This window comes from Pseudoalteromonas piscicida (genome assembly GCF_002208135.1).
Classification (GTDB): Bacteria; Pseudomonadota; Gammaproteobacteria; order Enterobacterales; family Alteromonadaceae; genus Pseudoalteromonas; species Pseudoalteromonas piscicida_A.
This window is the reverse complement of the sequence record NZ_CP021646.1, coordinates 2,741,071-2,798,741: the sequence shown is the minus strand read 5'-3', so window position 1 is coordinate 2,798,741 and position 57,671 is coordinate 2,741,071. Positions and strand designations below refer to the sequence as shown.

The window sequence follows — 57,671 nt, the reverse complement described above, 5'->3', positions numbered from 1 at the left end:
AGACATGTCTGAGGAACAGTATTGTGACTTTCTGAATGAGAAAGTGGTTATCACAAATAACTTTGCTAAGAAGCTAGAGGCTTTAACGGGAATGCGTGTTGAATTTTGGTTGCGAGCTCAAAGTAAATTTCATGATTGACTTTAATGTATGGTAAAACCTTTGGGGACTTCAATTAGCCAAAGTTAGTTGGCATTTTTCATTTATAGCACCTCCCCTCTTATTGATGAGGCTGTTACGAACGAAAAGTGGGCGAAGCGCCAGTATGAAATGTTTGCAAGAGAGGTTGCATGGATAAAAGTTTCACGGACTACATTAATAAAATAAATGACTTAGCGGAAGGGAATGAACAAATAAAATCATTGTTGCTGGATATATTTTATCGGAATGTTCCAAATAATATTAATGTAGAAACCAAAAAAATACTAAATCAGATTCACTTTCCCTTGAAACGTAAAGAAGAGTGGCAATGCGGTCATGAAAATTGTGGGGGCGAGTCATGTTACTCTCATGAGATATCAGAGAATGTGTTTCTCAAGCATCTGGCAGATCAAGATTCAAAATTAATGATTCTTGAGGAAGATATATCAGGGAATACGTTTTTTTACGCCGAAAAGAAAGTGCATAAAAGGAATGCAAGCAATTTCCCTGGGTATTGTTTAGAACATGATTCAAAGTTATTTAAAGATATAGAAAATCGTATGCCATCTTTAAATGAATATTTCGTAAATAAGCAGTGTCTTCGATCAATACGTAGAAAGATTTTTGATCTCAAACTTCAGGCCAGAGGGGTAGATAAATTTTTGAAGGACATTGAGGATGATTTGCTCTGTTCTCCTTTGATAAAGGAATATGTTGTTGAGCCTCTTGATTTTAAGAAAAGCATCCTTTTAGAGAGGGTCAAAATTCTGAGAAATGTATATGATAAGGTGTACTCAGGCATTATTAGACAGGATTACTTAGTTAAATATAGAGAGTTAGGCCAACCTAAGTTAGGTTATTGTTTCTCAGAGGTTTTTGATTGCACTATTGATACAGATCCCGAAGAGTGTTTACTAATTTTCCTCAAGCTCGATTTTGCTATGGACTCAAAAGCTTTTATATGTTGGATTGATAATGAAACGTCCAAGCAGATTGCAATGGATATGGCTGATGATTACGAAACTCATTTCACAGACCTCATGTATGATAAAAAGAAGAAGTTAATTTTTTCATCAAAATTTATAAAACAGATGGATAGTGATCTAAAGAACATATTTTTACGAGACCCTGATCTATATAAACTAACTGTGTTTGAACGGAGCCTTTTAACTAGAGAATTTTTTTGAAATAGAGATATGGATTTAAGTTCCCCTATTTGATTGAGTTGTTGTGGGCTAGTGATTTTGGCCACTTACTCATATGAGAACCTTTCTCTCCTCTCAACAAGTTTAACAATTTTTTAGTTGGAAGCTCACGGTTGCAAACTTTATTTAAATAGCACATACCAATTTTGGTCGGGGCTGCTTACTAGTTGCATTTTTTATTTGAAAAACGCCCAACCTAAGTAATTGAGTTACAATACCTGCTAGTTGCAAACTTTATTCATGATCTACAAGGGATTTGATAACTGGTAATGAAGTTTGTGACAGTTTTAATGAAGTCTGTGACAGGTAATTAAGATTGTGACAATCTAGCTAGTTGAACTCTAAAAAGGCGAACCAAATGGTTCGCCTTTTTGTTACTCATTTATGTATCATTCCAAGCTTCAAAATCTATAAGAAAACTTATTCGATTACTGACGAGTGGTTAGTTTTGATAACTTAGTTCCTTTTATCTTTCCGAGCCAAAAATCTTTTATTCCGACAATGAGAACTATCTTAGGTGCGCACTGTTTAAGATTTTTTGACCATGATGACCTGTCTTGTTGAGATGGTTGAGGGTAGTCTTCGGGGTGTGTATGCCACTCTCCGACATAATTAACTGTTCCCCCAGACAGGTGGAAACAATCATCGACTTTTTGTTGGTGGTGTTTGCCTCGTCTATCGACTAAGTTTCTCTGTCTAAGATCCCCTAATCCAGGCTCTGATAGATCAGTAATAACTATATGCTTGCCCCTTTTTTCACCAAGCAGTACACCTGCTGCTTCATTATCTTGTATCTTACCTTGTTTATACCTATCTAAAACGGTTAAAACATGTTCAGTGATTACAACAAGATGCCCATTGCCATCTTGATACGTGAGCTCTCTTTCAAATTTCACTGCATACCACGCATTGCTTTTGAGGCTGTAGTATTTTTCTTTTTCCGGTACGATAACGAGGATCTAAAATAAACTCACTGTAAGTCCATGGTGTTATGGTATTAAGCGTATTAAGTACAGCTTCTAATGCCATAGCAGCGGAAATCTGGCTAACTCCAGCATCATAAATTGTATAAGTGCTTCCACAGCTAACTTTTTTTTCTTTAGACAAATCTAGGTCTTTAAATCGGGTGTCAAAATGGTCTTGATGGATACTCTTATCAACAGTCATACAACCATAACAGCTAATGTTTTCATCAACTAAAACCTTAGCTGCTCTACCATTACCATCATTGAACACATGAATAATGGTAGGTCGTTTGGCTGACATCTGACGAACTATAAATGCTAGTCTCTTTGAAACAGGAGGGCGACCGGTTGCATCAATAACAATATCGTATTTTCTAAGCATTCCTTCACTGATAGTAAAGTTACTATCAAATCCAGAAATATTGTTAGCTAAGTGCGTTGAGTTCTTAAGCTTTGCTGCTAAAGCTGAGGCTTTATTTCTTCCAAAGTCTGATATAGAAAGTGTATGTCGTGAAAAGTTATGAGGTTTTAGTGAATCTCTATCGTAGAGATGTAGGCATTTTGGCCCTAAGCCTGCGCCATTTCGAACTAGCAACTCTGATAGATACCCTCCTATTGTACCGCATCCAATTAGAGCAATACTCTTAAAGCTTAACTTAGATTCTCTCTTTTGATTTCGGCTTAATATGGTGGATTGATCTGCTCTAGTAATTGATAACCGAGCAAACTTAGAGCAAAAGCCTTTTCTAGATAAAATTCCAATCAGATTTTGGAAAGAACTTTTTTTCCTTTTTCTTCGAGTTTTTCGAGAATTAAATTGGCACTCAATATTATTAATATCTATCTCTAGATAAAGAGAAACAGGATCTTGCTTCTCAATGTCAAGCAGAACAATATTTCTTTTTGATTTTGAATTAGATAGGCATCGAACAAGATGATCTCTAGCGCTAACATCAACTAGTTCAAGCCAAGATAATACCTCTTTAAGATCTTGAGGTGGCCAATCTACACCGGACAAACGATTTGGACGAACCCAAATATAATGAGTTTTTATTAAGGGACTTTCAGGTCGAACCAACTCTAAGCTTCTTTGAGTTAGCCAGCTTTGGAGGTATTTGTTATTCCTTAAGTCATGCTCTTTTTTGTCAACTTCTACGGTAATATACTCATTTGGTCGCGGCTTTTCTTTATTTGACGTTTTTGCTAAAACGGATGCGTAAGTGGAGTGTCGTCGAAGTCAGGGTGGGATTCCACTTTGCTTATAGATTAACCAAAGAGTAACTCCGTCCTAAAATCACCGTTCCAAGCTGCTCCTCTTCGTTTCGCTGCTAAACTGTCTTTTTTACCTTGATGTTGCCTAATTATGTTTAAGCATACTCTGTTGAACAAAGCGATGTGTGCCGCCCCGTCTGGGTCTGCTACCTTTAATTTATCTTCTTTGAAAACAACATCTAACACCCAGTGAAGTCGATTCTCTATGTGCCAATGTTTGCGTATTACTTTTGCCACTAACTCTGGCTCTACCGCCAATGAACTGACATAGAAGTGGGAGGTATAACTGGTTTTGTCGCCTAATTTACGACCTCTTGCAACCTCAATCACCGTTTTGACATGAGGCCATTTCTCTTTGAGTTTCTGCGGTAATTTAATCGGTAGTTGCATAACTAGACGACTTTCACCTCGGCCATGAGCATTTCCATTGCTTTGTGTTTCTTCGTGTGGGCCCATGCTGTCATAGTGAGCTGTAAAGTGCTCAGCGATAGCATTGTGTAAATTACGCTGATTGGCTTTGACTTGGATAATAAAGTCGCCCTTATTCTTTACTATCATCTCCAACGTTTTCGTTTGGCAATGCAGAGCATCAAGCGTCACAATGCAACCTTTACACGCTAATATGTCGATGATATCACGGGCAATTTGACCTTCTTGACCCTTATTTTGCGCAGCTTGTTGATACAAGGCTAGGCCATTATCAACATCAAATGCACTAACCACATTTAGCGCATTGTACACATTGTCTTTCCAACAACCTCGAAGCACTTTTCCATCAATCGCAATGTGTGGCTTTTGAGCTTCTTCACGACGAGAATTAATCCAATCTAGCAGAGCCTTAAGCAAAGCATCGGTATTTAAAGCTTTGATTATGTTTGCAATGCAGTGACGTTTGGGTATGCCATGTTCAAAAGGACGATGCTGCCTTAACCAATCCAGTTGCAACTCACCAAACTCTTGAATTGATTTCCATCCATCAGCGCCACTAAGCACGGCACTCAAAGTTAAAAACAAGACGTCGACAAGATTATGTTTGATATTAACATCGGTTCTAGGATCTTCAATCCACTCTAAATGTGTGATGATGCTCATTGTAACGACCTAAAAAATTGCGATGCGCAATCAGATCATAAAACCCCAATACTCGTCAATTTAAAGTTCGATCCCGCCCTGAGTGAGCTGGTGGAGTACAGAGGAAAGGAGCTTTCAACTGTGAGGTTAAAAACAAAAACGCTATAAGCATTGAGTTAGGTTATGCCTGAACACTAATAAAGTAAAATACGATAACTTTGGCGTAAAATCTATTTCGCGGGCAACGTTAAGTAAAATCAAAGAGCACGACCTGATTCCAATTATCTTCAAATAATAAAAGAAAATCTAACCTACTAACTCAGCCATTACATCAATTAGCATTTTAGTGGAATTGATGTGTTTTGCGATAGGTGCCAATACCATTGGGTTATGTACCCATCGGAATCATTCATTACCCATATTCATAACTCCTGCAACATCAAATGACCAATCTTGGTTTTCTTCTCATTTCGAAGAAATGAGGTATGCCGACGCTATGCGTCGAAAATTCCGGTGGCTGTTAAATCATATGCACTCTTCAGGTGTTAAAAGAATAAAACCATTGCCTAAACCATGTTCATCATAAAAGCGTTTTACTTCATCTACTATTTGAATGTTGTCAATAAAGAAAGTTGATAACCCATTCTTTTTTAAATCAATATCAATTAGTTGCACATCATTGTCATTAACTATCAATCTTTTTTCTTCTTCTATGGACATTACATAATGGGTAAGACCGAGAATACTAGATAGCTCTTCATCATTTCTTCGAGAATCATGAATCGTTAATTTAAAATTTATTAAACTGCCATAGGTTTGTTCTATTTTCTCTATGATTCCGGAAAAAATCCCGCTACCTTCACACATTAATGAACCAAAATAATGTTCAACTCTGTCGTAAGGTTTGTTTATCGCAACATTGAGCTGAGGGATTCTAGGGTTCTCCTTGCTTATAATGTAATCATGAATTAAACCGACCACATTTAACGGGTTATATATAGAAATTGTTACATAATCGTCTTTTTCTAAACTATTTAAAAGGTAAAAAACGACGTTTTTCCATTCCTTATTAAACCTTAAAAAGTGGCTTAAGTTTTTCTTGAATATCTCAAAGTCCTCAAGGTTTTTTGGGGATGCCTGACCTTAAAATAAATAAGGGTGAATACCATGCACTCCATTTGCTTGACGAAGAACATCATCTTCTGACATGCGCAGTGATATTTTTTTATACATTCTTCCAAATGGAATATAGTTTGTATCTACTTCATACCAACTTAAGTAACTAGAATACTTGTTGATTGGTTCTAGTTCACTGTCGTAATCGATATTTCCTTTTAATAGCTGTACGAATCGAACTTTAAAAGCTAGCGCTACTAATAGCTTTTTATCAAACTGAGATTTATAACCATATGGGGTATATTCTTGAGGATCGATATTTAACTTACTTAATACTGTTTCATAATTGCACGCAAAGGATTTAATTATCAACCCGAAACCAAAATCTCTGTGATTGAAGTATTGTTCAGATTTAGGCTGATTTAGTTCAATCTTGTAAACCAAAAGGTTAAGTTCAGGAACGGATTCACTTATATCTTTCAATAACTCTAAGGCTTGATTTCTGCCGTCTTCATTTCGGAATTTAAATAAATGAAATTTTGATGCTGGATCAATATCAACATCTTTGCTTGCAATCATTACTTCTTTAAAGTTGAGAGTACCGGAGCTAATTGTTAGCTTGTAGCCTTCTATAGGGTATTTAGCATTGGATGAAAACTCTGCAAAAGGAGTTTTTAGCTCTCGCCAGTCGGTAGAAATAATTACACGTCGAATTTTTTCTTGAGGGACACTAAAGTCGTGTTTGAGCATAGCAGTGTACTTAAATAACTGTTGTATTGTGCTTCGCTCAGAGCCTTTATTTATCTTTACTTCAATAATAATTAAACACCCCAAATGGTCTTTAGCCAATATATCAATAGCCCCTGTATGACCATCTTCCATCTGGACTTTAAATTCTTCTTTGATAACTTTAAACGTTGGGTCAAATTGCTTAATGTTTTTAGCTATGAGCGTTCTTACTTCTGCTTCTGTCATGTAAACCCTAATTAGTCAGTATATTTAATTAATATGGATAAAATTAAGAAATTCAACGTCTATTAGTGTAAATAGACATTTTGCATTATGTTTTTTGTGGATGTAAATGAAGGGGGTTTTATTAAGCTTATGTTTATATTGAACTCTTTTTGGATAAAGGTGGGGTGTTAACATTAAATTATTTTTACTTAACAAATTTAGCTGGAGGTTTTGAGTGTGGTAACAATATCAAAACATTATAAAGCAATAGTTTCAAACTTTATTGATTGCGTAACGGTCAAAAGTATAGCCTTAAACGTTTTGTTTTAAATTTTAGGTTGTGATAAATCTCCGTAAAATCAGTATTCTTAGTTTCAAACTTGATTCGAAAGTGACAATTGTAGGTCGCTCTTTAGCGCGACTTAGCAAATATTGAAAAGCCGCCCTTTGCAAAAGAGGCGGCTTTTTTGTGGGTGTGGATTTGGTGAAGACTCGTGTTTGACTCTTTTCTTGGCTTGTGGGAGCGGCTTCACGCCGCGATCCCTTATAACGAAACTGCGACTTCGTACTAAATCTCTGCGTAAGTCGCCATTTATGGCGACAAATCATGTGCCTCTCTGGTTTCGTCTTGCCGGCGAAGCGACACGAGGCAAAGTTGAAGGCTGGGTTCAAACAAGTAGCGACATAAAGTCGCTGCTACTAATTTTTCGTAGCCGTAAATAGTAACCATCAAAAGATCGCGGCGTGAAGCCGCTCCCACCCAATCAACTTCAGCTCGGTATAAAGTTGCGTAGTGCTTTTGCCGCCATTGCTGACAGTCAGGCCTTATTGCGTGCATTTACCGCCTTAATGGACGGTAATAGGGAGATCGTTTACTACTAACGATTGGCCATTTTGCTGAGCACGAAGAAAACTGGATACCAAAACGTCGTTGGATAGGGTGCTGATGTCGTTAACGGTTTCGACCATGCAAAACGTAATGGACTCCCAACCTAAATCTTTAATAAAGGCCTCAAGTTTATTGATGTTATCTTCATAATTTTCGTCTGTGGTTAGCAGGCCGATGGAGTGTTTATTGCCGAGTTTGTATTTTCCTTGCTGAGTGATGGCGCATTTGGCGTAACCGCTCAGCACATAAACCGTATTTGTGTTTTTGTTCATATTGGTGACATGCGTAAGTTTAATTCTGATTTTGATTTCAAATGCATTTTTCAAACCAAGCTTATAGATATTGCTACGTTGTTTGCTTACATATTGAAAATATTGAGAAAAATTATTGGTTATTTGTCTTAGGTGTTGCTCTCATAACAGGCGTCAATTTTTTGTGAGATAGAATGATAGGGATTGCGTTTGTATTGTGTTTGTATCTAAAGTTGCGCTGAGCTCAAATGGAGCTGAGGCATTATTTGTCGCCATAAATGGCGACCTACGCGGGGTGGCGCAAGGCTGCACTGCGAAATGATGGCTTTGCTTTCCTTATCCTAGCAAGTTGTCTTTAAACTATCTCGTTAACCTTGCTGCTGGTACGATGAGTTGTTACTCTCGAGTTCAATAAACAAAATCAAAGGCAACATCATGCAGGAATTTTTAGAAAAGTTTGCAATTACCACCAAAGTGAATGTGGTATGGGGAGAAATGGACGCGTTGGGGCACGTGAATAACGTGTCGTATTTTCGCTATTTTGAAACCGCACGAATCGATTTTTTAACTCAAACGGGGTTGCTTTCTGTATTATCAGAGCCCACCCATAGTCCGGTTTTGCGTGATACTTACGCGCAATATAAAAGACCCGTTACTTTTCCAGATACTTTATATATTGGTTCATATATCACTGATATCAAAGAAGACCGCTTTACCATGCGCTATGAGGCGTTTAGTGAATCACAACAAGCGGTATGTACAACGGGGTATGCCAATGTGGTGATGTTTAATATGAAGACAGGGAAAAAATCGCCAATTCCAGAGAGTATGCTGGCTATATTGAAGCAATATGAGATGGACGATAATCAATAGAAACTCGGAGTTTGGGTGTCGCGTTGCTGTTTTAAAGCTGTCGCGGCATAAAGCCGCTGCTACGACAATGTGAGATGGATGATAATCAATAAAATGGGCAATTAGGTGTTGCGTTTTATCGATTTTTTAAAAGCTGTCGCCGCATAAAGCCGTTGTTACAAAAATAAGAGATTAGGCTATGATCTTGATATCAAAAGATGAATTAAATTATCTATGCCAACATTAACCGCGAAGCAGAATATAAAAGCGATAGTTTCCGCGATTCAAGCTGAAGAGCGAATGCTTCGAGCGCGTTATCCTATTTTAAATCAGCAAAACAGCATTGCTATGGTGATTTTGCTGTTGTCGTTAAGTGCGCTAATTGGCGTTGCGTTGCTTTACTATTTTGCCGTTATTCCTGCTTGGTTGTGTATTATCTTGGCGGCTTTTATTACCTCTATTTCTCATGAACTTGAGCACGACTTGATCCACAAGCAGTATTTTAGTAACCGCCCATTTGTATATCATTTTATGATGTTGACGGTGTGGCTAATGCGGCCAAATACGGTGAATCCTTGGTATCGCAGAAAGATCCATTTGCATCATCATAAAGTGTCAGGCACTGAACAAGACTTGGAGGAACGCTTGGTAGGTAATGGCATTCAATCTCCTTGGTTGCGAGCTGTGGTGGTTACAGATGGATTGCTAGGTTTATTATTTAATGCTAAGCGTTTTGATAAAGAAATTAAGGGCTTTAAGTTCTTAAAGGTCTTTAATGCTGGCTTTCCGCTTGCCACAGCTTATTTTGCGACTTTATATGGTGTGATTGCTTATTACGTGCTGCAATTTGTTCAGCCGTTTGAGCTGCCCAAGTGGGGAGCTGAGTTACTTGCGGTTGCTGAGTTTTTAATGGTGGTGCTGATTGTGCCTAATATGATCCGCTCAGCGTCTTTAAATCTCGTTACATCTTCAATGCATTATTATGGTGGGGTGAGTAATGTATTAGAGCAGACTCATGTGATCACTAGTCGTTGGTTTTTACCGTTTCAGTTATTTTGTTTTGATTTCGGCCGTACGCACACGCTCCATCACTTTGTACCCAATCAACCGTTTTATATTCGACAATTGATAAGTAAAAAAATACGCCCGGTTATGGCTCAGCACGGAGTGCGTTTTGATGATTTACAAAGCCTAAAGCAGGCAAATCACTACCCGGTCAATGAGCGGGTTAGTCAAAAATAAAAAGCTGCTCACAGCAAAAACTTATCCAACCGTGAGGCGGTTATTGATATCGCGGCTGGTGAGTATCTGACTAGCATCAAATCCCGTTGAGCGTTTTGCCATGCGGTCATATAACAATACATTGACCGTTGCCGCTAAGTTCATGCAGCCTGTGGTTGGTACATACACCACAGCGTCTGCGGCATCCACGATTTCTTGCGGCAGACTGCCATCTTCAGGGCCAAAAATGTATAACGCATTGTCGGGGTGAGCAAACTGTGGCAGTGGGGTTGCGCCCTCTACCAGCTCCACACAGACAAGCGCACGGCCAGCTACTTTTAAACTGATAAAATCATCAACTTGTTTGATGGGAATGTTGTCGACAACGTTTTTTGTATCCGTATGATACTTTGCAGCCCTTGCATAACGATTGCCACTAAAGTAGATGGCTTGCGCATCATAACAACCTGCAGCCCGTAATACGCCACCCACATTGGTTGGTGATTTAGGGTTTACCAATCCGATTGCTACAAATGACTCGCTCATACTTTTTAACTCTCACTATACCGGCAGTAGCGCCACCAAAAATTCGACGAGCGATTGTATCATGCGCGTGATTTTGTGCCAGTTGGTATTGTTGGGGTAGAGCTGGTGTAGTCGAGCTAAAGCTCGATCTACAGGAGTTGGGCTTAGTAGTCTTCTAACTCATCGTCAGATAAATCGTTTGATTTTCTATAGCCTGGCTTAGCTAAAATCTCAACATAAAACGAAGTGAGGTTTTCAGTTTGCGTTTTATCAATCAACTTGTTTAGTTGCGATAGGTGCACCGGCTCGGCTTCTGCTTCTGTGTTACCAAACTTACAATCAAAATCCCAATAATCAGCGCCCGCTGGCAAAGTTTTGTTGCGCTCGCGCTTTAGGTATTTTTTAAGCTCATGCTTAACCGCGTCAACGCGTCTTTCAAGTTTGATTTTAGGGTGAATTAGTTCAAATGTCTTTTTCATAGTTGCCTTCAAGCAAGAAATACTCAATCGGCAAAACAGTATGCCTGAGTAGATAATATGTATTGATTTAAGCGTAAAGCTTACGCTCGAATAAATACAGAAATGTAATAGGGTATTTTACGTTATATTTTGTGAACTGGCGAGGGGCTTTGTGAATGTCCAAGAGAATTAAAGCTGAGTTGGTTGCGCGAGTTCGCCGCCAACTCATTTTGCTAATGTAACCATTGATAATGGCGGGTTAATTGGCTTTTGGTTGCGTTTGAGTTGCTGATAGTTTGCGCTCCAAGCGTTCTAATTTTTCTGCCAGTGCGGTTTGTGTCATCTCTATTTGGGCAAGGCTTGCGCCGATCTCTATCTGTTTAGAATCTCTGCTTTGCGCTTGAGACTTTAACTGGTCAACATCGCCACTGATTGCAGCAATTTGATTTTTGAGCACTTTAGCTGCTTGCTGTTGTTCTTCTAAAAATGACAGCTTTAAAGCAAGCTCCGTTTGACTCTGCGATAGGGCTTCTACTTTAGTGGTCGTACTGGTCAGGCTTTTTGCGGTATTACTGGCTTGCTCCTCCAGCTGTTTTATTTCTGATTGGTTTCTTCGCCACGCTGACGCCCATAGTTTATCCATCTGTGACCAAAGCTCGTCTGTGCGTTCGGTCAGTGTATTCAGTTTTGCTTGCATTGCGCCTGCGGACAAATCCATCTCTTCATCTGTCGCGGTGAGGGTATGTTCAAGCTCGGCAATGCGCTTTGTTGATTCGAGTAATTGTGTCTGGGTTGCTAAGTTTTGTTGGTAGAGTGCAAACGCCGCAGCGGCCAACGCAATAATCGAGATTGTGGCCAACCAATTTATCATCCCCATACCTTTGGCGGGCTGGCTTGTTTGCTTGGTGCTTTCTTTTGGTGCTGAGGTTTTACGGCTCGCTTGGGTGGTGGAGTTTTTATAGGCTTCAACCTGATCTAAATCGGGCGTAATACTGGGAAGCTCAGGCTCAATTCTCTTATCCAACGTACTTTCCTCTTGTTTGGGATTTATAAGAAGCTTTGGCAGCTTACTTGAAAATAACGCAATATGGAATTTACAAACGATAGGAAGCTATGGAACAGGGTTATCGCACTCAATAAACTAAAAATATACAAGGTCATTTGTTTTGCTGTAATAAGCAGAAATTGATGTCTTGCAGCAGTATTTTGCTCTTGTCGCAAGATTTGATAGCTTTATGCTTTAAAGGAAAAGTTAGATCCCAATCATCGTTTCAGCAATCAATTGTGGCGGCAACCGGTGGCGAATGAGATCTGTTTATATCGACTAGCCGAACTGCGCGCAGCTATCCGACTAGGTCTTACCGCCAGTTTTAATCCTCGGGACCGAGCAAAGTAAAGGTTAAATGTTTACGCATATCTTTTAAAATCACCCCTTTTTTCAGCATGGCGGCGCTTAAACGCTTTTGCCATTTAAGGAGAGCTGGCTTTGCGGCTTCCAGTGCCTGTTCGTTCTCAAATTGGAAAAAGAGTATTAATGAGCCGGGGAACAAGTGATATTCCACATCAAACCAACATTGCACCATGCCGGGAATTTCTGCACGAGCTTGTTCTTCGAGTTTGTCTGCAATGGTCAGTACCAAGGCTTGTTGTTTTTCTTGTACTTTTGAGAGCTTTTTCATAATGCTATGGATGTAAGAGGCCAAAAGCCTAATTATACTCAAGCTTGTGGGCTATCAACAACTTTGTTGATGATTGCATGCTCAAAGCGGGTGCCTTCACAATTGCTTTTGTAATCCACTTTTGAGCCGTTTTTAGGGTTAAGGTGCTGACAGCGCAAGCTGTGGCAGCGGTAGTTGGATTGCTTCTGTGCTGACGGGGTTTCCGCTTAAGAATGTTTGCATTCTGGCGAGCACCAAGGGTGAGCTTGTATAAAGGTTGTGGCCCGCATTGTTGACTATAATCTGGGTCAAATTTGTGAGCCCTCTCACAGCTTCAAGTTGTTCTTCTGGATAAGTTCTACCGTCTAGGCTCCCTGTAAACAATAAAGTTGGAATGTCGGATAGGGGAGCGGTTCTAAAATCATCACCTAAATCTAGTTTTTTATCTACCAAGTGAAGTGTTGGCATTGGAAAGTTAAGCTTGTCGCCAAGCAAGGCTGTTGGTGATTGGGTGGTCACTTTTGCTAGGCGTTTAGCGGTGATCCCTGAAGCCACATCCATCGCCAGCGGCATCAATTTGAATGTAATGGGCCCATCGGTAAACACTCCACGCTGCAACACATGCGTTAACAGCTCGGTGTTGCCGTTATCTAAACCTAAATAAACATGAATTAGCATGGCAAGATATTGGTTAGGATCGGCAATCATCATACTAGCTAACAACTGAATATGATGCTTTTGAAATAACATGGGTGTTTTTGAGCCGTCTTTTTGTGTAATTTGAAGTGCAATAGGCTGTTGCTCAAGTTTACTGTGTACTCGGCGCATCAAAGCGGGTAGATCCGAAACTTGTTGTGTAAGTGTTTGCTGATTGATAATCCCTTGAACTCTTTCAAAGTATTGATCGGTTTGATGAGGTAGTTTAACGGTCTGATTGAGCCCTTCAGCACTGGCGATAATTACTTTGTCAAGATGCGCTGGCATCGCTTTTATGGCACTGAGTGCCAGATGGCTGCCGTAAGAGATCCCCCAAAGTGATACTTTGTCAGCTTTTAGGTGTTTTCGTAAGTCGTTTATATCCAGCGCATTTTGCTCGGTATTATAACCATATATATCAATGCCTTGAGACTTCCATTGAGTAAAGCATTCTAATGCGGCTTTGCGGTAACGGTCTGCAATTTGCGCTTCAGTAATAACAGAATTAAGCGCAATGCGCTCACTAGAAACGCAAGGAGCAGCTTGCTCTGACTGGCCTGTTCCTCTTTGGTCTAGCGCGATAACATCACCAAACTCTCTTAGTGCTTGAAATAACGGAAATCTTCGCCACTTGGCAGTTGCGATGCCTGAACCGCCGGGGCCACCAGACAAATACACGATAGGCGAACCTTTATTGCTGCCGGTTGCAGGAAAGCGCACATAGTTAATTCTAATTTTTTTGCTGTTGGGATTATTTCTGTTTTCAGGCATCCAGAGGTGCCCAGCTATGGCATCCGTTGTTTCTCCGCTATTGGCTTGAAACTCGATTTGCTGCTCATTGCTATACAGTACTTTCGTGTCGTTGTTTTTCTTAGCGCTTGCGCACAAGCAAGTGAATAGGCTTAACGCGGCTATTAATGTATGGGTTGTTCGCATAGTATTGCTCCTTAATAGTTTGTTTTTATTGAATACCATGGCAACTTAATGGGGTAGCGAACTTCTATAAGAGGCCGATATTTATTGGCTTATAGGCTCAGCGGTAGTAAAAGGCCGACGAACGGTTAAAGGAAAACGGTAAATTGTGAATATTAATCTTGTACTTTATTTAGTGATGGCTGTGTGTTGCTCCGGCGCTCTAGGTAAGGCGTATGCCAATCAACCTTTGTTGCCATTTTCTTATGATCAAGCCGTAACGGTTTGCCCATGGTCGGTCTCGCCAAAAGAAATTCCACATTTTATTGAGCCGCAATGTCACCGAGTGAAGTTATCTGAGGTTGACCCGCAAAATCAGGCTGTCTGGGTATTACTTGAATTTGAGCGAGCGAAATTAGCCTCAATACCAAGGCCCATTGGGCTGTATTTATTTGCTAAAACATCAAGCGAAATCTTTTTTAATGGCACTAAAGTGGGTAGCAATGGTTTGCCTGCTGTAGATAAAGCAGAGCAAATAGGCAAAATGGACACCGTATTTTATTTGCCAGACTCGCTTATAAAGGAAAGCAATCGACTGGTATTTGGTCTGTCTACACAGCATAGCCTTATTTCATTACGATACCCAATTCATTTTATTGGGCTAGGGCAATTTGGCGATCCTAAGCAGTATATTCAATCATTTAGTGGCTTGGGCCTGATTTTGGTTGGTGCCTTTTTGTTGGGCGCGTTGTACTTTATAAGTCTGAGCTTTGGTCGTTATGGCAATACAAGCGTTCGGATATTTTCCGCATTGTGCCTGCTTGCGGCAATGCAGCTCAGTGCTGAAATATCGCGAGGATTAGTTGACTATAGCTATGTATGGCACGATATTCGACTGTTTACTGTGACGGCGTTGTCGTTTTTATTTGGCACTTTGTTGCTTGTATATAGCTCCTTAAAAGTCGCAGAAAAGCACGCTCTTCATTGGATTTATATTGGTACTATCGTCACGCTTATTATTATTATTTTTGCTCCAGGCTTTGATGCTAAAACCACTGCTGGGGTTTTTGTGCCATTACTCGTTAGCTTAGTCCAGCTAGGCTATTGTTGGCGACGCGCGAAAAACAATAATTTGGCGGCTTGGTTTGTGGTGCAGTTATTGGTGGCAGCAACCGTGCTCTTTGTTGCATCAAGCTTCCACGAAATTATTCACTTTGTGATCATTGCACTCTTGCTAGTCTACCTTTTTATTCGTCAGGCGAAAGAGTATCGTGCTCAGCAAGTGCAGCTGAGTAGTGATCAAGCTCATATTGCCAAGCTTGAGTTTAAACTCGCGCAGAACAAGCAACTTCAGTCTCCTTCTAAACTGGAAGTTAGTATTGCAGGTAAAACTGACTATGTTGTGCTCACGGATATTGCGTTTTGTAAAGCCGCTGGGGACTACGTTGAGCTGTATATGAAAGACACTACGCAGAAGCTGTTTACAGGCTCACTAAAGCAACTCGAACTTACTTTGCCCTCTATTTTTGTAAAAACACACTGTTCTTATTTAACTAATCTAAACGAAGTGGTGTCATTAGAAAGTGATAATAATCAGAGCAACTTGAAATTAACGAATGGAGCAAGTGTTCCGGTCAGTCGTCGGCTTGTCCCATCGGTTAGGGCGACGCTTAAAGCGTCTAATAAACCCTAAGTGCTGCAGATCTTTAAATTGGGTTTTGCAGAGTTGAAATTAAATACATCGCTCCGTTTGGCTCTATATGGCCGTCGCAGTTGCCGCTTTCTATTTGATTGGTGCTTAATGCGGCTTGACCATCGATTGGTAAATACAGCGCTTTTGATACACGTCTGCAGCTCTTTTGTTGGATAGTTTGCTGTTCGACGATAAGAATATGTCCACCGCCTATCACATAAGCGTTGGGAATGTTGGTTTGGGCTAGATAAGCGACTTTACAGACTTTATCGTTATTGAAACCGTTTGCTATTATCTCTTTCGAAGCGGGGGTTGAAACGGTAATGACACATTTTTCACCAATGGATACAGCGTATTGTCCCAGTTGCCACTGTGCTGCTACACCGTCTTGTGCAGCCGCTAAATTACTTATGCCGATCGTTACTATAAGTGCTAAATATTTCATGAAAGCCTCCAAAGCCAGATAGTTCCTGCATTCCAGTAGGCTGAACCTATTGCATGATCTTTATCCCATAAATCGATATGACCTTGACCTCCAAACCCTGGTATATTCATGAAGCAGATAATACCTTGAACCCCTGATGCTGCTTTAGGTGCGCTTCCCGTCCCACTCCATCCAAAGTCTCGAGTACCCCAAGAGCTTCTTAATGCAGCTGCCAAATCTTGCGCTCCTCTTTAATACCCATGTGGACACTGATTTCTTGGAAAACCAGATATAATCGATTTAGCCGATTCTGATGCAGTTGATAAGGCTTCGCTCATTCGTATTGCGCATGTATTAGGAAAGTACATCGTGCAGGAGTGAATTTTTGATGGATCTGTTTTGTAATGCTTTTTTACTGATGCAAAAGATGGTCTGCTCATTTTTATATCCTTATCGAACGGACTAGTAGAATATTTGTCAATTTTAGATACATTCTGATGATAGGTGGTGAATAGAATGTGAACAAATATCCCAGAGGTATTATTAGAACTGTTATGTTTCAGCAGCTATATTTTAGACAGTTCAGCATCTTTATGCTCTAAGATTATAAATTGAATTCGGGAGTAACTAGTGAAATCACTTTAAGTGGTTTTGATAAGCACTTTGTCGGAGCGGATAATGGCATTATTGTATCGGGTGCTAAAAGCCTTTCCGAAAAGGCTATAAAGTTTCAGATGCCGGAGTTAGATAGTAAAAGAAGTGTATTTTTTTGGGTAGTAATAACGGCATTGATGGATTCAATGGTAGTTGGCAGGTTGATCTTTATGGAACGACTCATTGCTGGGCGGCAAGGGGAGAGTATAATCGAACAATATTGGGTTCTTCTCTTTGTGTGAATAATGGTGAGCCTAATGGTCGCAACTATGCTTTATTATGGATGCGATAGAGTTATTACTAAAGTTTAGGCAAACGCTCTTACCCTGTGAGTGAGTTTCTAATTGGTTGAGGCTTACGCTTCAACCAATTGGCGCTGAAAATACCCTTTTAGAAAATCGAGCAGTAGTCGCACTTTTTTAGAGTTGGCATTGCCTTCTGGGAAAACGCCATAAACATGTATGTCTGGCAGTGTGTAATCTTCTAATACGGGAACCAAAGTACCTGCCTGTATTTTTGGTAACGCGTCATAAGTCGGAATTCGTCCAAGACCGTGACCTCCCTCAACAAAAGCAGTGCGTGCGGCGGCATTGTTGGTACTTATATCACCTTTCATCGTAATACTGTAAGCTCGAGCCCCTTTGCTAAATGTCAGTGCGCCAGATGTCAGCTTGTAAATAACCCATTGATGCTGATAGAGATCTGTGGGGTGCTTGGGGACGCCATACTTTTGCAAATAGTTGGGCGATGCGCACAGACAGGTTTTTAGCACCGAAAGTTTACTGGCTTGCAAACCTGAATCGGGAAGTGGGGCGCCTCGAATGGCCAGATCAATCCCTTCTTTGATGATATTGACGACTTCATCTGTAAGCATGATATCTAGCTGAATTTTTGGATACATAGCTCTAAATTCATTGAGTGCAGGCACTATTGTTTGCAGGCCAACATTCACAGGGCAGGTAAGCTTGATTAGGCCGATAGGCTCTTTCTTTAAATTCTCAATTTGCTGGTTTGCGGCAAAGGCTTGCTCTGCAATCACGCGGCAGCGCTGATAGTATTCGCGGCCTGCCTCTGTAAGTGAAATGGTGCGGGTCGAGCGGTTGAGCAATTTTATGCCTAACTGTGACTCCAGTTTTTTGACATGATAACTCACCACTGCCCGAGACAAATTTAAATGTTTAGCTGCGCCGCTAAAGGTGCCTTGCTCAATGACTTGGGCAAAAACGACCATGCTTTTAAGTTGTTCAAACGAAATATCCACGCATTGTTCCATTGATTTAGATGAGTTGATTGTATCAATTGTTTGAACAAAGAGTTAGCTTTTGTCTGCATTGTTTAATTTGTCTTAAGTTCATACTTTTATGTTTATCCGCAGACTAAATAACCCGAAGTTTAGGTCAAATAGTTAGTCTCTAAAAAAGTAGAATGAGAGGTGATTTTTATGACAGCAAAGAAAATACTAATGGTGCTAACTTCACACGCAGAGCTTGGCAATACTGGCGAGAAAACAGGATTTTGGGTTGAAGAGTTTGCCGCTCCTTATTATGCCTTTGTAGATGCTGGGGTAGAAATAACGCTTGCTTCACCAAAAGGTGGTCAGCCGCCAATTGACCCAAAAAGCGAACAGCCTGACTTTCAAACCGACAGTACTAAGCGCTACTTTGATGATGAAAAAACGCAGGAACTGGTGGCAAATACGGTGCCCTTAGCTGAAGTGAGCGCAGCGGATTTTGACGCTGTGTTCTATCCTGGGGGCACGGGCCATTATGGGATTTAGCAACGGATGAAAATTCGATCCAGTTGATTAGTGCCTTTTTAGCTGCAGATAAACCAGTGGGCACGGTATGCCACGCAACAGCTGTGCTAATAGATGTGAAAACCGTAGAGGGAGAATACCTAGTAAACGGTAAAACGGTATCTGGTTTTACGAATAGTGAAGAGGCAGCGGTCGGGCTGACTGATGTTGTCCCATTTTTATTAGAAGATGAGCTGGTTAAGCGAGGAGCCGATTTCCAAAAAGTAGATGATTGGAACACTTTTGCGGTGAGAGATGGCTTACTGTTTACAGGACAAAACCCTGCAAGCTCAGAACTTGTCGCTGAGAAACTGCTGACGTATCTAAACCAGTGATAATCAGCTTCCAAAAAGGAATAAATCATGAGTAATTCAATGAACCAAGCTCAAAACGCACAAACGAATCGTCGCATTACACTGGCGTCACGTCCACATGGTGCGCCAACGGAAGAAAATTTCAACTACGAAGAAGCCAAGATCCCAACAGCAAAAGAGGGCGAAGTGCTCCTTCGTACGGTCTTTTTGTCATTAGACCCTTATATGCGTGGCCGTATGAGCGATGCCAAATCCTACGCCGATCCGGTTGCTATTGGTGAGACTATGGTCGGTGGTACGGTATGCCGGGTCGAAGCGTCAAACAACCCTAAATTTGCCAAAGGTGATTGGGTGCTGGCGATGAGCGGCTGGCAAGACTACAGTGTTTCGGATGGCACTGACTTACTTAAGTTAAGCAGCAATTTACCCAACCCTTCATATAGCTTGGGCGTATTGGGGATGCCAGGCCTTACTGCCTACATGGGACTGATGGATATCGGCCAGCCAAAAGCTGGAGAAACTGTGGTGGTTGCCGCAGCAACGGGTGCCGTAGGTAGCCTTGTTGGGCAAATAGCAAAACTGCAAGGGTGTAGAGTAATAGGTATTGCTGGTGGCGATGAAAAATGTAGTTACGCTACAGACACGCTTGGTTTTGATGCCTGTCTTGATCATCGCAATGATGATCTCGCTGAACAGCTAGCGCAGGCGTGCCCCTCTGGGATTGACGTCTACTTTGAAAATGTGGGTGGCAAGGTGTTCGATGCAGTTATGCCATTGCTTAACTCAAGCGCGCGGGTTCCGCTTTGTGGGTTGATCTCTCAGTATAATGCCACTGAGTTGCCATCAGGACCTGATCGTATGTCTATGCTGATGGCGACACTGCTTATTAAGCGAGTAAAAATGCAAGGTTTTATTGTATTCGATGATTATGGACATAGATATAACGAGTTCAGCGAAGCGATGCTGCCATGGTTAACAGCGGGCAAGATTAAGTACAAAGAGCATCTAGTCGAGGGGATGGACAAAACAGTAGAGGCATTTATTGGCCTATTAGAAGGTAAAAACTTTGGCAAGCTTGTGGTGCGCTTAGGCCCCGACGAGCTCGTATAATTATATTTTAGGAAGGACAAATTAGATGTTAACTGTTCACCACTTAAACGAGTCACGCTCAACGCGCGTACTTTGGCTCTTAAATGAGCTCGATATGCCTTTTGAAATTGTTAAGCACCAACGCAATGCTGAAACGCGTCTAGCACCTGAAAGCCTAAAACAGGTGCATCCGCTCGGAAAAGCACCTGTGATGGTTGATGAAGATCTGGTCTTGTGTGAGTCTGGCGCTATTATGGAGTATCTGCTCGACAAGGCTGAGGACAGTCGCTTGCGACCAAATGCAGGGACACCAGAGTACTATCAATATCAAGAGTGGTTGCACTTTGCTGAGGGGTCATTGGCACTGCCGGTGATTGCGTCTTTGATGATGAAGATGGAGCAGCGTACAGGCGATAAACCAATGGATGGCTACATTGCTAAAGAAGTCAATGTCGACTTTTCTTATATAGATGCCACACTCGCCAAGCAAAGCTATTTCGCAGGCAACGACTTTACCGCCGCCGATATTATGATGACGGTGATGCTAGAAATCGCAGACAAAGTCGGTTTGCTCACAGCGCATGGCAACATCAAGGCTTATCTTGAAAAAGTGCAAGCTCGCGGTGCATATCAAGCTGCACGAAGTCACGGTTAGCCTGTTTTGAGGTGAAGTCTATAAGATCTTGATTTCACCTTATTACTCTCGTTTACGCCTGATTACAGAACCATGTATTTTATATTGAGATTTCACTGGATACCGGCGAGCAATTCTCGCTTGAATCTCATGAGCTTAGTTTTGCCAAGTAGTTGAAATGAGAAAAGCGCTCAATATGAAGTTGAGCGCTTTTAACGTACTAGATAGTAAAATTTAAAGCTACTTGAGTCTGTCCATTAGGTAAACAAACTCAAGGCTATTTACCATCGCTCGCTGTTCATTGTTTGCAGCGCCGGCATGGCCACCTTCGGTATTCTCAAAATACAGAACTTCAAATCCCATATCCTGCATCTTGGCAACCATTTTACGCGCATGACCTGGGTGTACGCGGTCATCTCGGGTTGAGGTTGTGAAAAATACTTTTGGATATTGTTTGTCTTTACTTAGATTATGGTAAGGAGAGTACGTTTTAATGTATTCCCACTCTTCAGGAACATCTGGATTACCATATTCGCCCATCCAACTTGCGCCAGCGAGTAGCTTATTAAAACGCTTCATATCGAGTAATGGCACTTGGCAAATAACGGCGTTGTAAAGTTCAGGCCTGCGAGTGAAAGCGGCGCCCACTAGCAATCCGCCGTTACTACCACCTTTAATACCTAAATGTTGAGGCTTGGTTACTTTATCAGCTACCAGCTGCTCTGCTACGGCTTCAAAGTCTTCATAAGCCTTGTGGCGATTTTCTTTTAGTGCTGCTTGGTGCCAGCTTGGTCCATACTCACCGCCGCCACGAATATTCGCAAGCACATAAACACCGCCTTGTTCTAACCAATTTTTACCAGTTGATGCAGAGTAGTAAGGTTGCATAGAAACTTCAAAGCCGCCATAGGCATATAATAAAGTAGGATTGCTGCCATCTAACTTGATATCTTTCTTATGAACAATAAAGTAAGGCACTTTTGTACCATCTTTTGATGTAGCGAATTTTTGCTGGGTAACGAACTTATCTGCGTCGAAATGTGATTTATTTCCTTTGAGTTTTGTTGTTCCAAGTGATTTACCATCTACTAAGTAAAGACTGGTCGGTGATAAAAAGTCCGTGTAGGTGACAAAAAAGTCGTCTCTATTGGGATCAGTATCAAAAACGGATAATGAACCGGTATCTGGAAAGTTCACTTGGTCTATTTTCCACTGCCCATTAGCTTTAGGCATATAGCGGAAAACCTTATTTTTTACATCATCTAACACCGTAACTAGTATTGCTGATTTGGTAAAACTCAAATTTTCTATTGAACGATTTGCTGTTGGTTTGATTAAACTCGTAAACTGGATATTTTTAGAATCCATATCGTTAATGTTGGCATATATTACTTCTGCTTGTGAAAAATGCTTCCAAGCAGATTTTAGCTGGATAAAGAGCATGCCATTGTTTAATCCGAGGAGGCTTGCGTCGCTAGGCACTGGAATTTTTATCTGCTTGTCACCTTCGAGTTTATAGACATCGCGAGTATAAAAGCTTGTAGAATCGTATAGAAAGTGACTTGCATTGCCTTGATCGTATACCGTAAAGCCTCCGGCACTGATAGAGCTTTTATTGGCCTGATAGATCGTTTTAGCGTCGTCCAGCGGCGTGTCGCGCTGCCACACTTTAACCGTTCCAGCATAACCTGAATCAGTTAGTGAGCCTTCTCCAAAATCTGTTGCAACAAATATTGAATTTTCGTCGAACCAAGATACTGAGGTTTTTGCTTCAGGTAAATAAAATCCATTTTTTACAAAAGATTTGCTTGGAATGTCGAACTCTCTCACGACTTTTGCATCAGCACCACCGCGCGATAAATACACCAAACAGCGTTCATACTTTGGATAGTGACAGTTCATTCCGCCATAAACCCAGTTCTCATTTTCAGCTTTTGCTAGCGCATCTAAGTCGAGAATGGTTTCCCACTTAGGGTCTGCTTTTTTATACTCTTCGAGGGTTGTTCTGCGGTATATGCCCCTTACATGATCTGCATCCTGCCAGAAATTGTAGTAATAACCAGCACGTTCAGTTGCGTAAGGAATACGAGACCGATCATTGATAATATCTAATGTATTTTGAAAGATATGATTATATTGGCTGTGACTTTTGAGTTGTTTAAGTGAGCTATCGTTTTGTGCCGTTACCCACTCTAGCGCTTGTTTGCCTTCAACCTCTTCAAGCCATAGGTATGGGTCTTTTTCTAATGCTATGGATTTACCCGCAATGGTGGTTAGCATACATAGTGTCGCAAAATTAGTAATTTTTTTTCTCAAAACTTAGTCCCTATTTTATAGTTATTTCTTACGTTTTATCACCAAGTCGTCAAAATAGGAATGTGTACTGATTAAAAAAGCGTAATCTGTTTACATTGATTCACAGGTGATCTGCTTGCGATGGAGAGAGTTGTGCTTCAATGGCGTGGATCAGCAACATCGCTTTATGCCACTGCTGTGAAAGTTGCCACATCTCCGTCAGTGTATTGATATTGCTTACCATCTTATCTATCGCCAGTGACGCGTGAGTACCTGCTAGAATTAAGTCGTCTTTCACATCGTCATGTAAACGTTGCAATGTCTCTTGCGCCAGCGACAGCTCAGCAGGTGTTACGCTTTGCTCATGTAAACTGGTTTTCATAAAGTGACTAAGCTGGGCTTGGTATTCATTCAATTGTGCATGCAGGTCATGATGCTCTGCGAGTTGCTTATATGGTGAGTGTTCAACCAGCTGTTCGACACAGTGGCTACAAGTAAACAAATACTGCTCAATACGCATGAGTTTAGCGAGTAGTGAGGTGGTCTGTGGTGATAATGCTGATTGCTCTACCGATACAATAAAAAGGCTAATTTGCTGACATAGTGATTGAACTGCATGGAGCGCCTGTTCAACCGCGAGTTTATCGGTCGGGAGTAGGCATTTATCAAATTGGGCCAACACCTTATCTGCAACGAGTTTGGACTCAAGTAATAACGCATTGATTGCAAGCTCTGGCGTTTGGGCGATGGTATTATCTAAAAAGCGTGGCCTCGAAGCCGTCTCCTCGGCACTGCAAAAGCGTTTCATTAAAAAGCCAGCAAGCCTGTCATTGAGTGGAAAGATGAGTAGCACGCCCAAAATATTAAACAAAGTATGAAAAAGTGCCAATGACAATGCAGGATCCGCAGTGACGCCGAAAAGTGCGGTAAAATGTTTGATGAGATAAAACAGCACCGGTAACACCGCGAAAGCGACCATCGCGGTGAACACATTAAATATTACTTGAGCCGCCGCGACGCGTTTGGCATTAGAAGTTGCGCCAATGGATGCCAAGATAGACGTGGACGTGGTGCCGACGTTTGCGCCAATGACCATTGCGCCCGCAGCATATAATCCAATCATACCACTCGCGGCGGCGGTAATGGTCAAGGCGATGGAAGCACTGGAAGATTGCGTGAGGGTTGTCATCACCATACCTACCAGTAAAAAGGTCAACATGCCACTGATTCCCTTTGCGGTAAATTGGCTTAAATCAAAAGCAGCGACAATATGCTCAAATGCGCCTTTGAGAATATCAATACCGATGAAAAATAGCCCAAAACCAACCAAGGCCATGCCTGCCGACGCCAGTCGCGAGCGAGGTAGTAGCAGCTTCATCAAGGCGCCAATGCCTATCAAGGGGAGTGCGATAGCTTGGATATTAAATTTAAATCCAACTGCGGCCACTAACCAGCCAGTGATGGTGGTGCCAACATTAGCGCCATAGACAATACCAAGCGCCTGATGCATGGTAATAAGGCCTGCGTTCACAAAGCCCAAGGAGGCCACAGTAACCGCGCTGGATGACTGCACTAAGGCTGTCATGCAAAAGCCTGAGGCAATACCGCGCTGGGGTGTTTTGGTCCACACTCCAAGTACTCGGCGCAGCGACGAACCGGCCGCCAGTTTCAGACCGTCTGTCATCATGCTTATCGCAACTAAAAATATCCCCAAACCGCCGAGTAGCGTACCTGCAAGTTGAAGTGTTTCCATATCCTTTCCACGTATTACATTATTACTTTAACTTTATTCGCTCGTAGCACAATATCATTTTTGTTGTGCTTTGCTTTGTTTGACGTCAACTTTTACAGTAGAACTCAAATCCTGCAGAAATTGCATAGGCGTTACGCCATTCCACGACTTAAACGCACGGATAAAGCTACGCTCATCTGAAAACTGAAGCGTGTGCGCCACCTCATACAAACTACTGCCTTGAGTCAGTCGCAGTTTGGCCTGCTTGTTTTGTACGTTGTTTTTTAGTTGCCTAAAACTGGTTTGATACTCAGCGAGCCTTCGTCTTAATGTTGCCGAGCTGATATTGAGCTTGTCAGCCATTTGTTCTTGGCACAGTGTTCCCGCGTTAAGCTCACTATAGACTCTATCGAGCAAGTTAGCATGGTCGTTAATCGACTGCTGATGATGGAGCGTATTTGCCAGTGAATGGTAAATGGTATCGAGCGTAAGATGTTCTAGCTTTGCTAAATCTAATGATTGATTCGTTTCTTGGTATTGATAGGTGAGCAAGTAGCGATTGCTTGCAGGTTTAATGGGAATGTGGGTGATAACTGAATTTAGCAGCGAGCTTGCGTCACTTTTGGTCTGCACTTGTGTGAGTTGAACTTGGGTGGTTTCGGCGCACACATATTTTACCAAGCCATGGATCAATATCAGCATGCTATCTAACATACAGTGAGAAAATTGCGCATCGGCGGCCGAGGCGTAGTCAAAAGCCGCATCATCAATTATGTAACTCACTTGAGTGTGTGACACCTCGCAGAAATTGTAAGTTCCCGCGTGGATAAAGTTATAGCCACGGGCAAGCTCTTGCAATAGCTGAGTAATGGTGCGGCAATGGCGCAGGCTATTGAATACAAATTCGTTGGTGCCAGGCAGGAGCTTTTTGCGGTTGAGGTTTAGGCTTTCGTCATTGAGCTCGACAGCACAGTGTTCCATCACGCGCATAAATTCAATGGCATCTAGGGCGTCAATGGCTTTATTGATAACCAAAGACCGAGCGACCGCAGCAAATTCCAGTTTTGCTGCGGTGAGTGTGTGCTGCATCAATTGCACGTAGCAAGGTGCAATGGCGGTGTTTGACATAAATACGTAGGCTCATCCTATCACTCTCAACAATTCAGTTAATCAACATCAACTCAAGATAGCAATAGTTTTGCGTTGCAACTTTAGTGCAGTATTTTGTCACCGCCCGCCTAGGGTGCACTTAACCAATTTTTGATTTGGTTGATTGCACTGGGTTCCCAGCCAAGCTCTAGGTGGTTGGTGGCCACAACTGCTGAGCCCGCCAAGTTACTTATTCCCGTGCTGTCGATGCAGCTACTGATAAATACAACGCCATCGGAAGGACCGGTATGTTCATTGTGAATAAATGCCATATCAGCCTGATCGCCGCAAAGGTTATAAACTTGAACGCTACTGTCGGTACCAGCGCTACGGACTTGGTCTACCAGTGAGTTGACCGTAAACGCTGCGATACCTCGGCCTTTGCTTACAAACCCTAAGCCACCGTAGTAAGTGGTGTACCAATCTTGTTCTGTGGTGGGGAGTGCATATTTATCATCGAGTGCTTTTAGCATCTGCGCGGAGCCGGGAAAGTAAGACGAGTCGTAAACCCACTCAGAACTTGAATACCATAAGCCAAAACATAATATCTGATCATGCGCAGTAGGCCCATTTATGCTGCCGCCACATTGCGAATAAGCACCATAGGTATGATTAACGCCGTGACGAAATGACCAATCAATGCCGTTGTTGGGGGCGCCGAGCATAACTAGTTTGCGTACATCACTGTTGAATTTAGTGCTCCAAGCATTGGTCAAAGAAGAAATATACATGCGGGCATTAAACGCGCTTTTTGACCAAGTGACTAAATCGACTTGCGTTGCCCCCGTCTTATTTTTAACCTGAGCGATGGCATTGGCTATCTGCTCCGCCCAGATAAAGCCATCGCCATTTTTATGCGCCAGATTTAAGGCAAAGACTTTGTAATCATCATTGGCAAGCGCTTGCATTAAGCCTTGCGAAGGACAGTTTTGTCGACCACAGCCGTAACTACCGGCCTCGTTTGGATTTGCCCATGCCAAATCGGCATCTTGATTGGCACCGTGGATCAGCAACACTGGTGTTTGGCGGCTGTTACTATCCCAACCCGGTGCATGATAAAGCAGAAACTGCGCAGAGCTTGGTTGGTTAGACGCAAAGAAAGTAGCACGCTGACCTGATTGATTGCCACGACCGTCAGCTGGAAAGCTTTCATTGCCGATATGCCCTGAGTTATCTCGCCATCTTTCAATCTTTTGCCAGCCATTGTTAATACCTGTGGTATAGGTGGCTTCAAGTGTCGCTGATGCGTGCGCTACACCACTTGCTGCAAGTGAGATAAAAACGAGCAATCCATAAGTGTGAGTGCGCAATGCTGTGTTTGTGTTTTTCATATTTTTATCCTAGGTCAAGTCATGTTTTAACTGATTAGCGATATTACTGCGCGCGAGCTTGCAGACGTCGAGCACGGCAAAGGAGAAAAACGCATGTATGGTATTTTCAAAGCAGGTTAAGGTATTAAGCACACCCGCTTGCTTTAGTTTTTTAGCGAGCAGCATTCCCTCATCGTAAAGTGGGTCGCAGCCGGCAAGCAACACACTGGTGGCAGGAAGGTGCGTCATGTCTTCAATAAATAATGGCGAGACATTGATGTCCGCTGCGCTTTGCTCGGGTGCTAGATACCAGTCGCAGGTGTCTTTAATTGCCTTTCTGGTTAGCAACAAGTTTCCATCGCCATACTGCATGCGTGACGGATAGGTTTCATGGGGAGAAAAGGAATCAACTACCGGGTAAACTAGGTATAAGTTACTTAGGGTGTTTGGCTGTTGTTGATGTAAGTTATGCGCAGCAACAAGCGCTAAGTTACCACCTGCACTGTCGCCCATCAGTGAAATCTTAGTGGGATCTAGCTCCAACCGCTGGTGGTTTTCTTGCAGCCAATCCACTACAGCTATTACTTGTTGCAGGGCGCATGGGAATTTATGCTCAGGCGCAAGGCTGTATTCCACACTGAAAAAAACGACTCCGGATTGCTGGCATAAGTCTTTTACCAGTCCGTCATAGCAGTCGACATCTCCTAGGGACCAACCGCCACCGTGGACAAACACCACCGCGGGACTAGGGCTTGCCAAAGGCTGCGCTGGGCGGTAACAGCGAACGCCCACCTGAATACCATTGTGTTCAATGTGTAGGTCTTGGCTACTTACTTGTGCGTCAATCTCTCCCGCGAGCCCTAAAAACATCGCTCTTGCGCCTTCTCGTGAGGTCTCAATGGAGATTTCGATGTCATGAATGTCGCCAGCTTGAGCCGCGAGGTCTTCTAACAATGCTTGTGTTTGTTTGTCTAATTTCATAATTAAAACTTATATTTAAGGTTGATACCGTACGTTCTAGGCGCGCCGTAATAACCAAGTTGAACCCCAGGTGCTGCGCTAAGATCGAAGCCGTGTTGACGATAGCGTTTATCGCCTAAGTTTTTGCCGTATAAACTAGCTTCCCAACTGTCGTCCGCGGAGCGGTAGTGTAGTGACATATCAAAGAGGGTGTAGCCAGACTGCGCGAGTACCTCTGAACTGCTCACGGTGAGATAGGTTTTACTGCGATAGGCGGCACTAGCTCGTAGTGAAAATTCGCCTTGTGTAAAGGCGCTAAAGAAGTATTCAAAGCCTGCACGGCCATTCCATTTTGGTGAATTAACCAGCTCTCTTTCATCGCTGACTTCTTTACCAAAGTCACCGATAAGCTCATCATAACCGCCCCCTAAATAGCCCAAGTTGAGGTTCAGAGTGAGGTTATCGGAAGCCACGGCTTCGAGCTCCATTTCTGCGCCATAAATAGTGGCTTTACCTGCATTTTCAAACAGTGATAAAAACGCGCCGGTGTCGGGGTCGATAGAAAAGCGGCTGAGCTGAAAGTTTTTGTAGTCATTGAAAAAAGCTGCGGTATTTAAGCGAATATTCTGCTTATTCAATAAAGACTTAGAGCCAATTTCATAGCTCCACAAGGTTTCTGGTTCAAAAGGTTGTGCGAATGAGGTGATCCGGCCATTAAAACCGCCACTTTTAAACCCTTTTCCAGCGCTCAGGTAAACCATGCTGTCGTCAGATATGGTGTAATCGAACACCACCTTTGGGGTAAACTCTTTCCATTCCTTGGATGCGCTGTAGCCTGTCGGGCTATAGCCAATCCCCGTGCCGAATACCGCTTCCATTTCCTCAGCCGTTGTTACACCGGTGCCAAAAAATTCCTCGCCTTTGGATGTGACTTCTTTTTTCTCTATGGTGTAGCGTGCGCCAAGCGTGACGTCGAGCTTTTCAGTCAAAGACCAAGAGAGGTTAGCGTAGAGGGCTGAGCTGGTATTTTCTTGATCACGTTCTCCTGCGTTAATCACAGGCCAAGGCAGGTAAACCTCTGGTGCCACCATAACGAAAAAGTCCGGTGCAACGGAGCCGCCAAAACTCAGATCGTCCTCATTAAAGTAATAGAGCCCAGATACCAAAGAGAATTTGTCGTCTTTGTATAACCATTGAAATTCTTGGCTTATCTGCTGTTGATCTTCGAAGTTAAAAATACCAAACGATGCATCGGGGGTGGCATCTAAGTCTAAGTGCGTTCGGTATTCCATTTCGCGTCGAGCAGTGATGGATTTAAATACCGAGTGGCCCGTGAGATATTCAAGCGTTAAGCTCGCTCCCGAGGTATCGAGCTCTTCTAAATCGTTGTAGTTAACGTCGACGACAAATGGGTCTTCCTGAGGTGCATAGTCGCCTTCTTTTATCACAGAATAGATAGGTGTTTCTCGATGTGGAGTGCGTGAGCTTGAGGGAGATGCGTTCGAGCCATCGACGACCAAATAGGCCGAAAAATACTCACTCGGTTGATAAAGTAAACCGCCGCGCCACGCTAGGGTGTCTTTGTCGTGGTCGTCACGGTTGTTGTAGCGATTCTCACTAAAACCATCTCGACTACTTTTGGCAATAGCAAAACGCCCAGAGAGCGTGTCGTCAATCAATGCACCGTTGACGCTAGCTTTTACCGTCCGAGCATTATAATTCCCAAGCGCCACGCTGACATATCCTTCGTTATCTTGCGAAGGTTTGGCACTACTAAAACGTACCGCGCCACCTATGGTATTGCGACCGTAAAGGGTACCTTGTGGACCACGTAATACCTCGATTTGCTCAGGGTCGACAACATCTAAAAAGGCACCTTGAACGCGCCCTAGATATACGTCATCGAGATACACGCCAACCCCGGGGTCATTAAAGGAGATAGAGTCAATTTGGCCAATCCCGCGGATATAAATGACGGCGTTGGAAGCATCACCAGAGTGCAGGTTAAGGTTCGGAACGTGAGATGCCAGGTCACCGAGATCTTGTACGTTCATCTTCTCAAGCTCTGAGGCGGAGAGGGCGGTCACCGCAAGCGCGACATCTTGTAGGTTTTCTGTTTGCCGCGTAGCGGTGACGCTGATCCGCTCAATTTTTTTGCTTTGCTCAGTGCTAAGCGTTGGCTGCGCTTCGGCATAACTATGGCCTGATAATACTGCCGCTATCAGAAGTGATAGTGTATGCCGTGCTATAGCTTTGGTTGAACTGACTCTGTGCGATTGAGTTGCTGCAATCATGCTGAGTAACCTTTCGTCGTTATTATTATGTTCTCCAGTATAGGAATGAAGAAAATTCAATAGCTAGGACAAAAACAGTCAACTTGATGAGCAAATTAGCTCATTACGAACTTGGATATCTTATTCATCCATTCAACTCAAACCAAACCTGTTCTACGGCTCAATAGGTATACCATTTTAGAATCAAATTATGATGCTGATGAAAGTGGCTCAGAGTGTTCCGGTAATTCTTACGGTCAGGTTTTTTTTGATAAACAATACTATCCTGATGACATTTCTTTGAGAGATGACAATTTATGTATTGTTGAAAGTGGTAAGTTGGAGTGTTTCGAGCTGGTAAAAGAATGGAGCCAAGAAGATCCTGAAATTCGACTGTAAGCACGTCCAACAAATTTAGCGTCTATTAGTAATGGAAGCGCAGCAAGAAAGTCTTATCTTAGTTGGGAAGGTATTTGCGTATGTGCTTTATACACAGACGGCTTTTTGTGTGGTAGCGATAACTCTGAGGCTGATTGGAGTTACCCGAGCATGTATTCTGATAACATATTATCTCTGGATTTAAGTGATGACTGTATTTGCATGGTTAGAGGTTATCAGCAGATTAATTCTCGCTTTGTGCAATGTATCAAGGAGGGAACTCATGAAGAACTGTTTGTTCCACGTGACTTGTTAACTACAAAAAGTGTTTCAGTTGGTGCTGTAGAAACATGTGTTTTAGAACTTGATAGAGCGGTGTGCTGGAATCGCGCTAATGATGTGTATAGCAAACCACTCGTTAATCCGACGCAACTTAATGTATATACGGACCAAGCCTGTGCAGTAGATGATAACGTTCTATCTTGCTGGCCCTTAGGGAGTTATGAAGGTAAGAGGATTACGCTTCCTTCGATTTAAAATTTGACGAAATTAATGGAAGACTCAACCTGTGCGGTGGGAGAAGATGGTCTATTTTGCTGGGATATTTTTCCATATTATGGGTATGGGAAAAGAGACCGAGCACTATACTAGTTTAAAGGCATTGGACTGGGTTGAGCTCAGTCCAATGCACGCGACAAATTATCCGATATGTAAAGATTGCATGCTAAGCCCTTAATTAAAACTGAGCGAAAGGATTATTTACAACTTTAGTATTTGCTGAATTATTGTTCTCTATCTCTAAAGGTGATACTTTGGGGGTACTCTTTTAAAAAGGGTACAAATTATCAATAAGGAAAATAAAGAATGAAATTGAAATTACAAAAAAAACCACTTAAATCTCTATCTAATAATACCGAACTCAATGCGCAAGCGACTCCTCAAGTAGCAGGTGGCGTGAAGCAAACTGAGTGGTGCAGCATGGGTCCAAAATGTTTAGTTACCGACACTTGCTATCCTACGGATAAAGTTGCCTGTACGGAAATGTAATATTGATTCGTGATGCGGACCTAGTTCGTATCACGTTTTATGCTCTTTTGTATAAATAACCTTAGCTTCGGATAGTTAATGCCATCCTAGCCGTCAGCTTTGGCGCTAATTGGATTGAGTTAACTTTCAATAACCAGCTATCGTGCGTAAATTTACCAGCCTACAGAGTGTAGTTACTAGGGGACAAAAGCGATTTCATTACGACAGCGCTCTGGCTAGTTAACTCCTTTATTATCCAAATATCAGGTTAAATAGGTTGGCATTAAGTTTTTTATAATAAGATTATTATTTATTCAGTACATCGTCACGGTTAAGCTTCATTTAAATCAAACTCTGGTTAATCGCCTTTATGACCGCTTGGGTTCTGTCTTTAACTTCAAGTTTTGCGAGTATTTGAGAGACATGGTTGCGAATGGTGCCTTCGGAATTGTGTAAGGTGTTGGCGATGATTTTGTTTGACATGCCGAGAGATAAACAGCGCAACACTGCTTGTTCTTTTTCAGTCAATTTTTCTTGTGGTGCTAATTGCTGCTCTAGAAGGTAAGTCGTCAAAGCGCTTTGTAGCACTTTTTTCCCTGCAATCACCTGTTGTATGGCGTCGATTAATGCTTCTAGTTCAATATTCTTAAGTACGTAGCCCCGTGCACCAAGATTAATGGCCTTTACTAATACATCGCAATCTTCAAAGGTAGTGATAATCAAAACTGGAGTGGGTATTGCGTTAGTACGCAATGCGTTAAGTACACCGAGCCCATCTAAATTAGGCATGCGCATATCCAGTAAGATGATGTCAAATTGCTGTGAATCGAGTAACTCAAGTGCCTGTATACCGTCTTCAGCTTGCCCTTTTACACAAATGTTTTCGTCAAGATTAAGCAAGTTGGCTAGGCCCAATCTCACCAAGGTTTGGTCTTCCACGAGTAGGCAATTGATCATGTAATATTCTCGGATAAAAGGTTAAGTTCGGGTACTGGTATGGTTATCGAGCTGATGAGCTTTTGATTTTCAATTTTTTGTGCGAATGAGCCGTTAAGTAGTGCTAGTCGTTCATGTAGCCCAGATAAGCCATTGCCTTGTTTTGGCAAACTAGACTCGCTTTGGTTGTGAAAGGCGCTAGCTTTTAGGTTATGGGTTGCCGTGTCAATTGCGACCTCAAAATTGATATGATTTGCTTTGGTATGTTTGAGCGTATTGCTTACCATTTCTTGACAAAAACGGATCACGCAGAGTGAATGTTCTTGCGAGATTTGTTCTGATCCGCGGTCTAGCTTTAAGGTGTAGCGCAAATTTGGGGTAGCCTTGAAAATTGCTTCGAGTGCTTGTTTCAAGAGTGTTTTATTGTGGCGCTGAGTGGATACGATGCTTCTTACTTCCTCAAGCAAAGTTTGGCTTAGTTGATGGCAACTTACTAGGGTTGGCTCCATATCTTCGCTTGCCGTTCTTTTTGCGAAATCAAGATTAATACTCAGTGCTGTGAGTTTATGGCCTAGTGAATCATGCAATTCTCGGGAAATATTAAGTCTTTCTTGCGCTGCTGACATGGCCCCCATCATGTGTTGCGTGGCTTTGAGCTCTTTGTAATTTTGCCGAGATTGGTAGTGCATATTAAGGCTCTCAACTATGCGTCTGCTGACAAACCAATTCATTGCACAAAAAAATAGCCAAACAGCAAAGGTGATCCAAGGTACGCTTCCTTCCCACCTTGCATAGTGTGTAAATCCGTATACCAGCATAGCAAGTAACACGGCAGACAGAACTTTAGGGAATGAAAAGTGCGGACTAAAAATTGCGGAAAACATGACCAAGTGAATAAAAACTAACGAAGTTGTTGATACCTGCATAAGTAGCGCTATCAATACTAGGTAAGTACAGGCTGCCGCATGGACTCGCTTATTTGGGTTGTTAATGATAAAAAACAGCAATGTCAAAATGGCACCGCTAATGATTAGCTGGCCGACTAATGCGAGCTGAGAGTTACGGTAGTACATACATGCAAGTGTGACACCTAACCAAGAGGCAAGTGTTGAAAAACGCCAGTCTGTTGTATGGCGGATAGGAGAGTCCATCATTTTTGTGCAAAATTTTTATTTTCGATTATTACAGAATCGCTATAGTGAGAACAGTGATAATTGTCATAGTCAAAATATGAGATTTATCACTGGTGACGTGACACCACTTTACTAAGATAGTGATGGGTATCGGTAATTCATATGAGGCTTATTTATGACAGATATGGCAACGATTTCTTCAATGGCCACTGTTCAATGTGGCGCCGCTCGTGCTGATGGAAGGTTATGGGCGACGGCAGATACACTGTGTTTTACTCCTTTCAATACCCTGCTGGGGCTAGGTCCATATCAAATTGATATCGCCGATGTGATTAAGGTTGAACAGTGCCTTGGCAAAGGCGCAGGACTGCTTCCTCTCACAACTCAAGCGATCCAAATTACATTAAAGAGTAATCAAACTTTCCAATTTATTTTATCAGAACCTGAATCATGGGTAAGGTGGTTTAATTCTACTGGCTGTTGACTAAATCGAAAGGAGTAAAACCCCGTAATTTATAGATGATTTTCTTTAAGTTGTTGTAATTTTTTAATTTTAATTTTTATTCGCTTGGCTGGTTTCATTTGATAACTAGTTTGCAAAAAGGGATTGTTCAGTTTGATAATTAACCAATAATTAATTTGGCAGGTAGAAATAAAACTGATAACCTATCGTCCGTCTCAAAATAACCTCACTTAAACACAAGGATTATAGTGTTATGAATGCTCAAAGATTGGAGCGCATATTAAGTGCGTTTTTACCTTCTTTTATTGCCAAGCAACTAGCTAAATCACCAAAGCTTTTGTTGTTTGTTGTTCTATTTATCACTTTGCTCGTCATTTTTATTATTAAAGTCGCCTCTTTTGCTATTTACTCTTTGGTCGTGGGTGCCGTGTTATTCGGCTGTTGGATGGCGTGGAGTGGCACTAAACGCATCATGTCGAAGCGCAAGAAGCGAGTGTCTTAAAGTTAAGTCAAGATACTCTGGGCTTAATAATTATTACTTAATTAATCTGAAATATATTTTTTCGGTTTGTCTGTCGTATTAGATATTACATAAATTGAAAATCTCAATCTATTTAAGGAAAAATAACCATGAGTCTATTAAATAAATTCAAAACTCAAGCGCAATCTATTGGTAGTAGTATTGGCGAATCTACCAGTAAACTAAGCGGTGATATTGTGTCTTCAACAAAAGACAATGCAAAGCTTGCTGGTTTGAAATCAGATATCGCGTCAATCGATGGTCAACTTAATATTGCATACCAAGATATTGGCCGTAAATACATTGAAAACCTAATCAAAAACGATGGTGCAAACCTTGAGGTTGTATTGCAAGACACTATCGAGCGTATCGACCCGTTAATTAAGCGTAAAGACGATTTAGAAGCGGAAGTTATCGCTATTGAGAAGCAACTAAAAGATCAGATTGTTATTCAGGAAAAAGCGGTTTTCCAAAAAGAATTTGATGGTGAAAAAGAGAAGCTAGAAAAAGCGCTAAAGCTTGATGTTATCTCACAAGCCGAGTTTGATACTAAGCTGGCTAAAGCGCGTTTGAAACTAGACAATTTCGATGAAATTCGTAAAACCAAAAAGCAGCATGAAATGGGTCTAATCAATAAAGAAGAATTAAAAGAAAAGCTAACGGCATTAGGTGCGTAATCTAACGCTTAATTACTCCCTGATTAGCCAGCGCTAATAATTTAACAATTATATGAGCTGGCTACACTCTGCCTTAGTGAAAAATCACATTCAAATCATTGCGTTTACGTTATTCGCTTTAACCTTAAATTGGCAGCGATTGTTTAGTAAAGTGGAATACCCCACATGTAGATGCACACCAATTTAATTGGCTAAATTACTCAATTCGAAGACTTTTTATTGCAAGGCTTGCTTCACCACCTTCCACATCCGTTAAATCTGGTACGAAGTAAAGTGCTGAAACATGCTTGAGTATGACCCCTTTGTCCTTTGACCAAGCTGGTGTCCAATTGGGTCTGACAAAATCATTTAAAGATACGTTGATTGTATGCCAAGTGTTTGATGCTGGTAATTTAGTTTGGTAGTGAGCATAGCTTTTATCACCCGAGCCACCATACTCCTGTTGCGACAACTTGACGATCAGAGCGTTATCACTTTTATACGTCAGTGCGATATTGAATTGAGAGGGGAGCTGTTTAGTGGGCAAGTCGTAAATAAGCTCTACCCAAGAATTGTTTTGTTTGTCGACTCGCGGTACACGCTTAAACTGAATAGCAACTTGCTTTTCATTAACCAGCGGGCCGTTAAGAATGGCTTGGCTGCCATGTGGATCGGTCGCAAAACGCCACTGTTTTGGCTTCAAGTTTGGCTGAGTTACGCTACAGCCCGACACCGCAACGACTAATAAGAGTGGTAAAAAGCGCATAGAAAATCCTTAGAACAACGTCCCTAAAATATAATTTTTTATTGTATTTACAAGGGAGTAATATGACAACGGGCTCATGTGCATTTTTGGTCAAGGTTAGAAAGTTTCAAGTCATCGTGCTTTTTATACGGCTTGCTAAAGTCATGGCTTCGATCATGAGAGATTGATTTATTCGTGTGGTTGATCTCATACTGCTTCTAATACAGGTGCCTAGCAAACAAAAAAGGAGTCGTATGGATACGGAGTTTATCTCTTTTATTTTTTATCTTTTTGTATTTATTGGCGCTGTTTTTGCTCTACAAGATAGACAAAGATTTAAGCAACTCGTCAAAAAGGTACATCAATTACAAAGCACGATAGAGCAGCAGAGTCGCAGGATCTCGGTTCTTGAAAGTCGTGACTATTCTGATCAAATACCGTCAGAGCAAATACCTACAGAACACAAGCATTCTGAGCGTGGACAAATAAATGACGAAACAGCTGATAGCACATCATTAACTACACAGACTGCATTAGGTGAATTCACGACAACAGCCAATCATACACAACCTCAGCAGCCTGAAAGCGAAAGCACCGTCACTATCGCAAGAGCCAAACCTAGTAAGAGTAAACCTGCCTTTGAATTTGACTTTACTTTAGATTCCTTATTAAAAGGGAATGGACTCTTTTGGATAGGTGCCATAGTGCTAGCCTTGGGCGGCGTTTTTCTAGCTAAGTACTCTATTGAAGCCGGACTTCTACCTCCAAGCGTACGAGTGATACTGGGCGCTCTTTTTGGCGTCAGTTTGGTTACTGCTGCTGAAGTCGTAAATCGTCACAAAGAAAAGCTAAAAATTAATACTCCCTATATTTCTGCAGCGCTTGCCAGTGGCGGTGTGATCACCTGCTTTGCTATGACATTGGTTGCTTTTGATTTCTATCATTTTATACCGGCTAATATGGCCTTTGTTTTACTCGCCATTATTTCATTGGCTGCAACCTCTTTGGCACTGAGATTTGGTCCTATGCTCGCAGGTATTGGCATCGTTGGTGCGTATGTTGTACCAGCTTTGGTATCGACGGGTTCTAATAATATCGGTGCGTTACTGCTGTATATCAGCTTTGTTTCACTCTCTGCGATATGGGTGGCGGATTATGTGAAGCAAAAATGGTTGTGGTGGCAAAGCTTTGTTTGGCACTTCTTATGGTTTTGCACCGCGGTTGCGGTTGGTGGGAGCAGCGACTTTTGGGTGCTGCTGATTTTTGCGCTTATCTCCATGTACTTATATGTGTTGGTAGATGTACTGGGTTGGCGACTGACGAGTTCAATGATAAGTCCGTTGCCGGTCAAAGATCTATTAATGCCAAGAAAAGAGCAGTTGGGAATTTTACTCCCACTGTTACTTATCGCATGTGCGCTAATAATAAAAACCCATATCGATACGCTGATTTGGGCTAATGTCTTATTTGCTAGCGTTGTTTTGTGTGCGGCTTATAGACATAGTGCATTGGATAGCTGGCCATTTTATTGGCTATTGTTTGTACTTCTCTCATTCTACTTGATGCCCAAAGTCGGCACTTACGACGACGTACTTTTTCCTTTCACCGGTAAGTATTTGTTTATCCAAGTCGCAGTGGTCATCACGATGTTATTTAGCATGATGATGATTAAGCGATATCCATCAAGACTCGCTTATTTGGTGCTGTTGAACGTGGCTCCACTTGCGCTGTACGGTGTAAGCTACGCTATTTCTCCTAAAGTTACAGAAGCAATTTTATATCCTGTATGGGCGATTGAAATGCTGGCCATTGGGCTCTTCGCTTCGTATTGTGCGATGAAAACGGAGACTAATATTCAGCAGGTCACTTACCTTATTTTGGCGAACGCCATGCTGAGTTTGTGTTTTACGATGCTACTCTCGGCAAGCTCGTTGACTTTAGCGATTGCGGTACAAGTAGCGTCTATGAGTTATTTGAGCTGGAAGTACAAAGTGCGTTTACCTGATTGGTTGTATAAAGCTGCATTTATTGCTGTTGTTACCCGTCTTACTTTTGCGCCTTGGCTTGCAGATTACAAGCACGAAACGATTTTAACTATACATTGGACACTTGTTGTCTATCCGCTGGTGCTGGGCATTATTTGGTTTGCTACCAAATACAACCCTTCAAAGGCCCTGAACACTTGGTTTATGGGTGTCGCAATGCATATTGTGGCGCTTCTGGTCACGACCGAAACAAGCTATCTCTTGATTGGTGACTACCCTGATTTTACTAATCTCGGTTTCCAAGAATCCGTGTTGCTTGCTTTGAATTGGCAGGTACTTGGCGCTGTATATCTGTGGCGAGGGCAGCTCAGCGACAAGGGCAACAGACTTTATCCGCTTGCAGCGAGCTTGTTATTACTTGGCAGCGCGTCGCTCCACGCCGATATTTCGTTTGCCAATAATCCGTTTTTTGACAGGCAATATATTGGAGGCGGTGTGTTTAATTGGTTACTTTTGCAGTGGTTGGCACCAGCATGCGTATTCGCTTTCATGCTCCAGTTTAAGTTAATACCACCGCAATTTAAGCGTTTGGTATATGGACTGATAGCCTTGCTAGGGGTCTTGTTTATCAATGGTGAAATTCGGGCGTTATTTCATGAGGGTTTCCTTGTGCTGTCGATGCCGATGGAACAATCCGAGTTATATACCTATTCGATTGTTTGGCTATTGATTTCAACCGCATTGATTTTTGTTGCCAAGCGGATAGAGCATAAAGTGCTGATCAACGCCGGTTTTGCAGGGCTAGCCATTGTTATTTTAAAAGCCTTTGTGGTCGATATGGCAAACCTTGAAGGCTTGCTGCGCGCCTTGTCTTTTATCGGTTTAGGCTTATGTCTGGTGGGAATTGGTTGGCTGTTTCAAAAAATACAGGATCAGCCCAGAGAGGTAAAACCAACGGCGGACTGACCCCACATTTTTACAAGCAGTAACCACCGTCAACAGTGATGCGTGCGCCGCGCATTGCTGTTGACCCTACGTTTAACCCGACTATTTATTGCTCGCTTATTCTTGCTTTTTTTTGGATTTCAGTATGGGTCACAGTGGTTAAACGGCATTTGGTGTTGGGTTCAATCATTTCAACATAACTGGTATTCTACGCGGCATACTGAATAAGTGAGAGTAAAGAGATGATCAACGATAAAGATATCATTGAAACTTTGGAGGAGCTGGAAGCTTTTTTGTTGCTAATTGATAACGGTGGTTTAGGGTTACAAAACGTGGCCGGTGTGGCGCTAGCAACGAACAACAGCGATGGCAGACCATTTATTGCGATTTTGGATGATAAACACCAATTGTTGTTGGGTCGTTGGGTATCTCAAGACGTGTATGAAAACGGCAAAGACATGGTTCGTTACGGGCCAAAGAAAGCGCATTAATATCCTTTGAGTAGCCGCATCGCAGGATTTAGGATTGGAGTGCAGGATAAACCTGCTTCCAATCCGTTTTGTCGGTGGTTATACGAAACTGCGCCTGTGCTTAAGCATCGTTTTCAATATAGACGGAGTCGCTTGCCATAAGCTCTATGGCGACGATTTCAGAACGATTCATGGTGAGTTTATATCTTTCTAACTGTATTCCCTGAGAAGATTTAAACCGCATTACTAAGTTGATTTGATAGCGACGTTCAACTGACTTTTTAGAGACCTTTTTCCCTTCAAGGCTATAAAGCTTTCCTGCGCCTTTTTTTAGATAGCGTACAAACGAACTCATGTTAAAGGTGATACGTTGTTGTACTTCTTCGTAACCGGGTAAAAACTCATCAATATGCACTTGGTTTTTACAGCAAAAATGCAGTAGATGCGCAGCTTGTTTATTTTGCTGTCGACGCTTCTTTAGCAGCTTATCAACGTCTTCTGGTAGGTCTTTTTTGCGAATATGTTCCAGCCATATCGTTTGTGTACAAACGATGGCGTCCGTCACTGAGTTTTTAAACTTGTTGCGCCACTTTGGTCGGCCGCGTTGAATATGACGCCATGCCCACTGGGTTAAGTCTTCTTTGAATGTTTCTCTAAGGCCATAAATTACCCCAAGCAAAGCGATAAGGGCGACGGTGACTTCTTGAAAGTTAGAGCGGGCGTTGAGCACAATAAACATCACGAAGGCCATGATAATACCAGTAACCACACCGCGAACTAAACGCTTTAGATTGGTACTTAAGTCGATGGTTTGTTTGTTAAAAACAACGCCATATTCAATGAGCCTTTCAAGCAATTTCATTTTATTGGTAATACGATTTGGGTCATCCAACGTGACTTGTGAGTTGTAGCTCTGCTCCTCGCGGTATTGGCTCTCTTGTTGGCAGAAACTAACAATACAGCTTCGTTCATGACTAAAGTCGCTTGACTTAGGCCCGCTGGAGAGGAGTTTCAAAAACGCTTGCTCAGTATGCCAGCTGAGGTAGTTATCTGCGTTTTGATAGTAAGGCTTAAGCTTATTATCTGGTGGCGTGTAACGCCTGAGCTTCTTCAATAGGCGTTCGGTTTCTTCCACCAACAATTGCGCGGCTGGATAAAACTCATCGGCTTCTTTTAGCTTCAATGTCTGTTTTACATCGGCGTCTAGTGCAATGCGGATCTGGTAGCAAAATAGATTTAGATTAACGCGGTAATCCGTTTTTTGACCTTTGCTTTGGCTGATAAAGCGGCTACGCACCAAGGGGAGGTGGAGCTGTTCCGAGTAATATGCACTGTGGCTTTTTATATTGGCATTAAAATAGTCTACTTCGTTCAACGTGTTGGTATTAATCCCCATATCGGTTGGGATTGAAAAATACAGGTCGAGTTGATTTGTCTCTTTGGGAAGGAGTTGATAGTTGATTTTAAAAGATAAGCTTTCGTCTTGACTTAGTTTGGCTCTGCTCACTCGGGTATGGTGCCTCCTTGAATTAACACTTTGTAATTATAACACATTAACCTGAACAAAACCGGAATAGGCCTTATAACTACTTGTTGTATCTGTTTTTATTAATTGTTCCTTGTTGTCATCTATACCACTTCTTAGCCAATAAAAAGCATAATTAACCATATCTGAGAAAAGCTAGAAAACAGGAAGCTTTATAACGCACCAAATCAATTAGAGACTTGGTGCGCTAGCATTAGGTTATAGCTGCACTGAATCGCCTTCATTTAAAATATACAGTGGCGTTTGGGTTTTTAGCACTTGTTGCATATGCAGTAGACGGAACAGCGCTGAATGTGAGGTTTTATCTCCCATTTTCCAACTAGCATTACCATAGCCCCAAGGTACCATGACCTTACAGCCCAGCTCTTTTGCGGCAGTCAGTGCATCTTCTGGTGTGGTGTGTACTTTACGATACCAATCAGGATGTTCTTCGCTGTAGTAAGAGGCAATTGGAAGTAGGCACACATCAATATCACCATATTTTTCTTGAATATCTTTAAAGTGCGGTGAATATCCTGTATCTCCTGCAAAAAATAGGGTCTTACCTTGGTGTTCTAATATCCAGCCACCCCATAGTGCAGCGCCATGATCTTCGTATAAAAACGGCACCCAAATACGGCTGCTAAAGTGATTTGCAGGCACAAAGTGTGCGGTTACTTCACCAAGTTGTTTGCTTGAATACCACTCCATTTCAGAAACCTTGTATCCATCTTCAGGAAAGTGCTCTGCAAATCCAAGTGGGGTGAGGTAATTTGGTCCAGTACCAATCGCTTCGATATCACTCTTGTTAAAATGATCGTAATGAATGTGGGAGTACATTACAGCATTGGTTTGCTGTAACTCTGTTTGACTGAGCTGTGCTGGTTGATTGCGATTAAACCCTTCTGAGAGGCGAAATGCCCAGTTTACTGGCCAGTCAAATTGAGCCGTGACGGGGTCAAACAAAAACTGTTGTCCATCTTTGGTGTTGACTTTAAAACTCGCATGCCCAAGCCATTGGATAGCAAAGCCAGTATTGAGCGAGAGAGTGGGGTTGTTGCCAACGTAAGTGCAATCTTGCATTTCGGACTGACATTGAATTTGTTGGGTGACTGGGTAGCAGTTTTCTTCGCAAGTCACGGGATAATCTTTAAACTTATTGTAGATGTTGGAATATCTATCTTCATACCCTTCTACAGAACTATGTTTTACCACGGAAGACTCAGGTTTTATTCGCTCTACAACATTACTATTACTGCAGCCTGTTAATGCTATCATGACTGTCAAAGCAAGCCTTTTCATGCCCATTCCTTTTTATAATTATTAGTTGGAGTTTACCAATAAAAGGGAATGGGGTGTAGCGGTGAATTAAGCCTTTGGTGAGAGTTGGATTAGTGCATAACCCAACTCTCATTGTGGGTTAGAGACTAGGAATTACGTTCCTGCGCCTCAAACTTATATCCCGCTCCGTAAATGGAGTGGATAAAGTCGTATTTAGGCGCGATGCTTTGCAGCTTTTTACGAATATTTTTGATATGGCTATCTATGGTTCTGTCGCTAACAATGTGGCTGTCATCGTAGATGTGATCCATCAATAAGTCGCGGCTATAAATTCGGCACGGGTGTCCGTACATTGCCTTTAAGAGCATAAACTCGACATAAGTGAGTGTCGCTCTCGCGTCGAGGAAGGAGACAAACAAGCTCTCTTCGTCCAATTTAAGTTTGCTCTCTGTTTCTGACACTGTGCCGCGCTCATTTAGCGTCACGCGTCTTAAAATCGCCTTCACCCTTGCGACGACTTCTTTTGGACTATAGGGTTTACACACATAATCATCAGCACCCACTTCAAGACCAAGGAGACGATCGATTTCTTCTACTTTGGCGGTGATCATGACAATTGGCACGTTTGAATAAGCTCTGATCCGCTTGCAAATTTCGATACCGTCAAGATTAGGCAGCATGAGGTCGAGTAAGATAAGGGCGGGTTGCTGTTGTTTAAAAGCCTCTTCAGCCAAAGCGCCATCATGAACACAATGGCTGGTATACTCGGCTTGAGCCAAATACTTACTTAAAATATCGGCAAGTTTTGGTTCATCTTCGACGATTAAAATATGTTTGTTTGGCACGGGGGAAACTCATTATCTTTTCAGTTCGATAATAATAGCGAGACCACCCAGTTCGCTCAAGTGTGCAGTGATTTTTCCGTTGTGGGCAGCAACAATACTTTGGCATATGGCTAAACCAAGGCCAGAGCCACCCGTTTTTCTACTCCGCGCTTCCTCTACTCGATAGAGCCTATCAAATAGCTTGTTTAGCTGTTCTTGTGGTACAGAAGGTGCGCTGTCCTGCCAGTAAATTATCGTTTTATCTTGTCGTTGTATGACTTTTACATCGAGATTTCCCGGTTGTTCAACTGAGGAGTCTGTGTAACGCAAAGTGTTTTGCAGTAAGTTGTCGAATAGTTGTCCAAGGCGCTGCTCGTCACATTCTAAGGTAATATGCTCATCGCATTGCAAGGAATAAGCAAGATGGTGCTTTTCAATTTGGTGACTACTTTTCGCGAATGTGCGTGATAGCAGGTCGTAAAGGTTTTCTTTATCCACGTTGTAAGTAAGTGCACCGCGGTCTGACAGCGATAGTTGATGTAAATCGTCCACCAGCCGAGTCAATCGTTGGATCTCTTCGTTAAGCGACATCAGTTGTTCAGGATCGCTTGCGATAATGCCATCAATCATTCCCTCAAGTTCCGCGCGGATCACGGCAATCGGCGTGCGTAGCTCGTGCGAAATATCCGCTATCCATTGCTGCCTAGCTATTTGATTCTGCGCTAATGTGTCTGCCAAACGGTTCATATCTCTGGCAAGCAAACCGAGTTCATCTTTACTCGCGATATCGGCGCGAGCATCGTAATTTCCTTGTGTCAGTGTTTTTGCATTGCGGCGCAACAAAACGATTGGATTGACCATATATTTACTAAAAGGCACGGCAATCACTAAAGTAACCAACAGGGCGACGAGCGCAATGATGATGAACTGTTTACGTTGTTGCTCTGCAAACAGTCGGTCGAAGTCATTGCGTACCAAGCCACTTTGCTCTACACCTAAGTAGGCGATAATATGTTCGCGTGTAGGCTGCGCCAAATGGTCGCTTTGATAGACTGGGAACCACAGCGAAGTCTGCTTACTTTTCGGTGTGCCCATTATAATATTGCCTTGTGCGTCTTTGATCAGCAGGCGTTTTTTATTGTCCAAACGCGGTGGAGGGCCATCACGTCTTCGTGGCCCTCCTTCGCCTCTTTCACGATGTCTTGGTGGTGGACGAGAATGCAGCCTGTCTCGCGGGCGCTCATCCTCGGAAAGACCATAGAAGCTACGTACTATGCTGTCCCAATCCTCTGAGCCTCGATACACCCAGTCCAAAGAACCATGGCGTGCGTAAGTCTCGGCAACTTGCGTTACCACCTCTTTAAGTTGTGCCCGAGAGGTATTTTCAAGATAGGCCGTAAAGCTCTTTTCAAACGCTAGTTTATTGGCGATATAGATTGCCAGCACCAATGTGGTGTTGGCTATCAAAATTATCAGCAATAGTTTGACGCGAATGGTCATTTTCATGGTTGTTGTTATTCCACCGGTTAACGTTGTGCATGCAAGCGTAAATTATCTGGGTCTGGTGTGCGACGGTTTGGCACCCATCTTCTTACGCACTGTTGGTCTTTTGCACACTTGTCTGTCAAGGCATGTAAAAACGCAACGAGATCCTGCTTTTGTTGTGGCGCTAAATTGGCGGCAACAAATGGTGACTGGCGCAGTAACGTTAACGCTGCTTCACTATTTTCTCTCGCTTGTAGGTTTAGTGTGTCACACTGAGCGGTTAAGGAAAACTGCTTTAATCCACAAGCACCACCACGTTGAAAAAATTGCTCGACGGTTTGCTCAGGATTTGAGTAATGATTGACCACTTGTTCTAACGACTCGTAGGCTCCTGCGTGACCGTATGGCGCAGTCAGGGCAACATTTATTAAGCTCGGGACTCTAAACGCAAATTGATTGCGAGGCGAGGGGTCAATTGCAGCGCGTCCGATATCGGCCTGATTATCTTGTGTACCAATACCATACTGTGGAAAGGCGAGGTTAAAGAAACCATCGTTAGTGAAACGTTCACCATTGTGACACCCAACACATCCTGCACCGCCTTCAGCTACTGAAGTAAAAAAGAGTTTAGCACCACGTTTTTGTTGATCGTTAAGTGCGCCACGGTCACCACGGGCATAGCGATGCCAATCGGTATCCACCATCACAAATGACGCTTGATACTGGCCGAGCGCAAAGGCAATACTATCAAAGGTAATTAAGGTTTGCGCGTCAGCTTGCGAGTTGAATGCTTCTCTAAAGGCTTGAAGCCAATCATTGGTGGCCAAGCCTTCTGCCTCATCACCGTAATCGCCAATACGCTGGGCTAAGTGTGAGCGAACTTGTTCATTGGTTTCGGCACTTTCGAAAGCCTCTCCAAGCATTTCTTCACGAGAGGTGACAGGAAAACGAGACAAGGTTGCAACTAGTGAATCTGCCGCATTTACATCTGGTTGGTTAAGACCTGAATCAGGCGTACTGATAAAACTGCTTTCATTGCCTTGGTCGTCAGTGATAGTCACACGTTGAACACGGCCGTCCCAAAATAAAGCGTTGTTGGCAAATCCGGTATTAAAAATGGTGGGAGAGTTACGTGGAATATTGATGTCATCGTTGACTGCTTGACGACCAGGGCCTACCACATCACTTTCTACTGCGTTTGTACCTATTGGCAACGAAAGGCCATCGGCACCACCGAGCCTTGGATCGTGACAGCTCGCACAGGCGACTGATTTTTCTCCCCCAAGGGCTTTGCTAAAAAATAACTGCATGCCGAGCTGAGCAATGGGATCTGAGATTCTCGGCAGTTGTTGCGCACCCGCAACTCTGCCAGTAATACCGCGAGCACGCATTATTTGTGTGAGTTCATCATCCAGTGCTGAGTTTGGTTGTGGCTGGCCTGGAGGCGGAGGTGGTAGAGGTTTATGTTGTGCAGCTATTGGTAAACTTGCCACCGCGGTAACAAGTGCCATTGCACGTAGAAAGTTCGCGTTGTTCATCGTTATTCCAAACCTTATTGTGATTCGAGTTTTAAAATTGGCAGGCAAAAGTGCAGAGAATGTGAAAATGGAAATTTTTGTTTTGGATGAAGGATTATCGAACGTAAAATATTTAGAATTGATGAGTATTTTAGTTGTTTTAATTTTAGCTCAAAGATTGTGTTGCCATAAGCCACGAACGCTTTATGATGATTAATTTGCTCGTGGCGTAAAGATCTTATGCAATCAGAAAAGAATACACTTTATTATCTGTTTACATAGTTTCCGCGATATAGCCACATTGAATCCATGTTTTCATTGTGATTAACAAGACCAACACCGGTTACAACTGAACTATTACCTGATGCTGGTGGGAAATATGAAACTTCAATACCGCCACTTCCAGGGTCATAGCAAGTTTTTGATTGGTTCGTTGATTTAACTCCCGTACCGTAGAATATCTCAGAGCCTAGATTTCCTTGACTATCAAATTTTCGGTAACTCACCCGCAACGCTGCAATATCATCTGAACCATTGATGCGCCACTCCATACCTGTAATTGCGATATTTTCAGAGGTATTCACGTACTGACACTCAAGCTCGTGACTTGGTTTGCTGCCGTAGTTTTTACTGTAAATCTGACCAAATTCACCATTGCCTAATATTTGACGATACCACAAGGTGACGGTAGTTACCGTTGTGTTTCCAGCTCGAGCACCAATACCAACTAAAACGTGATCAGGAATTAACATTGGGATTGGGTTTTGCTCAGGAACCATAGTTGCACGTTCACCATACTTATATACATCGACATCAGTAATATAGTAACCCGAGTTGTTTGCTTGCACTAACGGTGAGAGTAATAAAGCCGCGACCGGCAAGATATGTTTATTTTTCATAGTATAAGTCCTTTAATTAAAATATGAACAAAGAAGTTTGGCATCATTTCATATTTATTTACATGTGTAAATAAAATGAATATTATTTGTTTATTGCACCTTGTTCATATTTCTTAATTAAAGCTAAAGAAGTCCCACCAAGTATTTTATTAAGTCATTCGCTTAACCGATATTTAGCTCGTGTAAGTGGGATTTGTATGCGACGTATTGAGCTTGGGAAGGCTGATAGAAACATCGGCTCAACAGCGCTAATATCAAATGCGTATGCTGGCGCATTGTCATATTCGCCGAATAAGGCGGTAACCTGAGAAAAAGACGTAGGTACAAGCTTGTATGGCGCTAGCGATTGCGGTACATCAAGTTGATATTGATATGCTTTCACCAGTTGCAGTGCGTGATCAAAGTGGCAAATATTCCAACTTTGATTTTCATTGTTTAGCTGCAAAGCCCACACACCATTTTTATCGGTAGCGACAGAGAATGAGTTTTCACAAGGCGCAGGTAGTGACTGTGTATTACTGTGCTGCCAAGTACCCTGGTGATTCAAACAGAGATTCTCTTTGCTACTAAGCGTCACGACTCGTGTGCTGAGTCTTGCTTTACAAGCATCTTCCACAGGTAACCAATAAGCGGGTTTGGTGGTGGAAAGTACCATAAATCCGGCAGGTCTCTCTGGGTCGTGCGAGGCCCATCCAATAAAATAGTGGTTGTCTACGCGCCACTGATCATAGCTTAACCGACCTCGTTGGTATTGACTAGCCAAAGGCAAAGCGCCTTGCCGGTCAGCAAACTGGCAATGGATGGTGTTACTTATAAGTTTACAGGCTGACTGAACTCTATCGAAATTGAGAGGTATTGCAGCATCTGGATAGTTAGGTGGAATAAAACGCGTGTGCGGCAACGATGTTGGCTTTAACTCATTATTGTCTGATTGTTCAAAGCGGCACTCTGTCCGCTCAGTAGAGGGCGCTAAGGCTACTTTGTCGCTAGACATAGCGAGCTCGCAGCTTAATAAATCAAAGCTTGCCGAAATGCTAAAGATAGCGAGATAAATTAGCCAAGCGCTATTCGTCATTATTTTCCTAATTCAAAATGAAAGTCGGTAACCTGTAACGATTTAACTTGAGGCACGAAATAGCTAGTATCGTAGATATTGCTGTAGTCATGCCAAGCTTCACCTTCGCTATCAAGCTCGTTATCATTAGGAGCAAGCCAAGGTTCTAAAGGTTCAGTTAAGAAGCTGACATGTAGGTGATTCTTATGATTTGATTTAACATCTGTAACGCCTTTCAAATTATCGGCAAAGATAATTTTAGTTGCGCCTAATTGTACCAAAGCGTCAACTATCGTCTGTGTGGCTTGGCGATGGTAGTGTGCGTCACCAACGCTAACCGGCCCTGATGATGTTCCTATCGGACGAATATCTACTGTACCACCAAACTTGTGCGTAAAATGAGGAGGATTTATTCCACCCCAGCGCATGGTTGCTCCCGTTATTGTGAGATAATTTGGCATCCCGACAGGTTTGTTTTGTACGTTTTTCCAAGCTTGTCCTAAATTTTGTAAAGCACTTAGCAAGTCTGGGTGTAAGTGGCGGCCAACTAGCCCTGCCGTAGTAAGTCCCTCGCTTGCGCGGTCTGGAATATTGACTAAGCCCGTTACTGCGCATTTTACGATTAGCTGAGCCTGCAAGTTACCAGTTGAGGCTGTTAACTTATCAGAGCCTGGCTGTTGTTCATTACCGCAGCTATGGAAGTTATTTACGGTAACTTTCACTTGGCCATTAGCATCGGTCACTAGACTTGAAGCCTCGTAAGGAGCACGTAATCGGAACAGCCCTTGGTCTATTCTTTGAATTACCGTTGCTCTTGAACCACTCGGAAAACGGTTTGCCATCGTATTTTTATCTCGCCAACTTGATGTGGTGAGCGTGTTATAAGTTGAATTTATAGTAATGGTTTTACCAACGGCCGGTCTGCCATCAGAATAGGTTAATGTTAATGTCCAAAGCGCGCTGTTGCCATTTTTTGGGTATAAAGTGACTTCACTGGCATTTTCAAGCCATTGCTGACCAAAATAGGCCTTTCCATTTGGTGTTGTAATGAGGCCGTCATAATCAAGATTGGTGTTGATCGAAAGAGTTGGTTGAGGTGTCTTGGCGGATAAGTGGGCACAAAATCCCAAGGCAACACAGATTAGTGCATTTCTTCTGTTCATCGTCAATCTCCTTTTATTAATCGATATGAACGTGATTACTGCGTTAAATTTGCTTTGTTTTAAGAAAACACCTAGCGAGACAAAAGTAATGATAGTAAAGCTATCGCTTTTGATGAATAAACTAGCACTACACTCCTTGTGGTGAATCCAAGATAGACTAGTATAAAGTTTGTTAAATACAAGTGAGCTTTTTGTGTTTTTGATTTGGGTGTACATCTAAGCTTATTGAAATAGTGATCGACTCAGCTATCTTTAATTAAGGTATGGAATTTAGGTAGTGCTCCCATGTCCAAGAGTAGACGTCAATTTCTTGAAGCTTCACTAGCCGCCTGTTTAAGTGCGTCATTTCCGGTTAGCCAAGCACTTGCGCTTAACTTACTCTCAGAAGATGAGCTAGAACACGAAGTGGCTAAGCGCAGCGCTGCCCTCCATATTTTAAGATTAGCTTCTCCTTACCCTGCTAATCAAAATGATTTTATTCCGCATATGCACCAAGAATTTAAGGAAAATGTTGAAAGCATGACTCGCGGTAAAATCTATGTTGATATTCATCATAGTGGTGCGCTTGGAAGTGGCCGCGAGTTAATGGCTGCAGTGACTCGTGGGCATGTGGAGGCCGCGCTTATCTCAGTGTCAAACCTGTCTCGGGCTTTACCTGTGTTAGATATCCTCAATATCCCATTTTGGGCGAGCTCAAACCGCGCGTTTCTCAATCTAGTTTGTTCACCACAGTGGCAGTCACTTGTTATTGAGCCCATTGGTGAGCAAGGGAAACTGAATATCTTAATGCATCATCTTGTTGGGGCTCGCACACTAACAAGCACTAAACAGTTTAATCGTTTGATTAACTTGCCTGAAAAACTCAAAGGTGTGGTGCTGAGAGTACCAGCTTCAAAGGTTTTGAGTCACTTTTACAGTATGACGTTGGCAAATGTTATTGATGTGCCTTGGGCGCAAGTGGCTAAAATGGCAAGAACGAAACATATAGAGGTTATCGATCCTAGCGTTGTTGGTTTGTTTGCGGGCCCAGATCTGCTTAAAAACGAGATAGGGCAGGTAGCGTTACTCGAAAGCGTCCCCGATGCTTGGGTAACTGTCGCAAATCAGCATTGGTTAGATGGTTTGCCGCTGCGCTTAAAAGGGGAAATCGAGGACGCGAGCAAGCAAACATTTCATACTCATGTTGCGCAGACTGAGCAACTGCAAAAGGCTTGTGAGCGTGAGCTAGTGGTCTTGGGGCTAAGCTACACCACTTAAGTGTGGACGAAAAGCGCGAATGGCAATTAAAGTTTGGTCACCACAACGCGCAGTGGAATAAGGTAAAACGAGAGCTCCTTGGTAGTACCCGCGCATTTCAACAGCTGGTAAATGCAACGCAAATGGACTTTACTAGGGCCTGTTGAGCTTTGTTACAAAAGCAAACTTGAAAGATCAACTGGCCTTCTAGCTGTTATTATTGCCAACTCAAACGAATTATTGGTACTTTGTTATCGACTCTCTTTAACCAGTGGAATGCCGTTGGTGCCAACCGGAATATAAACCGTTGTATGGTTAGGAGATTCTGCCATTTTTAGCTGCGCATTTATCGCTTCATGTTGTAAGTAGTTTGCAGTAAGTGTGGCGTTGATGATCTTTTGCGCTTCAGCGATACCTTTTGCTTCTTCAATCCGAATTTCAGCATCTTTTTTAGCAATGGCCTTTTGAGTTTCTTTTTCTGCTAGCAGCTGTTGCGCAGCAAGTTTCTTTTCTACAGCATTGGCTACGATATCTGGATAATTAATGTTACCGATCACCACTTGCTTGATATCAAATGGTGCTGACTGTAGGTAGCCTTTTAAACGTTTTGTGACGATTTCAGCAATTTGTTCGCGTTTGCTTTTTAATGCGCCACTGTCGTATTGTTGGACTTCGTCGCGAACATAGGTTCTGAAAGTTTCGCGAACAAAACGCTGATACCAGTTCTCTGCACCATAATTTTCAACGACATCTTTTACTGTACCTGGTTTAATTGCAATGACGGCATGAAAATCAAAACTGATATTCAAGTCATCCTTGGCTAAGATCTCAAAGCGTTCGGTATACGTGTTTGGGCGCATATCGATATTGACGACTTGATTTCTGAGCGGGGAAAAACCATAGTTGCTCGGGCCTACTAAGCTGCCTTGATAACCACCTGAACCAAAAAATCTTGGTTGCTCAAAAACATAGCCTTCATGCCCTGCAGGGGTGCTGGGGTTTGTGCATGATGTGATGGAAAAAAGTAAAATAACGCCAATCACGATAACAGATACAATTGAGCTTCCAATGCTAGATTTTGATTTCATCATAGATGATTCCTTTATAGGTACGTTAGTCGCTATGATAATTGACAATACTAGGACGAACAAGAATTACAGTAAATCAACGACATCAACCGGAGCGAAGTAGTGAAAATATCCGTAGTAGAAAATCCTGAGCAACAATTTGTCGATTTTTTAAGTAATAAAATTAGCGAGTTTAACTGGGCGAATTGGGAGGTCACAGAGCGCCTTCCATTGGCGGTTGAAGTAAAGGATGAGTCTGGAGAGGTTGTTGCAGGTGCAGCCGCGCGTACTTTTGGTAACTGGTTGTTGCTCGATACTTTGTGGGTTTCTGAGACACTTAGAGGTCAAAATATCGGCTCACAGATACTAGAAAGTCTAGAAGCGGCAGCCAAGCAAAGAGGGTGCGTGAAATGCTTACTCGATACCTTAAATTTTCAGGCAATGCCGTTTTATGAAAAGCACGGCTACGAGACTCAATGGATCCAAGAGCATTACCCTAAAGATGGCTGTAAGTATTTTATGGTAAAGGTGTTATAACAAGTTTAGTGGGTAAGCGTACTTACCCACAATGACGCATTAATACGGATTTGGACAAGTTCTAACCTGAAAGTGTGTAAACCAAGGACAGCCTTGATCGAACTTGCTTTCTGGGTATAAAGGTGGATTGCCAGCACCTGCAAACTTTGGGGTTTGTGCCACTGGCAAGTCTTGTAAATCTTTTGAAAGAGTCTTAATTGCTTTTTTGATTCATTTAAGTTTTATATTTATTTCCTTAATTAAGTTCAAGTTTATCTTGGAGGGGGTATCCGAGAGCGTAAGCCTGTGCTACGTATTGAGTACAAAGGACAACTGTAATGAGGCAAAGTCGAAAACACAGAGCAGTTAGCTGCGTTAAATCAAAAAGGTATTAAGTGAAAGCGAACGCTATTTACATTTATAGACGATCGGTCTAATATTTATCCTATGAGTGAGCATTCTGTAAAGCGGCGTAGAGGCCGACCAAAAAAAGAGCAAACAGGTTTTAGTGAAACCAAGGCTGCATTGATCCGAACTGGAATGGAAATTCTCACAGAAAAAGGGTTTGCTGCGACCGGTATTGATGCCATTTTGCGCTCGGTGAATGTACCAAAAGGGTCGTTTTACCACTACTTTGCAAGTAAAGAAGCGTATGGCTTAGTACTGATTGAAAACTATTCCTCTTTTTTAAAAGCAAAGTTAGTGAAAGCATTATCGGTCGAATATCTTGATCCGTTAGCGCGACTTGCATTGTTTATGGATCAAGCTGAGATGTCGATGAGAAAGTTCAGCTATTCGCGAGGTTGCTTAGTTGGTAATCTAAGCCAAGAAGTTGCGCAGTTACCAGAATCGTTCAGAGATAAATTAGACGATGTGCTTAATGAGTGGCAAGCACTGGTCGCTGAGTGTTTTGAACAAGCAAAGCTGCTTGGACATATTGCCAGAGAAACAAACTGCGACGAGCTAGCCTACACGTTTTGGAATGGTTGGGAAGGCGCGGTAATGAGAGCTAAACTTGAACAAAGTGCAGTGCCACTAAAGCTATTCTCTGAGTTTTTTATTCGTTCAATACAAGTGTCTGGTTAACCATTTTGCAGTTAAGTGGGTTAAACCACACTCTTTTTATAATTTAATAGACGATTGGTCTAATTAATGGAGGAGATATGTTTAAAGCAATAATAATCGATAAGCAAGACGGCAATTATACTGCGACACTCAATGAGGTTAGCGAACAGGAGTTAATGCCGGGCGATGTTGATATTGAGGTATTATACTCGACACTCAATTACAAAGACGCGCTAGCGATCACAGGAAAGTCACCTGTGGTGAGAAGCTTTCCTATGATCCCTGGTATTGATTTTGTCGGTAAAGTATCGGCTTCGAATCACTCTGACTATGAGCGAGGGCAATTGGTAATACTCAATGGTTGGGGAGTTGGAGAAAAACACTGGGGCGGCCTGGCACAAAAAGCACGAGTTAACGGCGAATGGCTCGTCCCTGTGCCAGCCAACTTCGAACCAAAAGACGCGATGGCTATTGGCACTGCAGGCTATACCGCGATGTTGTGTATTATGGCACTTGAACGGCATGGCGTAACGCCCGAGCAAGGTGAAATATTGGTGACCGGTGCAGCGGGTGGTGTGGGTAGCGTGGCGATTGCTATTCTGTCAAAGCTTGGATTTAGCGTTACAGCGCTAAGTGGCAGAGTTGAGCAAGAATCTCAATTTCTCAAGCAGCTTGGCGCACAAAATGTGATTCATCGCAGCGAGTTAGAAGGAGTGGGTAAGCCGCTTGCAAAAGAGCGTTGGGCTGGAGTCGTTGATGTGGTTGGTTCACATGTTTTAGCAAACGCATGTGCTGGCACTAAATATGGTGGTGTCGTTACTGCGTGTGGCTTAGCAGGTGGTATGGATTTCCCTGCCACTGTAGCACCTTTTATTTTACGAGGGGTGACGTTGACCGGTATTGACAGTGTGATGTGCCCTAAAGCGTTAAGGCTTGAAGCATGGCAACGGTTAGCGAGTGATCTTGATTTAAATAAACTTGGTGTCATCGCTCATGAAATCCCCTTAGCCGAAGCTATACCTACAGCGGTGGATTTGCTTAATGGCAAGGTGAGAGGTCGTATAATTGTGGACATTAACGCCTAGCATAGATTTCTCAAAATTTAGGCATGTGACTATTGAGCAGTTCGGTGTGATTACCTACAATACAGCATGCTTAAATAATTGAAGAAAAACGATGACAGATTCAACTGAAAAACCAGCACTACCAGATAGGCTTTCAATCAACCCTCGCAGCCCACATTATGCTAAAGAAGTGCTAGAACACCACATTGGCATCCGTTTTAACGGTAAAGAGCGCACTGATGTTGAAGAATATTGCATCAGCGAAGGCTGGATTAAGGTAGCATCACCAAAGGCATTAGACCGTCGTGGTCAACCTTTGCTACTGAAGTCAAAAGGGACTGTTGAAGCTTACTATTGCTAAGCGCCGTGATGAAGCACCAATCTGCTCAGGGGTAAATTGGTGCGCTTTGCTTAAGTTACTGTAATATTCCCATCTCGATTGCTAAAAGTACTGCACGGGTTCTATCTCTTACGCCAAGTTTAGAAAGTAAATTGGAGACATGATTTTTGATTGTGCCTTCTGACTTGTGTAAGGCTTCAGCTATTTCCTTGTTGGAATAACCATTTGCAACCAGTCTCAATACCTCTATTTCTCGTACGCTAAGCGTCTCTGTGGCTTTGAACTCAGAAAAATCATTGTTGAGCTTTGGTGCATACTTTAACAGGGTTTCTGTGATCGCTGGTTGAAAGTAGGTTTCACCATTGATGATGATTTTCATGGCATTTACTAAGGAATCCAGAGCGATATCTTTGAGTACAAAGCCCTTGGCACCATTACTTAAGCTGTCGAGAACGAGCTTGGGGTCATCGAAGGTTGTTAATACTAATACTGGGATCGTTATGCCTTGACTATTTAGCTGCTTCAAGGTGGCGATACCATTCATAATAGGCATGGATAGATCCAGTAAAATAATATCAGGGGCAACCTCTGCTAGCTCATCAAGTAACGTCTGACCATTGTCGCACTGGGCAATGACTTCAACTTCCTCGTTAAATTGTAATAAAGTGACAATGCCTTCTCTTACGAGTTTCTGATCGTCAACCACGACTACTTTCATCAATATCGTCCTTACTGTGGAGTTAACGGGAGTTTAATTTTATAGTATAGGGCGCGACTGTGCTCATAGAGATGCAAGTGGCCGCCACACTCAGATATGCGTTCAGACATCCCCGTTAAACCATTCCCTTTTTGCCATTGTTCACTGATATAGCCATCGTCATGCATACTGACGAACAGCTTTTCATCATCTAACGTCATTTCAAGCCAGAACTGCTTTGCATGACTATGCCTTAGGCTGTTGGTTATTGCTTCTTGAACACAGCGCAGCAGCACTTGTGCTACAGGGCTATCGTCAACAGCAATATGCTGCGGTATGGTTGCATGCACTTTTAGCTCAGGAATATGTTGGAGTAGCAAGGTAAGCGATTGATGAAAATCAATATCTCTGTGTTGTCTGAGCATATCCACGGCATCTCGCACGTCATTTAGTAGTAGCTTAGCCACGCTTTGACATTCTTGGATGTGCTGCTGGGCTGGCGTTTCGGTAGTCAGTCGTTCCGCTATCTGCAATTTTATACTCAATGCTGTGAGGTGATGCCCTAAAAGATCGTGTAATTCCCTCGCTATTCGGGTGCGCTCAGAATGCTTCGACAGCTCAGAAAGTAAGTGTTGCGTGGATTGCAACTGAGCATGTTGATTTTGGATCTCGACCCTAGCTTGTTGTTCTCGTTGATGGGTGGTGGCTAATAGCAAGGCGAATAAGTGAAACAGGCCATACAGTAATCCCTCAATCCATAGCAGGTGTTGTTGTTTGATACTCTGCATTGTAAACCAGCTCAATACGATAATAATGGTGAAGCCAACAGATACGCGAAGGGGCAGTAGATAAGCGATAACGGCAATCCAAATAATGGTAAGAATAGATAAATATCCAAATTGCATTATCCAGCCACAGGCAAAAGCTGAAAATAGCATTACAGCTAGGGCAAGCCATCGTAAATGACGTTCACACTGCTCACAAGTGCCAATGAGGTAACTCAGTGCATAAAGACAGAAAAAGCTGCTGAAGATGGGTATTTCTGGTGGCTCATTCTGTTTATTCGTTATGTAAGCTGAAATAGCGAAAAGGGCAACCCAAGTCATCAGCGCCAATAGGTCTCTCATATCTCGATTTGCGATTAATTTTCCGAATATCAACGCCAATGTCCTCTTGCAAGCAAATTTAACGTAGTAGTAATACCAATTAGTCTTAATACTTGCTCAATTTGAAGGAACAAATCTGACGCTAACTGCGTTAAAAATTTCTCATTTAGAACAACTAAATAGCAAAATTTTCGCCTAGTTATCGACAAGATTTTCTCGCCTCAAAATAGATCACTTAATTAAGCTAATTGGTATAAGGGATAACAGCTGCTAAAGAACAAGTTGTTATCCCGCGTTCAGGTTATTTATCTCACTGAGTATGACAAAGTAACAAGACTGTGCCCATAGGCCAAAAGTCATGGTTTCACATCATGACGTTTGGGACAGGTACTTCTGATGTGGTAGCGCTAGGCTAAAGGTCGAATTCATAAAAGAGAGATTGTTATGCTTATTGTTCATCAGTTTGCTTTGTATTTGCACATTATTATTGGTGCAATTGCGCTAATTGTATTTTGGGGGCCAGTCGTGACCGTAAAAGGTAGCCCACAGCATAGACTATGGGGAAAAATATTCACTTGGTGTATGTGGTTAGTTTCTGTCAGTGGCATTGTCATGTGCCTAATTGTGATTTACGACCCATTGGCAGTCCGTTACCCCTCTCAACACATTGAGCAGGAGCTAGGGCAACAGCTGGTATTGAAGCAACGTCAATTGAGTGAATTTTTACTGATGCTATCAGTATTAGTGTTAGCAAATATTCGTCATTCGAGTTTGGTGTTAAAGGCCAAACAGCACCGTGAGCGATTAAAAAGCTGGCCTCATTTATTGCTAATAGGACTCTTGGCGGCAGTAGGAGGGCGCGTGTTATACGCTGCGCTTGCATCTGGCAGAACGCTATATCTAATATTTTCACTTATTGTGCTTTTTACCGTCGCTACTATGTTGTTCTACATATTTAAGCCAACGCTCAAACCACGAGAGTGGCTGCTGGAGCATATGAGCACCATTTTAGGTGCAGGGATTGCGGTATATACGGCATTTTTCGCGGTGGGTGGGCGTCATTCGTTAG

General features: G+C 42.5%; 55 protein-coding genes and 1 pseudogene (2 of these 56 only partly in view). 21 read left to right on the top strand and 35 right to left on the bottom strand.

The window, feature by feature from the left end; translation table 11 throughout:
• Nucleotides 1-139: the 3' portion of an exonuclease domain-containing protein gene (locus B1L02_RS13040; RefSeq protein ID WP_088531371.1), read on the top strand. Its footprint begins 797 nt before the window's first position; only the last 139 of its 936 coding nucleotides appear in the window; its start codon lies off the left edge, out of view; the stop codon is at nucleotides 137-139.
• 149 nt (nucleotides 140-288) lie between these two features.
• Nucleotides 289-1,326: a hypothetical protein gene (locus B1L02_RS13035; RefSeq protein ID WP_088531370.1), complete on the top strand. Its 1,038-nt coding sequence runs from the start codon at nucleotides 289-291 to the stop codon at nucleotides 1,324-1,326.
• Between the two features lie 446 nt (nucleotides 1,327-1,772).
• Here the strand turns inward: B1L02_RS13035 and B1L02_RS13030 are convergent, their stop codons facing one another.
• The 7 genes from B1L02_RS13030 to B1L02_RS13000 all read right to left on the bottom strand — a co-directional run bounded on the left by B1L02_RS13030 (nucleotide 1,773) and on the right by B1L02_RS13000 (nucleotide 7,883).
• Entirely contained in the window at nucleotides 1,773-2,240 is a 468-nt protein-coding gene (locus tag B1L02_RS13030; RefSeq protein WP_088531369.1) for a Mov34/MPN/PAD-1 family protein, read from the bottom strand.
• Complete coding sequence (locus B1L02_RS13025) at nucleotides 2,230-3,387, bottom strand: ThiF family adenylyltransferase (RefSeq protein ID WP_197696988.1); 1,158 nt, start codon at nucleotides 3,385-3,387, stop codon at nucleotides 2,230-2,232. Before B1L02_RS13025 ends, B1L02_RS13030 begins: the two co-directional genes overlap by 11 nt.
• A gap of 188 nt (nucleotides 3,388-3,575) precedes the next feature.
• The gene (locus B1L02_RS13020; protein WP_088531367.1) at nucleotides 3,576-4,673 is read right to left on the bottom strand and encodes an ISAs1 family transposase; all 1,098 of its coding nucleotides are present in this window, start codon (nucleotides 4,671-4,673) and stop codon (nucleotides 3,576-3,578) included.
• Nucleotides 4,674-5,177: 504 nt separating this feature from the next.
• Nucleotides 5,178-5,633: a hypothetical protein gene (locus B1L02_RS13015; protein ID WP_223192008.1), complete on the bottom strand. Its 456-nt coding sequence runs from the start codon at nucleotides 5,631-5,633 to the stop codon at nucleotides 5,178-5,180.
• Between the two features lie 162 nt (nucleotides 5,634-5,795).
• Entirely contained in the window at nucleotides 5,796-6,743 is a 948-nt protein-coding gene (locus B1L02_RS13010; protein WP_088531365.1) for an endonuclease NucS domain-containing protein, read from the bottom strand.
• Between the two features lie 571 nt (nucleotides 6,744-7,314).
• A complete protein-coding gene (locus B1L02_RS13005) occupies nucleotides 7,315-7,560 on the bottom strand; it encodes a hypothetical protein (protein ID WP_088531364.1) in 246 nt (81 codons plus the stop codon).
• Between the two features lie 8 nt (nucleotides 7,561-7,568).
• Nucleotides 7,569-7,883 (bottom strand): hypothetical protein, encoded by a 315-nt coding sequence (locus B1L02_RS13000; protein ID WP_088532283.1) that lies wholly within the window; start codon nucleotides 7,881-7,883, stop codon nucleotides 7,569-7,571.
• A 414-nt stretch (nucleotides 7,884-8,297) separates the two neighbouring features.
• Here B1L02_RS13000 and B1L02_RS12995 point away from each other — a divergent pair, with 414 nt between their 5' ends.
• On the top strand, nucleotides 8,298-8,735 hold the full coding sequence (locus tag B1L02_RS12995) for an acyl-CoA thioesterase (RefSeq protein WP_010607300.1): 438 nt from the start codon (nucleotides 8,298-8,300) through the stop codon (nucleotides 8,733-8,735).
• Between the two features lie 213 nt (nucleotides 8,736-8,948).
• A complete protein-coding gene (locus B1L02_RS12990; RefSeq protein ID WP_088531363.1) occupies nucleotides 8,949-9,956 on the top strand; it encodes a fatty acid desaturase in 1,008 nt (335 codons plus the stop codon).
• 21 nt (nucleotides 9,957-9,977) lie between these two features.
• Here B1L02_RS12990 and B1L02_RS12985 read toward each other — a convergent pair whose 3' ends face one another.
• The 5 genes from B1L02_RS12985 to B1L02_RS12965 form a co-directional block, all read right to left on the bottom strand.
• Entirely contained in the window at nucleotides 9,978-10,481 is a 504-nt protein-coding gene (locus tag B1L02_RS12985) for an RNA methyltransferase (RefSeq protein ID WP_088531362.1), read from the bottom strand.
• Nucleotides 10,482-10,624: 143 nt separating this feature from the next.
• Nucleotides 10,625-10,939, bottom strand: a complete 315-nt coding sequence (locus B1L02_RS12980; RefSeq protein WP_010370561.1) for a DUF6172 family protein — start codon at nucleotides 10,937-10,939, stop codon at nucleotides 10,625-10,627.
• 238 nt (nucleotides 10,940-11,177) lie between these two features.
• Nucleotides 11,178-11,942 (bottom strand): hypothetical protein, encoded by a 765-nt coding sequence (locus B1L02_RS12975; protein ID WP_088531361.1) that lies wholly within the window; start codon nucleotides 11,940-11,942, stop codon nucleotides 11,178-11,180.
• A gap of 346 nt (nucleotides 11,943-12,288) precedes the next feature.
• On the bottom strand, nucleotides 12,289-12,597 hold the full coding sequence (locus B1L02_RS12970) for a hypothetical protein (RefSeq protein ID WP_088531360.1): 309 nt from the start codon (nucleotides 12,595-12,597) through the stop codon (nucleotides 12,289-12,291).
• Between the two features lie 138 nt (nucleotides 12,598-12,735).
• Nucleotides 12,736-14,208: an alpha/beta hydrolase gene (locus tag B1L02_RS12965; RefSeq protein WP_088531359.1), complete on the bottom strand. Its 1,473-nt coding sequence runs from the start codon at nucleotides 14,206-14,208 to the stop codon at nucleotides 12,736-12,738.
• 145 nt (nucleotides 14,209-14,353) lie between these two features.
• On the opposite strand from B1L02_RS12965, the gene B1L02_RS12960 reads away from it, so the two are divergent.
• Nucleotides 14,354-15,877 carry a LytR/AlgR family response regulator transcription factor gene (locus B1L02_RS12960; protein ID WP_088531358.1) on the top strand — a complete coding sequence of 508 codons (1,524 nt, stop codon included), beginning with the start codon at nucleotides 14,354-14,356 and terminating at the stop codon, nucleotides 15,875-15,877.
• A 13-nt stretch (nucleotides 15,878-15,890) separates the two neighbouring features.
• Here the strand turns inward: B1L02_RS12960 and B1L02_RS12955 are convergent, their stop codons facing one another.
• The 3 genes from B1L02_RS12955 to B1L02_RS12940 all read right to left on the bottom strand — a co-directional run bounded on the left by B1L02_RS12955 (nucleotide 15,891) and on the right by B1L02_RS12940 (nucleotide 18,216).
• Nucleotides 15,891-16,322: a hypothetical protein gene (locus B1L02_RS12955; RefSeq protein WP_088531357.1), complete on the bottom strand. Its 432-nt coding sequence runs from the start codon at nucleotides 16,320-16,322 to the stop codon at nucleotides 15,891-15,893.
• Nucleotides 16,319-16,537, bottom strand: a complete 219-nt coding sequence (locus tag B1L02_RS12950) for a hypothetical protein (protein ID WP_088531356.1) — start codon at nucleotides 16,535-16,537, stop codon at nucleotides 16,319-16,321. The genes B1L02_RS12955 and B1L02_RS12950 overlap by 4 nt, the downstream gene beginning before the upstream one ends.
• Nucleotides 16,538-17,310: 773 nt before the next feature.
• Nucleotides 17,311-18,216 carry a LysR family transcriptional regulator gene (locus B1L02_RS12940; protein ID WP_088531354.1) on the bottom strand — a complete coding sequence of 302 codons (906 nt, stop codon included), beginning with the start codon at nucleotides 18,214-18,216 and terminating at the stop codon, nucleotides 17,311-17,313.
• Nucleotides 18,217-18,396: 180 nt separating this feature from the next.
• Between B1L02_RS12940 and B1L02_RS12935 the strand changes: the two are divergent.
• From B1L02_RS12935 to B1L02_RS12925, 3 genes and pseudogenes are all read left to right on the top strand, one after another.
• Nucleotides 18,397-19,085 (top strand): annotated as a pseudogene (locus B1L02_RS12935) (type 1 glutamine amidotransferase domain-containing protein).
• A 27-nt stretch (nucleotides 19,086-19,112) separates the two neighbouring features.
• Complete coding sequence (locus B1L02_RS12930) at nucleotides 19,113-20,174, top strand: NADP-dependent oxidoreductase (RefSeq protein WP_088531353.1); 1,062 nt, start codon at nucleotides 19,113-19,115, stop codon at nucleotides 20,172-20,174.
• A gap of 25 nt (nucleotides 20,175-20,199) precedes the next feature.
• A complete protein-coding gene (locus B1L02_RS12925; protein WP_088531352.1) occupies nucleotides 20,200-20,808 on the top strand; it encodes a glutathione S-transferase family protein in 609 nt (202 codons plus the stop codon).
• A gap of 219 nt (nucleotides 20,809-21,027) precedes the next feature.
• Here B1L02_RS12925 and B1L02_RS12920 read toward each other — a convergent pair whose 3' ends face one another.
• From B1L02_RS12920 to B1L02_RS12895, 6 genes are all read right to left on the bottom strand, one after another.
• On the bottom strand, nucleotides 21,028-23,067 hold the full coding sequence (locus B1L02_RS12920; protein ID WP_223192073.1) for a prolyl oligopeptidase family serine peptidase: 2,040 nt from the start codon (nucleotides 23,065-23,067) through the stop codon (nucleotides 21,028-21,030).
• Nucleotides 23,068-23,203: 136 nt separating this feature from the next.
• Nucleotides 23,204-24,835: a Na/Pi cotransporter family protein gene (locus tag B1L02_RS12915; protein ID WP_088531350.1), complete on the bottom strand. Its 1,632-nt coding sequence runs from the start codon at nucleotides 24,833-24,835 to the stop codon at nucleotides 23,204-23,206.
• Between the two features lie 54 nt (nucleotides 24,836-24,889).
• Nucleotides 24,890-25,942: a helix-turn-helix domain-containing protein gene (locus B1L02_RS12910; RefSeq protein ID WP_088531349.1), complete on the bottom strand. Its 1,053-nt coding sequence runs from the start codon at nucleotides 25,940-25,942 to the stop codon at nucleotides 24,890-24,892.
• Nucleotides 25,943-26,052: 110 nt separating this feature from the next.
• Nucleotides 26,053-27,294, bottom strand: coding sequence for an esterase/lipase family protein (locus tag B1L02_RS12905; RefSeq protein WP_088531348.1), 1,242 nt, complete (start codon nucleotides 27,292-27,294; stop codon nucleotides 26,053-26,055).
• Between the two features lie 9 nt (nucleotides 27,295-27,303).
• On the bottom strand, nucleotides 27,304-28,254 hold the full coding sequence (locus tag B1L02_RS12900; RefSeq protein ID WP_088531347.1) for an alpha/beta hydrolase: 951 nt from the start codon (nucleotides 28,252-28,254) through the stop codon (nucleotides 27,304-27,306).
• A 2-nt stretch (nucleotides 28,255-28,256) separates the two neighbouring features.
• The gene (locus B1L02_RS12895) at nucleotides 28,257-30,527 is read right to left on the bottom strand and encodes a TonB-dependent receptor (RefSeq protein WP_088531346.1); all 2,271 of its coding nucleotides are present in this window, start codon (nucleotides 30,525-30,527) and stop codon (nucleotides 28,257-28,259) included.
• 528 nt (nucleotides 30,528-31,055) lie between these two features.
• On the opposite strand from B1L02_RS12895, the gene B1L02_RS24545 reads away from it, so the two are divergent.
• Entirely contained in the window at nucleotides 31,056-31,421 is a 366-nt protein-coding gene (locus tag B1L02_RS24545) for a hypothetical protein (protein WP_088531344.1), read from the top strand.
• A 327-nt stretch (nucleotides 31,422-31,748) separates the two neighbouring features.
• Nucleotides 31,749-31,931, top strand: coding sequence for a hypothetical protein (locus B1L02_RS12880; protein ID WP_088531343.1), 183 nt, complete (start codon nucleotides 31,749-31,751; stop codon nucleotides 31,929-31,931).
• 321 nt (nucleotides 31,932-32,252) lie between these two features.
• On the opposite strand, the gene B1L02_RS12875 is transcribed toward B1L02_RS12880, so the two are convergent.
• Together B1L02_RS12875 and B1L02_RS12870 are read right to left on the bottom strand one after the other, a co-directional pair.
• Nucleotides 32,253-32,867 carry a response regulator gene (locus tag B1L02_RS12875; protein WP_088531342.1) on the bottom strand — a complete coding sequence of 205 codons (615 nt, stop codon included), beginning with the start codon at nucleotides 32,865-32,867 and terminating at the stop codon, nucleotides 32,253-32,255.
• A complete protein-coding gene (locus tag B1L02_RS12870) occupies nucleotides 32,864-34,000 on the bottom strand; it encodes a sensor histidine kinase (protein WP_223192009.1) in 1,137 nt (378 codons plus the stop codon). The genes B1L02_RS12875 and B1L02_RS12870 overlap by 4 nt, the downstream gene beginning before the upstream one ends.
• A 154-nt stretch (nucleotides 34,001-34,154) precedes the next feature.
• Here B1L02_RS12870 and B1L02_RS12865 point away from each other — a divergent pair, with 154 nt between their 5' ends.
• The 3 genes from B1L02_RS12865 (at nucleotide 34,155) to B1L02_RS12855 (ending at nucleotide 35,639) form a co-directional block, all read left to right on the top strand.
• Complete coding sequence (locus B1L02_RS12865; protein WP_088531341.1) at nucleotides 34,155-34,463, top strand: hypothetical protein; 309 nt, start codon at nucleotides 34,155-34,157, stop codon at nucleotides 34,461-34,463.
• A gap of 232 nt (nucleotides 34,464-34,695) precedes the next feature.
• Nucleotides 34,696-34,944, top strand: a complete 249-nt coding sequence (locus B1L02_RS12860; RefSeq protein ID WP_010370628.1) for a hypothetical protein — start codon at nucleotides 34,696-34,698, stop codon at nucleotides 34,942-34,944.
• Between the two features lie 128 nt (nucleotides 34,945-35,072).
• The gene (locus tag B1L02_RS12855; protein ID WP_088531340.1) at nucleotides 35,073-35,639 is read left to right on the top strand and encodes a hypothetical protein; all 567 of its coding nucleotides are present in this window, start codon (nucleotides 35,073-35,075) and stop codon (nucleotides 35,637-35,639) included.
• A gap of 196 nt (nucleotides 35,640-35,835) precedes the next feature.
• Here the strand turns inward: B1L02_RS12855 and B1L02_RS12850 are convergent, their stop codons facing one another.
• Entirely contained in the window at nucleotides 35,836-36,384 is a 549-nt protein-coding gene (locus B1L02_RS12850) for a carbohydrate binding domain-containing protein (RefSeq protein WP_088531339.1), read from the bottom strand.
• 233 nt (nucleotides 36,385-36,617) lie between these two features.
• On the opposite strand from B1L02_RS12850, the gene B1L02_RS12845 reads away from it, so the two are divergent.
• Together B1L02_RS12845 and B1L02_RS12840 are read left to right on the top strand one after the other, a co-directional pair.
• Nucleotides 36,618-39,314 (top strand): DUF2339 domain-containing protein, encoded by a 2,697-nt coding sequence (locus B1L02_RS12845; protein WP_088531338.1) that lies wholly within the window; start codon nucleotides 36,618-36,620, stop codon nucleotides 39,312-39,314.
• 221 nt (nucleotides 39,315-39,535) lie between these two features.
• Complete coding sequence (locus B1L02_RS12840; protein WP_088531337.1) at nucleotides 39,536-39,784, top strand: hypothetical protein; 249 nt, start codon at nucleotides 39,536-39,538, stop codon at nucleotides 39,782-39,784.
• A 100-nt stretch (nucleotides 39,785-39,884) separates the two neighbouring features.
• Here B1L02_RS12840 and B1L02_RS12835 read toward each other — a convergent pair whose 3' ends face one another.
• The 8 genes from B1L02_RS12835 to B1L02_RS12800 form a co-directional block, all read right to left on the bottom strand.
• Nucleotides 39,885-41,270 (bottom strand): hypothetical protein, encoded by a 1,386-nt coding sequence (locus tag B1L02_RS12835; RefSeq protein WP_088531336.1) that lies wholly within the window; start codon nucleotides 41,268-41,270, stop codon nucleotides 39,885-39,887.
• Nucleotides 41,271-41,507: 237 nt separating this feature from the next.
• Nucleotides 41,508-42,590: an MBL fold metallo-hydrolase gene (locus tag B1L02_RS12830; RefSeq protein WP_088531335.1), complete on the bottom strand. Its 1,083-nt coding sequence runs from the start codon at nucleotides 42,588-42,590 to the stop codon at nucleotides 41,508-41,510.
• Between the two features lie 125 nt (nucleotides 42,591-42,715).
• A complete protein-coding gene (locus B1L02_RS12825) occupies nucleotides 42,716-43,414 on the bottom strand; it encodes a response regulator (RefSeq protein ID WP_039492087.1) in 699 nt (232 codons plus the stop codon).
• A 12-nt stretch (nucleotides 43,415-43,426) separates the two neighbouring features.
• A complete protein-coding gene (locus B1L02_RS12820; protein WP_088531334.1) occupies nucleotides 43,427-44,899 on the bottom strand; it encodes an ATP-binding protein in 1,473 nt (490 codons plus the stop codon).
• Between the two features lie 20 nt (nucleotides 44,900-44,919).
• Nucleotides 44,920-46,416 carry a cytochrome-c peroxidase gene (locus tag B1L02_RS12815; protein ID WP_088531333.1) on the bottom strand — a complete coding sequence of 499 codons (1,497 nt, stop codon included), beginning with the start codon at nucleotides 46,414-46,416 and terminating at the stop codon, nucleotides 44,920-44,922.
• A gap of 245 nt (nucleotides 46,417-46,661) precedes the next feature.
• Entirely contained in the window at nucleotides 46,662-47,294 is a 633-nt protein-coding gene (locus tag B1L02_RS12810; RefSeq protein ID WP_088531332.1) for a hypothetical protein, read from the bottom strand.
• Between the two features lie 154 nt (nucleotides 47,295-47,448).
• Nucleotides 47,449-48,369, bottom strand: coding sequence for a hypothetical protein (locus B1L02_RS12805; protein ID WP_088531331.1), 921 nt, complete (start codon nucleotides 48,367-48,369; stop codon nucleotides 47,449-47,451).
• A complete protein-coding gene (locus tag B1L02_RS12800; protein ID WP_088531330.1) occupies nucleotides 48,369-49,511 on the bottom strand; it encodes a hypothetical protein in 1,143 nt (380 codons plus the stop codon). The genes B1L02_RS12805 and B1L02_RS12800 overlap by 1 nt, the downstream gene beginning before the upstream one ends.
• Before the next feature lie 285 nt (nucleotides 49,512-49,796).
• On the opposite strand from B1L02_RS12800, the gene dctP reads away from it, so the two are divergent.
• A complete protein-coding gene (gene dctP / locus B1L02_RS12795; RefSeq protein WP_232003088.1) occupies nucleotides 49,797-50,768 on the top strand; it encodes a TRAP transporter substrate-binding protein DctP in 972 nt (323 codons plus the stop codon).
• A 230-nt stretch (nucleotides 50,769-50,998) separates the two neighbouring features.
• Here the strand turns inward: dctP and B1L02_RS12790 are convergent, their stop codons facing one another.
• A complete protein-coding gene (locus tag B1L02_RS12790) occupies nucleotides 50,999-51,835 on the bottom strand; it encodes an SPFH domain-containing protein (RefSeq protein WP_088532281.1) in 837 nt (278 codons plus the stop codon).
• A 102-nt stretch (nucleotides 51,836-51,937) separates the two neighbouring features.
• Here B1L02_RS12790 and B1L02_RS12785 point away from each other — a divergent pair, with 102 nt between their 5' ends.
• The 4 genes from B1L02_RS12785 (at nucleotide 51,938) to B1L02_RS12765 (ending at nucleotide 54,820) form a co-directional block, all read left to right on the top strand.
• On the top strand, nucleotides 51,938-52,351 hold the full coding sequence (locus B1L02_RS12785; protein WP_088531329.1) for a GNAT family N-acetyltransferase: 414 nt from the start codon (nucleotides 51,938-51,940) through the stop codon (nucleotides 52,349-52,351).
• A gap of 426 nt (nucleotides 52,352-52,777) precedes the next feature.
• A complete protein-coding gene (locus B1L02_RS12775; RefSeq protein WP_088531328.1) occupies nucleotides 52,778-53,416 on the top strand; it encodes a TetR/AcrR family transcriptional regulator in 639 nt (212 codons plus the stop codon).
• Nucleotides 53,417-53,493: 77 nt separating this feature from the next.
• Nucleotides 53,494-54,480: an MDR family oxidoreductase gene (locus tag B1L02_RS12770; RefSeq protein ID WP_088531327.1), complete on the top strand. Its 987-nt coding sequence runs from the start codon at nucleotides 53,494-53,496 to the stop codon at nucleotides 54,478-54,480.
• Nucleotides 54,481-54,571: 91 nt separating this feature from the next.
• Complete coding sequence (locus tag B1L02_RS12765; RefSeq protein ID WP_010370670.1) at nucleotides 54,572-54,820, top strand: DUF3297 family protein; 249 nt, start codon at nucleotides 54,572-54,574, stop codon at nucleotides 54,818-54,820.
• A gap of 55 nt (nucleotides 54,821-54,875) precedes the next feature.
• Here the strand turns inward: B1L02_RS12765 and B1L02_RS12760 are convergent, their stop codons facing one another.
• Nucleotides 54,876-55,517 carry a response regulator gene (locus B1L02_RS12760; RefSeq protein WP_088531326.1) on the bottom strand — a complete coding sequence of 214 codons (642 nt, stop codon included), beginning with the start codon at nucleotides 55,515-55,517 and terminating at the stop codon, nucleotides 54,876-54,878.
• An 11-nt stretch (nucleotides 55,518-55,528) separates the two neighbouring features.
• Nucleotides 55,529-56,602 (bottom strand): sensor histidine kinase, encoded by a 1,074-nt coding sequence (locus B1L02_RS12755; protein WP_232003087.1) that lies wholly within the window; start codon nucleotides 56,600-56,602, stop codon nucleotides 55,529-55,531.
• 444 nt (nucleotides 56,603-57,046) lie between these two features.
• On the opposite strand from B1L02_RS12755, the gene B1L02_RS12750 reads away from it, so the two are divergent.
• Nucleotides 57,047-57,671, top strand: the 5' portion of a protein-coding gene (locus B1L02_RS12750; RefSeq protein WP_088531324.1) for a hypothetical protein. 122 nt of this gene lie beyond the right edge of the window; the window shows 625 of its 747 coding nt (coding positions 1-625); its start codon is at nucleotides 57,047-57,049; its stop codon lies off the right edge, out of view.

What these genes read in the sequence shown, in the direction of transcription:
- B1L02_RS12830 (WP_088531335.1), bottom strand. Translation starts at nt 42,590, where the DNA reads ATGAAAAGGCTTGCTTTGACAGTCATGATAGCATTAACAGGCTGCAGT.
- B1L02_RS12985 (WP_088531362.1), bottom strand. Translation starts at nt 10,481, where the DNA reads ATGAGCGAGTCATTTGTAGCAATCGGATTGGTAAACCCTAAATCACCA.
- B1L02_RS12775 (WP_088531328.1), top strand. Translation starts at nt 52,778, where the DNA reads ATGAGTGAGCATTCTGTAAAGCGGCGTAGAGGCCGACCAAAAAAAGAG.
- B1L02_RS12800 (WP_088531330.1), bottom strand. Translation starts at nt 49,511, where the DNA reads ATGAACAGAAGAAATGCACTAATCTGTGTTGCCTTGGGATTTTGTGCC.
- B1L02_RS12915 (WP_088531350.1), bottom strand. Translation starts at nt 24,835, where the DNA reads ATGGAAACACTTCAACTTGCAGGTACGCTACTCGGCGGTTTGGGGATA.
- B1L02_RS12875 (WP_088531342.1), bottom strand. Translation starts at nt 32,867, where the DNA reads ATGATCAATTGCCTACTCGTGGAAGACCAAACCTTGGTGAGATTGGGC.
- B1L02_RS12925 (WP_088531352.1), top strand. Translation starts at nt 20,200, where the DNA reads ATGTTAACTGTTCACCACTTAAACGAGTCACGCTCAACGCGCGTACTT.
- B1L02_RS12930 (WP_088531353.1), top strand. Translation starts at nt 19,113, where the DNA reads ATGAGTAATTCAATGAACCAAGCTCAAAACGCACAAACGAATCGTCGC.
- B1L02_RS13020 (WP_088531367.1), bottom strand. Translation starts at nt 4,673, where the DNA reads ATGAGCATCATCACACATTTAGAGTGGATTGAAGATCCTAGAACCGAT.
- B1L02_RS12855 (WP_088531340.1), top strand. Translation starts at nt 35,073, where the DNA reads ATGAGTCTATTAAATAAATTCAAAACTCAAGCGCAATCTATTGGTAGT.
- B1L02_RS12805 (WP_088531331.1), bottom strand. Translation starts at nt 48,369, where the DNA reads ATGACGAATAGCGCTTGGCTAATTTATCTCGCTATCTTTAGCATTTCG.
- B1L02_RS12810 (WP_088531332.1), bottom strand. Translation starts at nt 47,294, where the DNA reads ATGAAAAATAAACATATCTTGCCGGTCGCGGCTTTATTACTCTCACCG.
- B1L02_RS12965 (WP_088531359.1), bottom strand. Translation starts at nt 14,208, where the DNA reads ATGCGAACAACCCATACATTAATAGCCGCGTTAAGCCTATTCACTTGC.
- B1L02_RS12970 (WP_088531360.1), bottom strand. Translation starts at nt 12,597, where the DNA reads ATGAAAAAGCTCTCAAAAGTACAAGAAAAACAACAAGCCTTGGTACTG.
- B1L02_RS12840 (WP_088531337.1), top strand. Translation starts at nt 39,536, where the DNA reads ATGATCAACGATAAAGATATCATTGAAACTTTGGAGGAGCTGGAAGCT.
- B1L02_RS12770 (WP_088531327.1), top strand. Translation starts at nt 53,494, where the DNA reads ATGTTTAAAGCAATAATAATCGATAAGCAAGACGGCAATTATACTGCG.
- B1L02_RS12815 (WP_088531333.1), bottom strand. Translation starts at nt 46,416, where the DNA reads ATGAACAACGCGAACTTTCTACGTGCAATGGCACTTGTTACCGCGGTG.
- B1L02_RS12900 (WP_088531347.1), bottom strand. Translation starts at nt 28,254, where the DNA reads ATGAAATTAGACAAACAAACACAAGCATTGTTAGAAGACCTCGCGGCT.
- B1L02_RS12955 (WP_088531357.1), bottom strand. Translation starts at nt 16,322, where the DNA reads ATGAAATATTTAGCACTTATAGTAACGATCGGCATAAGTAATTTAGCG.
- B1L02_RS12880 (WP_088531343.1), top strand. Translation starts at nt 31,749, where the DNA reads ATGAAATTGAAATTACAAAAAAAACCACTTAAATCTCTATCTAATAAT.
- B1L02_RS12820 (WP_088531334.1), bottom strand. Translation starts at nt 44,899, where the DNA reads ATGAAAATGACCATTCGCGTCAAACTATTGCTGATAATTTTGATAGCC.
- B1L02_RS12845 (WP_088531338.1), top strand. Translation starts at nt 36,618, where the DNA reads ATGGATACGGAGTTTATCTCTTTTATTTTTTATCTTTTTGTATTTATT.
- B1L02_RS12870 (WP_223192009.1), bottom strand. Translation starts at nt 34,000, where the DNA reads ATGATGGACTCTCCTATCCGCCATACAACAGACTGGCGTTTTTCAACA.
- B1L02_RS12865 (WP_088531341.1), top strand. Translation starts at nt 34,155, where the DNA reads ATGACAGATATGGCAACGATTTCTTCAATGGCCACTGTTCAATGTGGC.
- B1L02_RS12980 (WP_010370561.1), bottom strand. Translation starts at nt 10,939, where the DNA reads ATGAAAAAGACATTTGAACTAATTCACCCTAAAATCAAACTTGAAAGA.
- B1L02_RS12850 (WP_088531339.1), bottom strand. Translation starts at nt 36,384, where the DNA reads ATGCGCTTTTTACCACTCTTATTAGTCGTTGCGGTGTCGGGCTGTAGC.
- B1L02_RS12895 (WP_088531346.1), bottom strand. Translation starts at nt 30,527, where the DNA reads ATGATTGCAGCAACTCAATCGCACAGAGTCAGTTCAACCAAAGCTATA.
- B1L02_RS13010 (WP_088531365.1), bottom strand. Translation starts at nt 6,743, where the DNA reads ATGACAGAAGCAGAAGTAAGAACGCTCATAGCTAAAAACATTAAGCAA.
- B1L02_RS12995 (WP_010607300.1), top strand. Translation starts at nt 8,298, where the DNA reads ATGCAGGAATTTTTAGAAAAGTTTGCAATTACCACCAAAGTGAATGTG.
- B1L02_RS12760 (WP_088531326.1), bottom strand. Translation starts at nt 55,517, where the DNA reads ATGAAAGTAGTCGTGGTTGACGATCAGAAACTCGTAAGAGAAGGCATT.
- B1L02_RS12755 (WP_232003087.1), bottom strand. Translation starts at nt 56,602, where the DNA reads ATGACTTGGGTTGCCCTTTTCGCTATTTCAGCTTACATAACGAATAAA.
- B1L02_RS12905 (WP_088531348.1), bottom strand. Translation starts at nt 27,294, where the DNA reads ATGAAAAACACAAACACAGCATTGCGCACTCACACTTATGGATTGCTC.
- B1L02_RS13035 (WP_088531370.1), top strand. Translation starts at nt 289, where the DNA reads ATGGATAAAAGTTTCACGGACTACATTAATAAAATAAATGACTTAGCG.
- dctP (WP_232003088.1), top strand. Translation starts at nt 49,797, where the DNA reads ATGTCCAAGAGTAGACGTCAATTTCTTGAAGCTTCACTAGCCGCCTGT.
- B1L02_RS12920 (WP_223192073.1), bottom strand. Translation starts at nt 23,067, where the DNA reads ATGCTAACCACCATTGCGGGTAAATCCATAGCATTAGAAAAAGACCCA.
- B1L02_RS12910 (WP_088531349.1), bottom strand. Translation starts at nt 25,942, where the DNA reads ATGTCAAACACCGCCATTGCACCTTGCTACGTGCAATTGATGCAGCAC.
- B1L02_RS24545 (WP_088531344.1), top strand. Translation starts at nt 31,056, where the DNA reads ATGTATTCTGATAACATATTATCTCTGGATTTAAGTGATGACTGTATT.
- B1L02_RS13000 (WP_088532283.1), bottom strand. Translation starts at nt 7,883, where the DNA reads ATGAACAAAAACACAAATACGGTTTATGTGCTGAGCGGTTACGCCAAA.
- B1L02_RS13005 (WP_088531364.1), bottom strand. Translation starts at nt 7,560, where the DNA reads ATGCACGCAATAAGGCCTGACTGTCAGCAATGGCGGCAAAAGCACTAC.
- B1L02_RS12765 (WP_010370670.1), top strand. Translation starts at nt 54,572, where the DNA reads ATGACAGATTCAACTGAAAAACCAGCACTACCAGATAGGCTTTCAATC.
- B1L02_RS12860 (WP_010370628.1), top strand. Translation starts at nt 34,696, where the DNA reads ATGAATGCTCAAAGATTGGAGCGCATATTAAGTGCGTTTTTACCTTCT.
- B1L02_RS12990 (WP_088531363.1), top strand. Translation starts at nt 8,949, where the DNA reads ATGCCAACATTAACCGCGAAGCAGAATATAAAAGCGATAGTTTCCGCG.
- B1L02_RS12790 (WP_088532281.1), bottom strand. Translation starts at nt 51,835, where the DNA reads ATGAAATCAAAATCTAGCATTGGAAGCTCAATTGTATCTGTTATCGTG.